55 protein-coding genes (2 of these 55 cut by a window edge) are annotated in these 57,671 nt (G+C 47.3%); 28 read left to right on the top strand and 27 right to left on the bottom strand.

Annotation, left to right across the window (positions count from 1 at the left end):
• A protein-coding gene (locus MKZ12_RS01940) for an Ig-like domain-containing protein (protein WP_339258449.1) crosses the window boundary here: on the top strand, window positions 1-727 show its final stretch. It extends 1,649 nt beyond the left edge of the window; the window shows 727 of its 2,376 coding nt (coding positions 1,650-2,376); the start codon falls outside the window, past its left edge; its stop codon occupies window positions 725-727.
• A gap of 562 nt (window positions 728-1,289) precedes the next feature.
• Here the strand turns inward: MKZ12_RS01940 and MKZ12_RS01945 are convergent.
• The 6 genes from MKZ12_RS01945 to MKZ12_RS01970 all read right to left on the bottom strand — a co-directional run bounded on the left by MKZ12_RS01945 (window position 1,290) and on the right by MKZ12_RS01970 (window position 5,498).
• Window positions 1,290-1,835 (bottom strand): chromate transporter, encoded by a 546-nt coding sequence (locus MKZ12_RS01945; protein WP_339239185.1) that lies wholly within the window; start codon window positions 1,833-1,835, stop codon window positions 1,290-1,292.
• A 2-nt stretch (window positions 1,836-1,837) separates the two neighbouring features.
• Window positions 1,838-2,425 (bottom strand): chromate transporter, encoded by a 588-nt coding sequence (locus MKZ12_RS01950; protein WP_339258451.1) that lies wholly within the window; start codon window positions 2,423-2,425, stop codon window positions 1,838-1,840.
• Window positions 2,426-2,437: 12 nt separating this feature from the next.
• The gene (locus MKZ12_RS01955) at window positions 2,438-2,932 is read right to left on the bottom strand and encodes an Lrp/AsnC family transcriptional regulator (RefSeq protein ID WP_062837151.1); all 495 of its coding nucleotides are present in this window, start codon (window positions 2,930-2,932) and stop codon (window positions 2,438-2,440) included.
• A 269-nt stretch (window positions 2,933-3,201) separates the two neighbouring features.
• On the bottom strand, window positions 3,202-4,317 hold the full coding sequence (locus MKZ12_RS01960) for a PAS domain-containing protein (RefSeq protein ID WP_339258452.1): 1,116 nt from the start codon (window positions 4,315-4,317) through the stop codon (window positions 3,202-3,204).
• Complete coding sequence (locus tag MKZ12_RS01965) at window positions 4,310-4,960, bottom strand: response regulator transcription factor (RefSeq protein WP_017691068.1); 651 nt, start codon at window positions 4,958-4,960, stop codon at window positions 4,310-4,312. Before MKZ12_RS01965 ends, MKZ12_RS01960 begins: the two co-directional genes overlap by 8 nt.
• A 106-nt stretch (window positions 4,961-5,066) precedes the next feature.
• Window positions 5,067-5,498, bottom strand: coding sequence for a GAF domain-containing protein (locus MKZ12_RS01970; RefSeq protein WP_339258454.1), 432 nt, complete (start codon window positions 5,496-5,498; stop codon window positions 5,067-5,069).
• A gap of 379 nt (window positions 5,499-5,877) precedes the next feature.
• On the opposite strand from MKZ12_RS01970, the gene MKZ12_RS01975 reads away from it, so the two are divergent.
• Complete coding sequence (locus MKZ12_RS01975; protein ID WP_339258456.1) at window positions 5,878-6,654, top strand: Crp/Fnr family transcriptional regulator; 777 nt, start codon at window positions 5,878-5,880, stop codon at window positions 6,652-6,654.
• Between the two features lie 184 nt (window positions 6,655-6,838).
• On the opposite strand, the gene MKZ12_RS01980 is transcribed toward MKZ12_RS01975, so the two are convergent.
• The 3 genes from MKZ12_RS01980 to MKZ12_RS01990 form a co-directional block, all read right to left on the bottom strand.
• Window positions 6,839-7,369, bottom strand: a complete 531-nt coding sequence (locus tag MKZ12_RS01980) for a GNAT family protein (RefSeq protein WP_339258458.1) — start codon at window positions 7,367-7,369, stop codon at window positions 6,839-6,841.
• A 123-nt stretch (window positions 7,370-7,492) separates the two neighbouring features.
• Window positions 7,493-7,648 (bottom strand): hypothetical protein, encoded by a 156-nt coding sequence (locus tag MKZ12_RS01985; RefSeq protein WP_017691064.1) that lies wholly within the window; start codon window positions 7,646-7,648, stop codon window positions 7,493-7,495.
• Between the two features lie 153 nt (window positions 7,649-7,801).
• Window positions 7,802-8,095 (bottom strand): hypothetical protein, encoded by a 294-nt coding sequence (locus tag MKZ12_RS01990; protein ID WP_339239191.1) that lies wholly within the window; start codon window positions 8,093-8,095, stop codon window positions 7,802-7,804.
• Between the two features lie 224 nt (window positions 8,096-8,319).
• On the opposite strand from MKZ12_RS01990, the gene MKZ12_RS01995 reads away from it, so the two are divergent.
• The 4 genes from MKZ12_RS01995 (at window position 8,320) to MKZ12_RS02010 (ending at window position 14,371) form a co-directional block, all read left to right on the top strand.
• A complete protein-coding gene (locus MKZ12_RS01995; RefSeq protein ID WP_339261281.1) occupies window positions 8,320-9,834 on the top strand; it encodes a DUF6359 domain-containing protein in 1,515 nt (504 codons plus the stop codon).
• A 213-nt stretch (window positions 9,835-10,047) separates the two neighbouring features.
• Window positions 10,048-10,677 (top strand): sporulation-specific diadenylate cyclase CdaS, encoded by a 630-nt coding sequence (gene cdaS, locus MKZ12_RS02000; RefSeq protein WP_339258459.1) that lies wholly within the window; start codon window positions 10,048-10,050, stop codon window positions 10,675-10,677.
• A gap of 287 nt (window positions 10,678-10,964) precedes the next feature.
• The gene (locus tag MKZ12_RS02005) at window positions 10,965-12,071 is read left to right on the top strand and encodes a Glu/Leu/Phe/Val dehydrogenase (protein ID WP_339258462.1); all 1,107 of its coding nucleotides are present in this window, start codon (window positions 10,965-10,967) and stop codon (window positions 12,069-12,071) included.
• Between the two features lie 233 nt (window positions 12,072-12,304).
• Window positions 12,305-14,371, top strand: coding sequence for a methyl-accepting chemotaxis protein (locus MKZ12_RS02010; protein WP_339258464.1), 2,067 nt, complete (start codon window positions 12,305-12,307; stop codon window positions 14,369-14,371).
• A 427-nt stretch (window positions 14,372-14,798) separates the two neighbouring features.
• On the opposite strand, the gene MKZ12_RS02015 is transcribed toward MKZ12_RS02010, so the two are convergent.
• Window positions 14,799-15,662 carry a LysR family transcriptional regulator gene (locus MKZ12_RS02015; protein WP_339258465.1) on the bottom strand — a complete coding sequence of 288 codons (864 nt, stop codon included), beginning with the start codon at window positions 15,660-15,662 and terminating at the stop codon, window positions 14,799-14,801.
• A gap of 154 nt (window positions 15,663-15,816) precedes the next feature.
• On the opposite strand from MKZ12_RS02015, the gene MKZ12_RS02020 reads away from it, so the two are divergent.
• Window positions 15,817-16,878, top strand: a complete 1,062-nt coding sequence (locus MKZ12_RS02020) for an alkene reductase (protein WP_339258467.1) — start codon at window positions 15,817-15,819, stop codon at window positions 16,876-16,878.
• 121 nt (window positions 16,879-16,999) lie between these two features.
• Window positions 17,000-17,368, top strand: coding sequence for a VOC family protein (locus MKZ12_RS02025; protein ID WP_339239197.1), 369 nt, complete (start codon window positions 17,000-17,002; stop codon window positions 17,366-17,368).
• Between the two features lie 144 nt (window positions 17,369-17,512).
• Here the strand turns inward: MKZ12_RS02025 and MKZ12_RS02030 are convergent, their stop codons facing one another.
• Window positions 17,513-18,721, bottom strand: coding sequence for an MFS transporter (locus tag MKZ12_RS02030; protein WP_339239198.1), 1,209 nt, complete (start codon window positions 18,719-18,721; stop codon window positions 17,513-17,515).
• Window positions 18,722-19,021: 300 nt separating this feature from the next.
• Between MKZ12_RS02030 and MKZ12_RS02035 the strand changes: the two genes are divergently transcribed.
• Complete coding sequence (locus MKZ12_RS02035; RefSeq protein ID WP_339258468.1) at window positions 19,022-19,603, top strand: TetR/AcrR family transcriptional regulator; 582 nt, start codon at window positions 19,022-19,024, stop codon at window positions 19,601-19,603.
• A gap of 101 nt (window positions 19,604-19,704) precedes the next feature.
• On the opposite strand, the gene MKZ12_RS02040 is transcribed toward MKZ12_RS02035, so the two are convergent.
• Window positions 19,705-20,829 (bottom strand): LLM class flavin-dependent oxidoreductase, encoded by a 1,125-nt coding sequence (locus tag MKZ12_RS02040; RefSeq protein ID WP_339258470.1) that lies wholly within the window; start codon window positions 20,827-20,829, stop codon window positions 19,705-19,707.
• A 267-nt stretch (window positions 20,830-21,096) separates the two neighbouring features.
• On the opposite strand from MKZ12_RS02040, the gene MKZ12_RS02045 reads away from it, so the two are divergent.
• The 10 genes from MKZ12_RS02045 (at window position 21,097) to MKZ12_RS02090 (ending at window position 32,174) form a co-directional block, all read left to right on the top strand.
• On the top strand, window positions 21,097-22,491 hold the full coding sequence (locus MKZ12_RS02045) for a transcriptional regulator (RefSeq protein WP_339239203.1): 1,395 nt from the start codon (window positions 21,097-21,099) through the stop codon (window positions 22,489-22,491).
• A gap of 199 nt (window positions 22,492-22,690) precedes the next feature.
• Entirely contained in the window at window positions 22,691-23,215 is a 525-nt protein-coding gene (locus MKZ12_RS02050) for a pyruvate kinase (RefSeq protein ID WP_339258471.1), read from the top strand.
• A gap of 311 nt (window positions 23,216-23,526) precedes the next feature.
• Window positions 23,527-23,715 (top strand): aspartyl-phosphate phosphatase Spo0E family protein, encoded by a 189-nt coding sequence (locus MKZ12_RS02055; RefSeq protein WP_339239207.1) that lies wholly within the window; start codon window positions 23,527-23,529, stop codon window positions 23,713-23,715.
• A gap of 276 nt (window positions 23,716-23,991) precedes the next feature.
• Window positions 23,992-25,815 (top strand): sensor histidine kinase, encoded by a 1,824-nt coding sequence (locus tag MKZ12_RS02060; RefSeq protein ID WP_339258473.1) that lies wholly within the window; start codon window positions 23,992-23,994, stop codon window positions 25,813-25,815.
• A gap of 5 nt (window positions 25,816-25,820) precedes the next feature.
• Window positions 25,821-26,588 carry a response regulator gene (locus MKZ12_RS02065; protein WP_339258474.1) on the top strand — a complete coding sequence of 256 codons (768 nt, stop codon included), beginning with the start codon at window positions 25,821-25,823 and terminating at the stop codon, window positions 26,586-26,588.
• Window positions 26,589-26,691: 103 nt separating this feature from the next.
• Window positions 26,692-27,987, top strand: a complete 1,296-nt coding sequence (locus MKZ12_RS02070; protein ID WP_339258475.1) for a sugar ABC transporter substrate-binding protein — start codon at window positions 26,692-26,694, stop codon at window positions 27,985-27,987.
• A gap of 30 nt (window positions 27,988-28,017) precedes the next feature.
• The gene (locus tag MKZ12_RS02075; RefSeq protein ID WP_339258477.1) at window positions 28,018-28,728 is read left to right on the top strand and encodes a hypothetical protein; all 711 of its coding nucleotides are present in this window, start codon (window positions 28,018-28,020) and stop codon (window positions 28,726-28,728) included.
• Between the two features lie 277 nt (window positions 28,729-29,005).
• Window positions 29,006-29,920 (top strand): sugar ABC transporter permease, encoded by a 915-nt coding sequence (locus MKZ12_RS02080; RefSeq protein WP_253429358.1) that lies wholly within the window; start codon window positions 29,006-29,008, stop codon window positions 29,918-29,920.
• Complete coding sequence (locus MKZ12_RS02085; protein ID WP_339258479.1) at window positions 29,904-30,758, top strand: carbohydrate ABC transporter permease; 855 nt, start codon at window positions 29,904-29,906, stop codon at window positions 30,756-30,758. Before MKZ12_RS02080 ends, MKZ12_RS02085 begins: the two co-directional genes overlap by 17 nt.
• Window positions 30,759-30,836: 78 nt before the next feature.
• The gene (locus tag MKZ12_RS02090; RefSeq protein ID WP_339261282.1) at window positions 30,837-32,174 is read left to right on the top strand and encodes an FAD-dependent oxidoreductase; all 1,338 of its coding nucleotides are present in this window, start codon (window positions 30,837-30,839) and stop codon (window positions 32,172-32,174) included.
• A gap of 347 nt (window positions 32,175-32,521) precedes the next feature.
• Here MKZ12_RS02090 and MKZ12_RS02095 read toward each other — a convergent pair whose 3' ends face one another.
• The 4 genes from MKZ12_RS02095 to MKZ12_RS02110 form a co-directional block, all read right to left on the bottom strand.
• On the bottom strand, window positions 32,522-33,172 hold the full coding sequence (locus MKZ12_RS02095; RefSeq protein ID WP_339258481.1) for an amino acid ABC transporter permease: 651 nt from the start codon (window positions 33,170-33,172) through the stop codon (window positions 32,522-32,524).
• A 151-nt stretch (window positions 33,173-33,323) separates the two neighbouring features.
• The gene (locus MKZ12_RS02100; protein ID WP_339239217.1) at window positions 33,324-34,046 is read right to left on the bottom strand and encodes an amino acid ABC transporter permease; all 723 of its coding nucleotides are present in this window, start codon (window positions 34,044-34,046) and stop codon (window positions 33,324-33,326) included.
• 102 nt (window positions 34,047-34,148) lie between these two features.
• Window positions 34,149-34,991, bottom strand: coding sequence for a transporter substrate-binding domain-containing protein (locus tag MKZ12_RS02105; protein ID WP_339258483.1), 843 nt, complete (start codon window positions 34,989-34,991; stop codon window positions 34,149-34,151).
• 38 nt (window positions 34,992-35,029) lie between these two features.
• Window positions 35,030-35,782, bottom strand: coding sequence for an amino acid ABC transporter ATP-binding protein (locus tag MKZ12_RS02110; protein ID WP_301289677.1), 753 nt, complete (start codon window positions 35,780-35,782; stop codon window positions 35,030-35,032).
• 463 nt (window positions 35,783-36,245) lie between these two features.
• Here MKZ12_RS02110 and MKZ12_RS02115 point away from each other — a divergent pair, with 463 nt between their 5' ends.
• Entirely contained in the window at window positions 36,246-37,859 is a 1,614-nt protein-coding gene (locus MKZ12_RS02115; RefSeq protein ID WP_339258485.1) for a glycoside hydrolase family 28 protein, read from the top strand.
• Between the two features lie 154 nt (window positions 37,860-38,013).
• On the opposite strand, the gene MKZ12_RS02120 is transcribed toward MKZ12_RS02115, so the two are convergent.
• Window positions 38,014-38,865, bottom strand: a complete 852-nt coding sequence (locus MKZ12_RS02120; RefSeq protein WP_105601564.1) for an AraC family transcriptional regulator — start codon at window positions 38,863-38,865, stop codon at window positions 38,014-38,016.
• A 256-nt stretch (window positions 38,866-39,121) separates the two neighbouring features.
• On the opposite strand from MKZ12_RS02120, the gene MKZ12_RS02125 reads away from it, so the two are divergent.
• On the top strand, window positions 39,122-39,583 hold the full coding sequence (locus MKZ12_RS02125; protein ID WP_017691032.1) for a cupin domain-containing protein: 462 nt from the start codon (window positions 39,122-39,124) through the stop codon (window positions 39,581-39,583).
• A gap of 72 nt (window positions 39,584-39,655) precedes the next feature.
• Here the strand turns inward: MKZ12_RS02125 and MKZ12_RS02130 are convergent, their stop codons facing one another.
• The 3 genes from MKZ12_RS02130 to MKZ12_RS02140 form a co-directional block, all read right to left on the bottom strand.
• Window positions 39,656-40,510, bottom strand: a complete 855-nt coding sequence (locus MKZ12_RS02130; protein ID WP_339258487.1) for a hypothetical protein — start codon at window positions 40,508-40,510, stop codon at window positions 39,656-39,658.
• On the bottom strand, window positions 40,507-41,025 hold the full coding sequence (locus tag MKZ12_RS02135; protein ID WP_339239221.1) for a sigma-70 family RNA polymerase sigma factor: 519 nt from the start codon (window positions 41,023-41,025) through the stop codon (window positions 40,507-40,509). The genes MKZ12_RS02130 and MKZ12_RS02135 overlap by 4 nt, the downstream gene beginning before the upstream one ends.
• A 283-nt stretch (window positions 41,026-41,308) precedes the next feature.
• Entirely contained in the window at window positions 41,309-42,136 is an 828-nt protein-coding gene (locus MKZ12_RS02140) for an aldo/keto reductase (protein WP_339258489.1), read from the bottom strand.
• 336 nt (window positions 42,137-42,472) lie between these two features.
• Between MKZ12_RS02140 and MKZ12_RS02145 the strand changes: the two genes are divergently transcribed.
• The 4 genes from MKZ12_RS02145 (at window position 42,473) to MKZ12_RS02160 (ending at window position 46,043) form a co-directional block, all read left to right on the top strand.
• On the top strand, window positions 42,473-43,729 hold the full coding sequence (locus MKZ12_RS02145; protein WP_339258491.1) for a DUF445 domain-containing protein: 1,257 nt from the start codon (window positions 42,473-42,475) through the stop codon (window positions 43,727-43,729).
• 358 nt (window positions 43,730-44,087) lie between these two features.
• On the top strand, window positions 44,088-44,369 hold the full coding sequence (locus MKZ12_RS02150; protein ID WP_143786547.1) for a hypothetical protein: 282 nt from the start codon (window positions 44,088-44,090) through the stop codon (window positions 44,367-44,369).
• A gap of 15 nt (window positions 44,370-44,384) precedes the next feature.
• On the top strand, window positions 44,385-45,719 hold the full coding sequence (locus tag MKZ12_RS02155; RefSeq protein ID WP_339258493.1) for a hypothetical protein: 1,335 nt from the start codon (window positions 44,385-44,387) through the stop codon (window positions 45,717-45,719).
• Window positions 45,720-45,770: 51 nt separating this feature from the next.
• Complete coding sequence (locus tag MKZ12_RS02160; protein WP_091018402.1) at window positions 45,771-46,043, top strand: hypothetical protein; 273 nt, start codon at window positions 45,771-45,773, stop codon at window positions 46,041-46,043.
• Window positions 46,044-46,181: 138 nt separating this feature from the next.
• On the opposite strand, the gene MKZ12_RS02165 is transcribed toward MKZ12_RS02160, so the two are convergent.
• From MKZ12_RS02165 to MKZ12_RS02180, 4 genes are all read right to left on the bottom strand, one after another.
• Complete coding sequence (locus MKZ12_RS02165; RefSeq protein WP_339258494.1) at window positions 46,182-46,958, bottom strand: YcnI family protein; 777 nt, start codon at window positions 46,956-46,958, stop codon at window positions 46,182-46,184.
• Window positions 46,959-47,422: 464 nt separating this feature from the next.
• Window positions 47,423-49,138, bottom strand: a complete 1,716-nt coding sequence (locus MKZ12_RS02170; protein ID WP_339258495.1) for a copper resistance protein CopC — start codon at window positions 49,136-49,138, stop codon at window positions 47,423-47,425.
• Between the two features lie 250 nt (window positions 49,139-49,388).
• Window positions 49,389-50,045 carry a response regulator transcription factor gene (locus MKZ12_RS02175; protein ID WP_150365287.1) on the bottom strand — a complete coding sequence of 219 codons (657 nt, stop codon included), beginning with the start codon at window positions 50,043-50,045 and terminating at the stop codon, window positions 49,389-49,391.
• 1 nt (window position 50,046) lies between these two features.
• Window positions 50,047-50,877 carry a histidine kinase gene (locus MKZ12_RS02180; protein ID WP_339239228.1) on the bottom strand — a complete coding sequence of 277 codons (831 nt, stop codon included), beginning with the start codon at window positions 50,875-50,877 and terminating at the stop codon, window positions 50,047-50,049.
• 304 nt (window positions 50,878-51,181) lie between these two features.
• Here MKZ12_RS02180 and MKZ12_RS02185 point away from each other — a divergent pair, with 304 nt between their 5' ends.
• Window positions 51,182-51,349 (top strand): hypothetical protein, encoded by a 168-nt coding sequence (locus MKZ12_RS02185; RefSeq protein WP_017691019.1) that lies wholly within the window; start codon window positions 51,182-51,184, stop codon window positions 51,347-51,349.
• A 136-nt stretch (window positions 51,350-51,485) separates the two neighbouring features.
• On the opposite strand, the gene MKZ12_RS02190 is transcribed toward MKZ12_RS02185, so the two are convergent.
• The 3 genes from MKZ12_RS02190 to MKZ12_RS02200 form a co-directional block, all read right to left on the bottom strand.
• Window positions 51,486-53,318 carry a diguanylate cyclase gene (locus MKZ12_RS02190; RefSeq protein ID WP_339258497.1) on the bottom strand — a complete coding sequence of 611 codons (1,833 nt, stop codon included), beginning with the start codon at window positions 53,316-53,318 and terminating at the stop codon, window positions 51,486-51,488.
• A gap of 311 nt (window positions 53,319-53,629) precedes the next feature.
• Window positions 53,630-54,220, bottom strand: a complete 591-nt coding sequence (locus MKZ12_RS02195) for a DUF5317 domain-containing protein (RefSeq protein WP_339261285.1) — start codon at window positions 54,218-54,220, stop codon at window positions 53,630-53,632.
• A gap of 241 nt (window positions 54,221-54,461) precedes the next feature.
• On the bottom strand, window positions 54,462-55,883 hold the full coding sequence (locus MKZ12_RS02200) for a hypothetical protein (protein ID WP_339258499.1): 1,422 nt from the start codon (window positions 55,881-55,883) through the stop codon (window positions 54,462-54,464).
• 277 nt (window positions 55,884-56,160) lie between these two features.
• Between MKZ12_RS02200 and MKZ12_RS02205 the strand changes: the two genes are divergently transcribed.
• Both MKZ12_RS02205 and MKZ12_RS02210 read left to right on the top strand, forming a co-directional pair.
• The gene (locus MKZ12_RS02205) at window positions 56,161-57,192 is read left to right on the top strand and encodes a BMP family protein (RefSeq protein WP_017691014.1); all 1,032 of its coding nucleotides are present in this window, start codon (window positions 56,161-56,163) and stop codon (window positions 57,190-57,192) included.
• 334 nt (window positions 57,193-57,526) lie between these two features.
• Window positions 57,527-57,671 carry the start of an ABC transporter ATP-binding protein gene (locus tag MKZ12_RS02210; RefSeq protein ID WP_339258501.1) on the top strand. Its footprint extends 1,355 nt past the window's final position, so the window shows 145 of its 1,500 coding nt (coding positions 1-145); it begins with the start codon at window positions 57,527-57,529; its stop codon lies off the right edge, out of view.

Consider the following 57,671-nt stretch of genomic DNA (forward strand, 5'->3'; position numbering starts at 1 on the left):
CTTCGTCGTATTGTCTGCCAAAGAAACACAGAACATCCTTCTGACAGGAACGGATGAGGACGGCAACACGCAGGATGTTACATCCGAAGCAACCTGGAAATCCAGTAACGCACGTGTAGCGGATGTGAAAAAAGGCGTGATCACAGGTAACAGCAGTGGTAAAGCCAACATCACAGCAGAATACGGCTCCAAAAAAGTAACGATCCAGGTTGAAGTGGATGTCATCTCACGTATTGAAGCTTCCGAGCCGGCTCTGTCCCTGAAATCAGGCGATACAGCTGATCTGACAGTAACTGCTTTCTTGAGTGACGGTAGCGAGCGCGATGTTACGGACAAAGCGGAGTGGAAAACGAATAAGTACACTGTTGCTCAGGTGACTAAAGGTAAAGTCAAAGCTGCAGGTTCAGGTAAAGCTAAAATCACAGCCAAATACGGCAGTAAGTCTGTCACAATTGCCGTAGATGTGGATACACTGAAATATTTGCAGACGGATAAAGTAACGTTGACCATGAAACCTGGTGAAAAGGTAACTGTGGCGGCAACTGCAACGTATGCCGATGGCAGTGAAGCTAATGTATCCAAACCGGCTCTCTGGAAATCTTCCCGTATTGCAACAGCATCGGTGAAAGATGGTGTCATTCAGGCGAACGGTAAAGGTAAAGCAACGATTACGGTGACATTTGCAGGTGTGAAAACGAAAGTAACCGTAGTGGTTGAAGCGAAGTAATTGTTTTTCCTAATGGGAGTATGAAACGCGCAATATAAAAAACGGTGACCCCGGCTTGATCGCTGGGGTCACCGTTTTTTGTCTATAAACTAGAACATGTCTAACCTGGCTTAAAACCGAAGCTGCCCTGAATGTATCCTGTGCGGGCATATGCGGTGTTTCCCGAATATGCGAGCAAGCGATGGAGATGCCGCAAAAGATGGACATGCCAGAACAGAGTTTTTTCCCGTTTCACTAGGATTTTATCGATTCCAACATGATCCAGTGTATCGTCATGTCGCGTACGATTGAAACAGGGGATGTCTGCGTTAACGAATCTGAGACATCTTATTCAAGGAGTTGGAGCATTTGCAGAAATCTAAGGAATCTGAGACACGCTATATCGGAAAATGCAGTCTTGTATAGCCCTTTTCTCAAGTGATTTTGGTATATAACGTGTCTGATGTTCCTTACAATTTAAAAAGAGGATTATAAGAGTAAATAAGATGTCCTCGGTTCCTAAGAAAATGAAAATGAAAATAGTCTCGCCATTAGGCAAAGTTACCCACTATGTTTTCTATAACTACATCGTATGGGACAGCACCAGTGCACCATAGGCAAAAGCGATCACGATTAGAATGGCTGGATGCAGCTTGGTCTTGGTCATGACCCAGAGCGAGATGCCGGCAATGATTAATGTCTGCCAGATGCCGATGGAGTCGGTGGATAGCTGCCCGAATTCCCATGTGAGCAGAATCATGAGTACAGCGATAACAGGCTGCACGAGTAAAGTCATACCTTTGACTTTCGGTGACGTGCGGTGTTTGTTCAATAGACGAAGTAATAAAATCAATGCGGTTGCGGAAGGCACGATTGTGGCAAAAGTTGCGATAAACGCCCCAAACCAGCCCGCCACGTGATACCCGACGAATGCAGCAATTTTGGTTGCAATCGGGCCGGGAAGGGCGTTACCAATCGCCAACACATCCCCGAATTGCTCTGTGGTCATCCAATGGTAATGGTTCACAATCTCTTCCTGCATTAGCGGAATGGACGCCGGGCCGCCCCCATATCCCAATATGTTTGCTACGAAAAATCCCCAAAATAATTCCCACCATGTCTGGAGCATCCTTAGGACACCCCCTTATCGGAATTGCCTTTGGATTTGAAGCGTTGGACCAGATCCAGATGGAAGACACCATATCCAAGGAAAACCGCGATCACAATCCCTGGATGGATGTTCAGCAGCTGTAACGATACAAAGGCAATCACCCCGAATAGGGTGGCAAAAACTTTGCCGAGCCCCTTCCAGGCTTTCATGGCAAATTCATAAGCCATCATGCCCAGCATGACAAAAATAACCGGTCGAACAGCGGCTACCATGCCTGCAACCACTTTTGACTCGCGCAGCGCGTACATGGAACCGAGCAGAGCAATAATGGCAATGCTTGTCGGCAAAATATGAGCGAGTACGGACACAATCGCGCCCAGTACACCTTTGGTTTTATAGCCGAGATATGCGGCCATCTTGGTCGCGATGGGACCCGGCAGGGCGTTGGCGATAGCCAAAATCTCGCCGAACTCCTCATCACTGACCCATTTGTAACGTGTAACGGCTTCGTAACGGATCAACGGAATAACCGAAGGACCGCCGCCGTATCCGAGAATTCCGGTTCGTACCATTCCGATGACGAGACCGTTGTAATCTTTCCAACCCATGCTGATTTCCTCCTAGAGTCTCATGCCCATCCGGCTTTTATAGCGTTTCAACAATAACTGTGATTCCACTTTGACGATACCTGGCATCTTATAGAGCTTCTCCAGCAAGAACTGCTCCATCTCTTCCATATCTGCAAAAATACCATGCATATGTAGGGTGCTAGGCCCTGTCATATGATAAAGGCTGGTAACGGCAGGCTCTTCGTCCAGTTTCTCCGCAACTTCATCCAGGAAGGGCGGTTCCACATCGACATTGAAAAAGGCGGAGACCTGGAGCCCAACCTTGCCAGGGTTGATCACCACGGTGAAGCGTTCGATGATTCCTTTTTCGGATAACGCATTAATGCGTGCCTGAACAGCTACACGCGACAACCCGATCTGTGTACCCAAGTCCGTATAGGATATCCGGCTATTCTTGTGAAGTGCGGCAATAATTTTGCGATCCATCTCGTCCAGATTGTACATTTGCGGAATTTCTCCCCCTTTGGAGGAGCGTTTCTCTGACATGTTGACCATCCTTTTCTTTCGCTATATGAAATGAACAATGAAATTTTACTGAACATACAATGTGTATGTGGCATTCATAGTTTAATGACGAATCGTAACTGGAGTCAATCTATTTATCATGATTATTGAATTTAACCGATTTTAAGCCTTCATTTTGTCATTTTGACCAATCGGAAAGAAAAAGGCCACTCGCATAATCTAAGGGCGAGCAGCCGGTTAAATAGATAGAGTTGGAATGTAGCGCCAGGCACGATACGAATCAGGTCCGGTTATCGCTGAGCTGTCTTGGGCAGGAAAAGGGTAACAGTTGTGCCCTCACCAGGCTCGGAAGAAACTCTCAACGTTCCACCTGCACCACGGGCACGCTCTTCCATGCTGAACAACCCAACACCATTGCCAGCGGTTGATTCGCTGAATCCGGCACCCTGGTCCTCAATAATAACCATCGTCATGTCCTCGGCGTCTTCTACAGTAACACGTGCCTCGGCAACATCGGCATACTTCGCGACATTGGTTAAGGCTTCCTGAATAATCCGGTATATGGCGATCTCCCGGTTCATCTCCAGCCGTTTGCGCAGATTACATTCCAGATCAACTTCAATTCCGTAGTGACGGGTGTAATTCTCAATATACGTACGAATTGCCGGAACAACACCCAGGTCATCCAAAACGGATGGTCTCAGTTCCCATGCCATCCCGCGTACATCTTCCATAATACCCGTGACCTGCTTACGCAGTGCTTCAACTCCGGCGTGAGGCTGGTCTGCCAGCAATCGGTCCATCTGAATCACCAGAGAGAAGAGACTCTGTCCAATCCCGTCATGCAGTTCACGCGAGATCCGGCGTCTTTCCTCTTCCTGAATGTTCATGACCTGGGACATCATCTTCTGCAATTCACCTTCGACGGATTTCAGCTTGGTGACCTCGCTACGTACAGCCAGGTATTGATACGGCTCGCCGTCATTATCGAGGAAAGGCACGATGGTGGTGTTGACCCAATAGTAACTGCCATCTCTGGCACGGTTGCGAATCTCCCCGTTCCATACCTTGCCTGAGGATATCGTGTCCCACAGGTTTTTCATAAAGGCTTTGCCATGGTATCCGGAATTAATGATTCGATGATCCTTACCGATGAGTTCTTCGCGCTCATACTGCGAGATCTCACAGAATTTATCATTCACATACTGGATCTTCCCCTTGCGGTCTGTTAAGGCCACAATGGAGGACTCATCCAGAGCAAACTTCAGATCACTCAGTTGATGCAGGGAGCCCTTCAACCTGCTGCGAAATTCATTATCGGTAATGTGATTATCGATTTCGTTCAGCAGAAGGCGTACGGGCTGGTCTGCGAGTCCACTTAGTCTGTTCTTGCGTGCACTACTCAAAGTTCAGCAACCCCTTTTTCATGGCGAACTTCACCAGTTCCGGTCGTGTACGCAGGCCAAGTTTCTCCATCAGATTGCTTTTGTGGGATTCGACCGTTTTGACACTGATGATCAGATGTTCGGCGATCTCCTTGTTGGCATAACCTTTGGCAATCCAGGACAAAATCTCTTTCTCCCGCTCGGATAACGTGTCATATGGGCCGGCGTTTTCCTGTTTGGCTTTGTCCAGGTATTCACTCATCAGCCGTTTGGTCGCACTTGGGTACAGATAGGCGCTACCCTCTGCTACGGAACGAATCGCGGCAAGCAATTCTTCATGCGGCGCACTTTTGAGTATATATCCCGATGCTCCCGCATGGATGGCTCGGAATAGATATTCTTCATCGTCATGCATGGTCAGTATTAGAATGGAGACATCCGGCATCAATTTCTTCAATTCAGCCGTAGCGGTCAGACCGTCTTTGCCTGGCGGCATGCTAAAATCCATCAAGACCACATCCGGTTTTAACTCTTGAGCTTTGGCAATGGCTTCATCACCATCTGCGGCATCCCCAACGATATGTATATCATTCTTTCCTTCAAGTAAAGCAATCAGCCCGGATCGCACGACAACATGGTCGTCTACAACTAATAGTTGAATCACATGATTTCCCCCTGTCCGCTTCCTCAGTTCTATCTATATCATAACAAAAAAAGAAGCGGCTCAGAGGTTAATTCTCTGAATCGCTTCTCGCACTACTTCAAACGTTCTATCCAAACACCTTCGGCTGAAGACGCAGAGCGACCTGCTCAGTCTGCAGGACCATGTTCGGTGAAAAGGTGCAAGGCAGTCTGCTGCCAACGAGCAGCACGGCACCAGGCACGCTTCCTTCCTGGAACACGGGGACTGCTATGGCACTTACCAGTCGCTCAGCAAGCATTAACGGGCAACGACCGGGTGTATGCTCCCCGGGGGACTGTGCATCAGATCGGGCTGTGCGTCCAGTTCGCAGGGCTGTGCCTACCAGATCTTGTCCGGGGCGCATCTCCATGCGTTTCACCCGTTCATTACTGGACCCAGATGTAACCTTCCAGCGTAGCATCGTCCCGTTCAGACAGGCAAGTCCACAGAAGTCACTGGATGTGCTCAGGCGCAGGCCATCGATCATCTCCTGAATACCAGATGGCAGTTCATCATGCATGAGGGGACACTTCCTTTTTTTTCGGAATATAACGTACATAACGGTGTAATTATTATCATTAACCTTCGAACAGGATCATCTTAAAGTAAGGGTATTACGATGGTAGTTCTATTGTAGACCCATTCTCGGTCATTGTAATTCAGGGAAAACCCCTATTTCCGTTCCGTAATCTACTGAACTTGGGCAGTGGAGGGCTCCTGAAGCAGGTACATCAAGGGATTGGAAGAATGCGAAGGATGAGGCATATCGGTGAAATGTGACTTTTCTCACAGCAAATTCAGGGAGTTTCTTGTCAATGATCAGGTAATCCCCCGATAACCCTGAGGCTACTTTCGCGATATGATGTATACATAAGGAATCACCGAGGGGGACGAAGGTTATGGGTACAGTATTTGTAGAAAGAACAACCCAGAGAACAGCGCAGAAACAAACGGAGGCGGGCAAAATGACACGAGAAACAGGCGGAATCCTTTCGTTCGTTACATCTGAGCAATGGGACCTGATTGAAGCAAAAATGCAACCCAAACGGGTGAAGTCGGGGTATAGTCTCTTTCTCGAAGGCGATGAAGCCGGATATCTGTACTACATTCGTTCGGGACGAGTAAAAATGACCAAGTCGACGGAGGATGGCAAGGAAATTATTTTATCCATTCAGCAAAGCGGCGATCTCATCGGTGAATTCGGCGGTATCGGTGGATTGAATCATAGCTATAGTGCAGAGATGGCGGAAAAAGGGGAACTGGCCATTATCTCGCTTAGCGATCTGGAAAGTATACTCAGCAAACATGGCGACCTTGCCTTGAAATTCTTGCAATGGATGGCATTGTCGCAGCGGATCACCCAGTCGAGATTCCGTGATCTGCTGCTCTACGGCAAGGCGGGGGCGCTCGCTTCGACACTGATCCGTGCCAGCAATTCGTATGGCCGGATTACACCGGATGGTATAGTGCTCGACATGAAGCTGAACCATACCGATCTTGCCGAGATGATTGGAGCAACCCGGGAGAGCGTTACGCGGATGCTTGGGGCATGGAAGGAACAAGGTACGCTGGATATGATGGTCGGCAAACTGATGATTCGGGATCTGGCAGCCCTGCGCTGCATGTGCGGATGTCCCACATTTCCAAGCTGCCCGGTAGAGCTGTGCCGATTGTAAGGTAGATCGTTCCGGGGGAATCCGAGGTAAGGAAAGATCATCGGTTGCATCCTAGAGGAACAATTGTGATTTGGTTCCAAATGAAGCTTCACCTCCACTGGCGATTGGGGTCGTTACGGAGAAAAAAAAGAAAAGCTGGCGTCCCATATATGGGAGTCAGCTTTTTGTGTTTCCGTGAAATTGTTCATGTGCCATATTCACTGGAGAGTATTGAATAGATCACCGAGTCATGAAAGCAACCTTTGTAGAACCAGTGCTCCCGTAATAGCCCCTCACGCTGCATACCGATTTTCTTCATAACATTCTCCGAAGCCGTGTTGTGTGGGCGACACTTGGCGTAAATCCGGTGGATGCCGAGTTCGTTGAAACCGAAGCCTAGTATAGCGCTGGCTGCTTCGGTCGCATAACCTTTCCCTTGGTAAGTGGGATTAAGGACGTAACCAATCTCTGCATTGGTTTTCTCCATCACATGAATACCTACTCCGCCAAGAAGAGTCCCGTCACTTTTCAAACATATCGCCAGCTCATAACCTTCTCGTGGTTGTGTCTGCTGCATGTCCAACACAAATTGCACGTACTCTCGCGTATCTTCTTCTGTATTCGGTCCCCACGCCGTATGCTGAGTGACTTCTGTCATGGATGTGTAGCTATGTATACTTTCCCAGTCTGTCTCCAGAATATCCCTGATGATGAGTCGTTCGGTCTCCAATTGCATCGTTGTCCACTTCCTTCATATTTGAATAACTTACTGTACATTGTACAACAAAAAATAGCCCATAACAGATTCAACGAATGAATCGGTCATGAGCCATAATGTAGATCTATGATATATGGAATGCTATTGTGGTTGTTTACATTGAACTGCGGGATAAGTATAAGCCAGCTTGCGGATAATTTCCTTTTGCCATCTCGTATCACCCAGATTGGTTGCCAGGTTCAGAAGATCCAAATAATCGTCAAGCTGCAGATCAGCCTTTTGCAGAGTTGTATTCATTCGATGTTCGTTCCCCTTTATCTATAAAATCGTAAAATCATATGCAGTAGAAAGTTACATGGAGACAAGTTCAATAATGATAATCATTATCACGTTTATATACTCATTATGCAATGAACGCTGGCAAAATGCAATATCAAGTCAGCAACGAAGTTAACTTTTTTCTGAAAATAGGCTCCTCCACATCACATAGGGAATGTACACACCGAGATATGCAGACGGATACAGGAACCAGCCATTCATCAGGAATTGATGAATTTCGGTGGTGAACGTGGTCATATGAGCATTCGTTGCATACACATCACCAGCGATGACAGTTGCGGCACTGTAGAAGCATAGCAGCGCGAGGATATGAAATAGCCTCGTAACCATTCGGGAACGAAGAGCAACATAAGCCATAATTAGCGGGATAACTAACAAGAGCACCAAAAATATCAACTTCATCATTGTTTTACTCCTTTGGAAAGTGGAATTCTAATGCTAATCAGTATGGGCAAATGGATGCCATCTCAAAACTTTTTCAATAATTTTACAAAAAGATAGAGGAATTCAGCATATGAACAATTAAATTAAAGGAGGATAACCCATTATCAGGTAATTTGGAGGAGGAGAAAGGGAATATGAAGAAGGCGTTATGGCAGCATTGGATCGGGGCATTCCTGGTCTTTATCATGATGGCAACCGCACTGCTGGGGCCGGGTTCGCAAAGTCCGGTACAAGCTGCAGCACCCCTTACGGTATCTCAGGCCATCGCTGCCCAGAGCGGTGGAGGAACAGCGACGGTTGAAGGAATCATTGTTGGACATGCTACCGGGTCACTTACCGCAAAGTTTACATCTCCGTATGCCAATGATTTTAATGTTCTGATTGCCGATTCAGCGTCAGAGCGAACCAACGCCAGATTATTGGATGTGCAGATTCCCGCTTCTTTCCGTTCGCAATATGGACTGGCTACCAATCCTAATCTTGTAGGCAAAAAGATCATTGTCACCGGAACCCTCGGAGCCTACAACAGCTATGCAGGAGTCAAAAACCCAACGTCCATTGCATTTTCCTCCGGAACAACGAACCCTGATCCAGAACCGAACCCAGGCACAACATTACCGGATGGTACCGGCAAAAAAGTATTGTTCGATAATACCCATGCCCAGACAGCAGGTGCTGCCGACTGGATTATTGACGGGGCATTTTCGGATTTTGCCAATGGTTTGCGGAACGCAGGCTTTGTCGTGAATCAGCTGGAACGCAGCATTCCGTATACATTCGGTGAGCAAGCCATCACCTATAATAAATTGAAAGATTACGACGTCTTTGTCATTGGCGAAGCCAACGTGCCGTTCAAAGCGACAGAGCAGGCTGCGCTGGTGCAGTATGTGCAGAACGGAGGAAGTGTTTTCTTCATCTCCGACCACTATAATGCAGACCGTAACAAAAACCGCTGGGATTCTTCCGAAGTATTCAACGGCTATCGCCGCGGTGCCTTCCTGAATCCGGCCAAAGGCATGTCTTCGGCTGAAGCAGAATCACCAGCGATGCAGAGTGTGACGAGTTCAGATTGGCTGGCGACGAATTTTGGTGTACGTTTCCGCTACAATGCCCTTGGAGATGTAAATGCATCGGATATCGTTGCACCTGCTCAATCCTTCGGTATTACGGCTGGTGTTAATGCTGTAGCCATGCATGCGGGATCCACCGTTGCAATTATCGACCCTAACAAGGCCAAAGGTTTGGTGTATGTACCAAGTGGTGTGTCCAAGTGGGGCAATGCTGTCGATCAGGGCGTATATAACGGGGGTGGACGAGCTGAAGGGGCCTATGCCGCCATTGCCAAGGTTGGTGCGGGCAAAGCTGCATTTATTGGCGACTCATCACCTGTGGAAGACGCTACTCCGAAATATTTGCGTGAAGAGACCGGTGCGACCAAGAAGACCTATGATGGATTCAAAGAAGTGGACGATGCAACGTTCCTTGTGAATACCGTAAAATGGCTGGCGGTCAAAGAGAGTTATACCAGTCTGGCACAAGTGCCAGGTCTGACATTGGATACGGCAACAAGCCTGCTCTCCATGGAAGCTCCGGCTGCATCAACCGAGCCACAACTTGAGCCATGGGCTGCACCTGCGGCGGGATACAAATGGTATGATCCGACTACATTTAAGGCAGGTTCATACGGAAAAGCACAATAAGTGATATAGACATCAAATCATCATGCCGAATAGGGCCTGACCGTGAAAGTTTGTTCGCGGACAGGCTCTTTTTTGCTTGTTATGCCAGATGCATTCACGACCATGATCAGCTCTTACCGCCTTGTCATTGTATATATACTTGCTCCTGGGGGGAAGGTATGGGTATTCAGGATGTGTGCGAGGCATTAATCGAATTAAAGGAGGAGGCGACGTATGATGAAACGGCAAGCAGACTGTGACAGTTCCTCGATGAGACAGAAGCTCAAAGCGGATCTCCATCGTGTAGCAGAACGGATGAATCTGACGTTATCCCGGTTTGACAATGACAGTGCCTGTCTGCTGGGGCAATTTGCAGAGATTCGAGCGGAAATCAAGCAGATTGAGGTGCTCGCCTCTTCGTTTTATCTGGATTGTTATCTGTCGCCCTTTACCGAGAAGTTTGCCGAATTAACTTCGAGCGTACAACATCTATCTGATCGGAGATATGGGGCGTTGATTGTGATCGAACGTGAGATTCCGTTGGAGTCGATCATTCATTCAGGCGTGGCCGTGGATGCCAGAGTGACACATGCGCTGTTGGAATCCTTGTTCATTCCCGGTGCACCATTGCATGACGGGGCCGTATTGATTCGTGGCAATCAGATTGTATCCGCTGGTAATGTGCTGCCGTTGTCGCAAGCGGAAGTGCATGAACGAAAAATAGGCACTCGACATCGGGCTGCACTGGGACTCAGTGAATTGACGGATGCGGTTGTACTGGTTGTCTCTGAGGAGACGGGACAGGCTTCATTCGCGGTGGATGGAGATCTGCATCCGATAAATGTGGTTGAGACGTTATCCTAAATTTGAACGATCAAGTGGCCTACTTGGGGCGATTAAGATGATGCTGTTGAGGGAAGTGTGCCTTTCTCCTGTAAGAGAGAGAGGTTTTTCTATTGATAGATGATAAAATTATAATCTGAAATTCGACAGCTTTGCTCTCGCCATATGAGAAACATCGATCGATGCTTCTCTAACATTGCGATGTGATTTTGCACAAACTGGGTATTCATGGGTACAATAGAGGATGGTCGATGAATAGAGAACAATGCGATTGAATCGCAAAAATGGTTGGAGGAGACGGTTAGCACATGAGTTGGTTTGAAGCAATGGAGCATCACGATTATGAGGAACTGGTTCTATGCCAGGATCGAAATTCAGGGTTAAAAGCAATTATCGCCATACACGACACAACACTCGGCCCTGCGTTGGGAGGCACACGGATGTGGACTTACGCTTCGGAAGAAGCAGCCATTGAAGATGCGCTGCGCCTTGCCCGTGGTATGACATACAAGAATGCAGTATCCGGCCTGAATCTGGGCGGCGGCAAAACCGTTATTATCGGAGATCCAAGGCGTGACAAAAACGAAGCGATGTTTCGTGCGTTTGGACGATATATTCAAGGGTTGAACGGACGTTATATCACGGCCGAAGATGTGGGAACAACGGAAGAGGACATGAACCTGATCTATCAGGAAACCGATTATGTGACAGGCATCTCGGCAAGTTATGGTTCATCCGGTAACCCATCACCTGCAACGGCTTGGGGTGTATATCGAGGGATCAAGGCAGCAGCCAAAGAAGCATTTGGCACCGATCTGCTGGAGGGTAAGACGATAGCGGTTCAAGGTGTCGGCAATGTGGCGATGCATCTGTGCAAATATCTGTATGAGGAAGGTGCACATCTGATCGTTACGGATATCCATAAAGACGCGGTGAAACAGGCTGTGGATCGCTTCGGCGCAACAGCTGTTGATCCCGCGGATATCACGAGTGTGGATTGCGATATCTATGCACCATGTGCACTGGGCGGCACGATTAATGACGATACGCTTAAGACGCTCAAGGCGAAGGTTGTAGCGGGATGCGCCAACAATCAGCTTCTGGAGACCCGTCATGGGGATCAGTTGTATGACATGGGCATCGTATACGCGCCTGACTATGTTATCAATGCAGGTGGCGTAATTAACATTGCAGATGAGCTGAATGGTTATAATGCGGATCGGGCGTGGAGCAAGATCGGAGAGATCTATGCCACTCTGGAGAAAATATTCGAAAGCTCACGTACCGAGGGCATCGCTACCTATGTTGCTGCAGATCGTCTGGCTGAGCGACGGATCGAACAGATGAAGAATACACGCAGTACATTTTTGCAGAATGGCCACCACGCGCTGAGTTCCCGGAGATTGCGCAAGTAAACGGTATTGAATCTTTATTAAATCTGTAAACGGTCTGTTAGATAACGGCAACGTCCATTTCTAAGATGGATCGTGTCGTTCTAACAGGCCATTTTTTATGTTGTTATCAGATATAAAAAAATGAAAAACAGTGGCAATATCTCCCTAATAGATCAATTCCACTATGCATTTTTCCGATAATGTATATACATCGTTTAGATGCAGATGGTTCAGGGAAGTGGGGAGAAGTGAAAATGGGGAAAAGACAAGGGGTAGCGCACAGGCTTAGAAATGTGTCGCTTAAAATCAAGCTGCCGATCATGATCAGTGTATTGGTCGTTTTGGTACTGCTCGGTGCAACGACCACAAGTTATATGATTTCATCTGATGTTGTGGTCAGGAAGAGCAAGGATGAGATTAATGTAATGGCTGACCGCCTTGGGGAAGGGCTTTGGACAGCGATGCAGCTTCAGCAACAGATGAGTCATGCGATGTCCGTACATAGTACGTTTAAAGAACTCTTGAAGTTGCGTGATACAAACGAAATGACAGATGAGACTTTTTTCACAGATGAGAATCCATATTTCAACAGAGCGAATACAATTCTCACCGAGAGTATATCTGACACAATAGGCACCAAGCCGGATCTGTTCGTGTTTGACAAGGAAGGAACCATTGTGGCAGGAACCATGCCGGATGTCATTGGACAGCCACGAGGAGACCGTGAATATTTCAAGGAGTCCATACAGGGGAAATCCTTCATCAGTGATGCCATCGTGTCGAAGAATAGCAAGAAGCTGATAATTGCATTCTCGGAGCCTGTCATGGATGAAGAGGGTAATATTCTGGGTGTGTTCGCCATGTCGGTGGACAGCAACTTTTTCCTGGGGCAACTGGGGGACATCCAGATCAATGGTCAAGGCAGAGTTGAAGTATTGAGCCGAAGCGGCATCATTATATATGATTCACTGGACCCTTCCATTGTGGGACAAACGTTGGAAGGGGACAAGGAAGCCACTGAACTTATGGAAGACAGAGCCACCGACAAAGTGAAAATCACTTCAATGGATCGAGATAATATCTATTATCGTATCAATCAGATCCCTGGTGCAGATCTCTCCGTAGTCATTATTGATGATTATGATGATATCAAACGCCCATTAGAGGATATGCAGCGCCAGATGATTATCGTGACATTGATCGGAGTTGCTCTGGCGATTGGCGTGGGATTGCTAATTTCTCGTAGTATTACGAGACCTATCATTCGTCTGATCGGGCTGTTCAAACAGCTTGCTCAAGGGAATCTCACCGTTAAGGCCAATGGCAGATATAACAGTGAATTCAAGGATCTGGCGGAGAGCTTTAATGGCATGGTCGAGCAGAACAGGAACCTGATTACCGATATGAATAATTCGATTCATGTGCTCCAGGCCAGCACTCAGGAATTGGAGGAGACATCCAAACAGACGGCAAGATCCATTGATGAGACATCGGCAACGTCCATGGGCATTGCCAAGGCGATGGAGGCCCAATCGGAAGATACCGAGCAGATTGCAGGCAAGTTCAACAGCTTTGGCGATAAAGTGGCTGCCATGAACAGCAGTGCGCAGGATGTGAAGGCAAGAGCGGATGAGATCGAATCGGTTTTCCACAACGGGAATGAAGTCGTCAATGAATTGATGCGTATTAATGAGGTCAACGAGCGGGAAGTGGAGAAAATCTCGGAGATTACGGTCAAACTTCAAACGAGTTCGGGCAGTATTAGTCAGATCACGGAAGCGATCAGCCAGATCGCGAAGCAGACCAATCTGCTTGCATTGAATGCTTCAATTGAAGCATCACGGGCTGGGGAGCATGGCAGAGGATTTGCGGTTGTGGCCGAGGAGATCCGCAATCTGGCAGAGCAGAGTTCCCGCCAGTCCAAGGAAATCTCCAGCATTATCGAGCAGAATCTGGCCGATGTCGCCGAGAACAACCAAAGTGTTGCCGAAATTCATACCATCTCGTCCAGGCAGGATGAGCTTGTTTTGCAGACTCGTCAGGCGTTTGATGTGATTTTGGAGAAAGTAATGGTCATTAATCAACAGATCACCATGATGGCAGGACAGATGCAGGAGATGTTGCAGAACAAGGATGACGTACTGGAATCAGCCCATAGCTTGTCGGCTTCAGGGGAGCAGGTATCTGCTTCGGTTGAAGAGGTAACAGCAACCATGATGGAGCAGTCTTCCACGGTGCAGCAGTTGGCGAACATGGTCGATACAATCGATCAATTGACGCAAAAACTGGCCGAATCGGCTGCAAGATTCAAGGTGGAGTAAGCGTTAATTGAGAATGGTTTAGAGAGAAAAAAGTAACGACGAGGATGTCCCATAAGTCATGAATATGACGAGGGACATCCTCATTTAGTTTGATTTTGTTTTAATGAACCTGACACACGCTATTCGCTCCCATTTGCCCAGATCTGAGAACTAACGAATCACAGAGACGCTATTTCGTCGATTCACTGTTTTTTTTAGGTTTGGAAGCCCTGTTATGACGAAATAGCGTTAGTGAGGTTCGTTAAATCTTGCAACCGTTGGTGATGCGCCTTTTAAGGTGTGGTAGGTTCGTTAGCACTTGGAGCGAGACGGTATTCCTTCTGGGACAGCCCCTTTTGCAACCAGTCCCCTGTCTCCTGTCCCCAGCTAAGTTATGCATGATAAGGGCATTTTTCCGTGTGAGGTGTTGGGGTATAGTCTGCATCTATCAAAACGTAATGCACTTCTGATTGAGCAGCTTCATGAATTGATCCAGCGCACTGCTGACATAACGATCCTCACCGCGGACAAAGGTTGTTGTGGTATGAGTATAACGATCTGCGAGATCAAATACGGAAAAATCATCCGGTTTCTTGTGAATAACGCTGCACGGCATAATGGTAAAAGCAATGCCAGATTCCACACAGCTGAGCAGGTTTTCCATCGTACTTACTTCAATGATATTACGTGCGGACAACCCTTCTTCCTGCAGGAATTCTTCGGTCATTTCACGATACGGACAGCCTTCGGGGAAAACGACCCAGGATACTTGGCACAGGCTTGCGGGTGGTGCGTCTGTCTTTTTGGAGATGATATGAACCGTGTCCTGCATCTCGTATTCCACTTTCAGACCTTCCTTCACACAAGCCCCGCTGATAAAAGCACCATCAATCTCATAGTCCTGTATTTTCTTGCGCAGTACTTTGGGTGAAGTGGCGTTAACGAGTGAGATGGATACCTCCGGGTAGGTTATCTGATATTCATTCAGAATCTCCATAAAGCGGCTGGATGCCGCAGTTTCCACAATGCCGATTTTTAGCGTGCCAGAAGGTTCTCCGGGATCGGTCATATCCTGCTTCAGATCGTGCAAAAGGTTATGAATGCGAGAGGCGTACTGGACGAACTGTTCTCCTTTGGAGGTCAGTACAACACCTTTGGGAAATCGGTTGAACAACTGGATTTGATATTCCTGCTCCAGTTTTTTGATGCGTGTCGTGACATTGGATTGCGCGTAATTCAGTTCTTTGGCGGCCTGTGAGATTTTGCCTGAACGTGCCACCGCGAGAACAATATCGATATCGGATAGTTCCATACTGTATCCTCCTGAACGTGATTAACTTACATTGTTTCCGCAGATGTTCATGTAGGTATCTCTCTGAGAGATGCAACTATATATTACAATCATTTTACGATATATCAGAGCAGCCGTACAATATCCTTACTGACGAAGAGAGTAGGGATATAACATGGATAACATGCATACACGTTCAACATTATTGAGCCCGGTGACGATTCATCAATGGCAATTAAGGAACCGAATTGTGATGGCTCCACTGACCCGGGGATTTGCTGATGACCATAAGGGGACCGTGACGGATGAGATGGTGGCATATTATGAGCAGCGTGCGCGAGATGGCGTGGGCCTGATCATCACTGAGGGCATTAACCCCAACCTGGCAGGCAAAGGCACTTATGGCATTCCCGGCTTATATACAGATGAACAGACGACGTCTTGGAAAAGGGTAACGGATGCTGTTCACAGACATGGCGGCACCATTATTGCTCAGCTGTGGCATGTCGGCAGATTGTCCCATTCTGATCTGATCGGAACCGCTCCACTGGCACCTTCCAGTCTTGCGGCAAGGGGAAGAGTGCATAAGCTGCATAAGCCGTATCAGATTCCCCAGGCGATGAGTACACAGGATATAGCGGATACGATTCAGCATTTTCAGACGGCAGCACGCCATGCGGTTCTTGCAGGGTTTGACGGAATCGAGCTGCATGCTGCGCATGGGTATCTGATCGACCAGTTTATCAATGAGAAGACCAACCACAGAACAGACGAATATGGAGGCGACACTGCGGGCAGATTACGGTTCCTTCGAGATATTATTGTGGCTGTAAAAAAAGAGATCAGTGTAGATCGCATATCGGTACGATTCTCCGAGAAAAAGGATGATGATGCATCCTATGCATGGGCGGACAAAGCTGGAATGATCGATGCATACCTGAAGTTGTTCCGCGAGACGGGAATTACGATCTTGCATCCCGCAACAGATCATTATGCGAAAGCGTGGGAAGGGGAGAAGTCCTTTCACGAGCGGATTCGAAGTCAGTGGGATGGAATTATTATTGGTGTGGGGAATCTGGATGTTCAGACCGCAGAGCACGCGATTGCTAAGGGAAGCGTAGATTTGGCTGCGTTCGGCAGACCATTTATCTCCAACCCTGATCTGGTGCAGAAATTGAATGCTGGTGAGCCATTGGTGGAGTATGATGCAGCTAAGCATCTGCCCATGTTGGTGTAAAAGGGAAAAACCGATTCAAAGAAAATCAAAAAAAGAATGAACGCTACTGACATACTGTTGGCAAGAGCGGGCTTGTATGATCAAGATATAAACAATCCCATATCTAAAGGAGAATAACATTATGTCAGTAATCGGACCCGATTTCATTTCACTTCAAGTGAGCAATCTTGAGAGCTCTGCCGAATTCTATCAAAACTATCTCGGACTGGTACGCTCACAGGCGGGACCACCTCATGCGGTGGTCTTTGATACCAAGCCTATTACATTTGCTCTTCGTGACCTATTGCCAGGAACCGAACTCCGTTCAGGTACTCAGCCAGGACTTGGTATCGCCCTGTGGCTTCATGCCCCGGATACGCAAGACATTCACGACAAGCTTGCTGCGGCAGGCGTTAAGATTACATCTGCACCCATAGATGGACCATTCGGGCGAACTTTTACATTTGCCGACCCAGACGGGTACCAAGTTACCCTTCACAGTAAAGCCTAATACGCAGATGTATCCATCTTAATCACAGTGATACCTTGCTCTGTCACAGAGAGCCAAGTGTTGATTACCAAATAAAGGGCAGCACTGATCCTTAGGATCAGTCTGCCCTTATTTGGTCGTTCGAATTAAACGATACATTCATTTCTATTCGTTGCTGACGACTACAGCTTTCTTTTCCGTAAAGTAATACACCAAAGCGAGCAGCGGCATGATCAGGCCAATCAGCGTTGTGAGACTCCAGCCTCCGTTAGCATAAGACCAGCTTCCAAGAGATGAACCAATCGCACCGCCAACAAAAAAGATCGACATGAATATGCCATTCACACGCCCTCTCGCTTCACTTCCTAAGGAGTAGATAATGCGTTGACCCAGCACCAGATTTCCCGAGACAGCCATATCCAATGTAATTGCCACGATCACAAGCAGGATCAATGCAAACGTGGAGTGGCTCTGGAATACATAAGCCAGACCAAACGAAGCTGCAGCGATGATCATGGCAGCCCCCGTGAGAATACGCGTTAGTCCGCGATCTGCCAATCTCCCGGCAATGGGAGCGGCAATAGCACCTCCGACACCAGCCAGGGCGAACCAGGCAATGCCTTGCTGTGACATGCCGAAATCGTTCGCGAGTCTGAGTGGAACCGTCGTCCAGAATAAGCTGAAAGCACCAAACAGACTGGCTTGATAGAACGCCCGACGGCGTAACAGAGGCATCGTTCTGAACAGTGTGCCCAACGACACGATTAATTGACCGTATTTCAAGGTGGGTTCAGGTTGGCGAGCAGGAAGAGCACGGGATAGGAGCAACATGAGAAGTGTTATGACAATGGCGGAGAATACAAAGACCGTCTGCCATCCGAAGAGGCTGGTGATAAAGCTTGCGACAGGACGGGCCAGCATGATGCCCAGCAGCAGACCGCTCATGACATTGCCGACAACCCGTCCGCGTTGTTCCTCGGAAGTAAGATATGTCGCATAGGGTACCAGAATCTGAGCGACCACAGAACCTATACCAATGAACAGAGAGGCAGTGAGAAATACAACAGCAGTGGGCGAGAAAGCCGCAGCAATCAGGGCAACAACCAGTACGATGAGGAAAAGCACGACCAGGCGTCGGTTCTCAATAATGTCACTGAGCGGCACGATGAATAACAAACCAATAACATAACCAATCTGAGTCAACGTTACGATCAATCCGGCAGCGGCAGAAGAAAGGCCCGTGGTCATGCTAATCGGTCCGATAACGGTCTGAGCATAATACAGGTTTGCCACGATCAATCCACAAGCGGATGCCAGCAAAAAAATAATCCAGGCAGGTACAGGTGCCTTCTTCACTTGTTGTCTCATATCCATCTTAATCATCCTCCACAGATTTCATATTCGTATTGAAAATTCGATATTCCAGATAGATCAACGGGTGCTGTTTAAAATGTTAATTACTAAACGTTGTGTTCACTAATTAAAACATATAATAAACTAAACGTTTAGTATTGTAAATAGACTAAACATATTTTAATGAAAATTTAAATGAGGATATAAAAATGAGCGAAGAGTGAATTGTGTGTACGCAATGCATTTTAGTATAATGAACGTATCGTATTTATGAATATTACTGATGATAAAATATATTTTTTGCATCCAGGAGGGCTCAAGATGACTGCCAAAAGAGGACGTCCACGTAATATGGAAACCCAGAATGCCATTCTTAACGCATCCTATGAGTTGTTGTTGGAGCACGGATTCGGGGCTGTTACGATTGAGAAGATTGCTGAGCGCGCACAAGTGAGCAAAGCCACGATCTACAAATGGTGGCCGAGCAAAGGCGCTGTCATCATGGACGGATATATGTCTGCCGCAACGGCAAGATTACCCGTACCGGATACAGGCTCGGTATTGGAAGATATACGCATACATGCGAGTAATCTGGTTCGTTTTTTGACCAGTCGGGAAGGAAAAGTGATTACACAGATTATCGGAGAAGGGCAATCGGATGAAGGGCTTGCCGAAGAATACCGCACAAGATACATCCAGCCACGTCGGCGTGAAGCTCGAGGAATCTTGGAGAAGGGCGTGGAGCGCGGCGAATTGAAGAGTGGGATAGACATTGGAATGTATATTGATCTGATCTATGGGCCGGTGTTCTATCGCATGTTAGTGACCGGTGAAGCGATGGATGATGCGTTTGTAGATGTACTGCTCCGTTCATTGTTTGAAGGTATTCAGTCCAATAAGTAGAAGAAGAGCGGTGATACAACTGGGAGGATGAGGGAAGAGGGTGATTCTTAGGAATCACCCTGGAAGGGATCACATGTGGGATATTGTACGTGGGAGAGTATTTAAACTTGGAATATAGGTGAGATGGCTGTGGGCCATGAGTCTGTAGCATTAGAGGATAGGAAGGATGCGTGCTGGGTTAACACCGGGGGTTCATTCCATACTGAACTAGGCAGTTCACGGCGTAATACAGGGGCCACTTCCTTGGCAAAACGCTCCACTTGCTCCAACTGCTCGCTATGCGTCAATCCATCTACGCTGATACTCAGCACCTGATGTCCGTAAGCGGCATGATAGTCCAGAATTTTCTCAATCACTTGTTCCGGACTGCCGATTAACGCAGGGCCACGTGCAATGTTATCCTCCAGATCGGTGAAGGGCGACTGGTTATGCTGTGCGGCGGCGGTGGCATGGAACGCTTCATAGTATGGCTTATAGCGACGAATGGCTTCTTCACCTGTATCGGCAAGGTAGAGACTGCCGGCACCAGAGCCAATCACTGCCTGCTGCGGATCATGACCATAATAATCGAGGCGCTCCCGATAATGATCAATTAACGCTTTGTATTTGGCCTGAGGGTGAAAAGAATTCGACGTGAAGAGCGGCTCGCCATATTTGGCAGCGAGTTCGGTTGAGACCGTGCTGGACGCGCTACCGTGCCAGATTGGGATGGACTGCTGAAGCGGCCTAGGCCACGTGGTCACGCCCTCAAGCGGAGGGCGATACGTTCCCTGCCAGGTGACATTCTCTTCAGACCACAGCCGTTTTAGCAAATGATACCGTTCATTGAGTGAGTCCCATTGTTCCTCTTCGCTTATGCCAAACAGCGGATAATGTCGAGGGTCATTGCCTTTCCCAATGATCATCTCCAGCCGTCCGCCTGATAATTGATCCAGTGTGGCATAATCCTCGGCAACCCGGACTGGATCAAGTATACTAAGAACAGTAACGGTGGTTAGTAACCGAATGCGTGTGGTTGCTGCGGCTATTGCGGTTAATACGACAGGTGGCGAGGAAGATAGAAAAGGTGCACCGTGTCGTTCACCAATTCCATAGGCATCGAATCCCAGTCGTTCAGCCAGCTTCGCTTGCTCCAATATATTATGGAATTTCTGCTGAGTCGTCAGAGCCTCCCCGGTTACGGCATTAGGCAGATTCATCATGAGACTAAACAAGGCAAATTTCATCTGACCTTCTCCTTGAACTGAATTAATCGTATCTGTGTCGTATAATCCTATTGAAATAGTAGGATATGTAAGTTGCATTAAATGTATCATGTTCTCACGGATTCTTCTAATGGATTTTTTCTATAAGCAAAAATTCAGTTCAGGCCCCCTTGCACAGATGTGAAGGAAATTGCCACGATTTTTATTGACCGCTGTAAAATTTAGGATTAAAATTGTGCTTATCATATAAATTCAAAATTATGGATTTTCATTGTGGAGGTGGGATACATGGAACCTACAACTACGATACGCTCATATATTGAGGACTACATCAGGAAACAGGGGTACACCCTGCAGTATTTTGCCGATATATCAGGAGTTAACGCCGGAACGCTTAGTGCAATTATTAAGGGGACTCGGCCCATTGCTATGGCGCAATTGGATCTGATTACCCAAGGCATGAAGCTGGAAGAGGGGTATTTCTACGAGATTTATGGGGCTGAATGTTTCGTGGAATCGGCACCCCATTGGAGAAGACTGGAACCATTCCTGCAGCGCTGTGCCGAATTGGACAAGCTGGAATGTATTCAGAGGGTTATCCAGGAAGTGACCGATGATCGCTCGTATATCTCGGAGTTGTTCGAGATGGCTGAAGGCATGCTGGAGCGTGGACAGACGAAGGCTGCGCGAATGTTGTACGAATGTGTGGCGGAGTGTGAGAAATATCAACACTCGGAACGTCTCGCTCTCTGCCAGTATCGCATCTTCACGTTATCTCTCGGTCAGGACCAACACGAGAATCTGCGTGCAGCCGTACATTTTGAACCGTATATTAATCGGTTGGATGAGGAGAGGCAGCTGGATGCGATTAGGGAGTTGGCGAATACATACAATGGGTTATGTCGGTGGGATAAAGTATTTCAATTAGCCGATGAACTGTTGCAACGGGTCAAATTTTTGGAACAATACAAAAATAAAAAAAAGGGATTGGAGTTTATTAGAGCCTCCAAACACCCGTTATTTACTTATAAATTTTATGCTTACTTATTAATAGCAACTGTATGGGGAGAGCGTAAAGAGTATGAAAAGGCGCTAGAGTATACTTCTTTCTATTCAAACATCGTTATTGAAGACCCTACTTCAGAAGATGAACTCTTTATAAAACGATTTAAAGATTGGGCTGAAGTTAATACCTATTTATATAAGTTGATGACGGGTGACTATAATGCGCTTAACTCCTATCTCGACTTTATAGAAGCAAATGAAAATGAAACTCTTCTTGGACTTGTCAAAGTTATGGAAGCGGCTAATCAATATCAGCTGAATGTTGATCACGTTCTCAAAAGATTTGAGTCGTTTATACGTTTGTTAGTTAATGACTCTAACTATGAGACTAGTTATACTACTCAGATAAAAGATGATCGATATACTAAATTCTGGGCTGAATTAGCATTCTACCAGTTGTCTAAAGCCAGGCATCAGGAAGGATTCAGGGATCTGCTTACTTGTTTGAGTTCTGCTCACAAGATCAAGGATGACTCCACCATAATTTATTGTGTGAGTTTATTTGAGGAATATAGAACACAGGCTTCTGAATTAATAGAGTCTCAATATAAAAGTATTATTAAGGAGGTTTATGGTCGGTATGAGAAAAAAGGCAAAGTTGGCATTAACGCTGTTTAGCTCTTTCTTAATATTATCTAGTATTACTGGTGGTATAAGCCATATAATAAATCTGGTTTTTAATCATGGTGCAGGAGGATATTAGGGTTATTTGATTTTAAATTCTTTCATTAACATGCGTCTTATTTCCGGGATATGGAGATGGGGCGCTTATTTGTACTGTCTATTAGATCATTCATAACGAAAAGAGGATTTATCATTGCAGATTGATATTCAGAAACTTTACGACAAATATATAACATTGAACATTCCTAATCCATTCAGTTTAGAGCAGATTCATGATCGACTAACACAGAAATTTTACGCTGAGAAGGTAGATTTAGATGCGTTTTCCGACTTGCGCAACGATCCTCATGCGGGATTTGATCAGGCGATTGCAGCTTATGTATTCAAGGATGAGAGGGGAACCAAGCAATTAATTAGCCTGAACAAGGATGAGGATATCCATGAGCCACTGGAGTTTGCATGGATCATCAATTCCACTGTAAGAGGGTTTTCTCTTCTATTAATTCTTGAAATCGAAGTATTTTATGGAATGCAAGAGAGTGAGATGACTCTTGGCAATCCACGTTTTGAGGAATATCTGATCCTACTTTATTTAACAGGTTACATTGAGTTTGAGAATGACTCTTTCATTCATCTGTTGCGTGCTCGTTATCGAGAGGGCTACAGACTTCGTTATTTTGGCATGCAGAATGGTGATGATAATTATCTATACGAATAAATTTGCTGTCGGATAAGGTTATTAACTTCTTTCTGGAGAAAGGTGCAAAAAGTACTTAGGGTAAAATGCATAATATGTCCATGAATCAGTTTAACGTTAAGGATTCGAAAATTCTCGAATACGATATGTAGATATGCTCTCCATATATTTTCGCTACATCTTGTATTGATGAGAGGGTTTCATATCTCTATGCAAAATGCTTGATGTTGAAAGTATCTCTATGGAAATAAGCATTTTACCTTGCAAAGGAATATAATGTTAATTTTTTGGCAATGTATCCTAAAATGTTTAAAAAAGAGGGGGTGCATGCTGTGAGTGAACCGAAACAGATCAGAGACCAAATCGAACAGAACAGGCATGAATTGAGTCGTTTGGCGGAGAATCATGGCATGCAAGACAACAAAGTCCTCCGACAGTCCATGGTGCTGGACGAGCTTATTAATGAATATAATCGATTCAAATATAAAAGCCATCTCGGCAACAGACAACCGATTGCATAATGCAGTCGGTTTTTTGGTCTAATTCAACCGAATTGTTTTGCTAGATTAACGCAGCGGATGTGTTCTATAGAAATAGCGTAGTCGACTGTAGCGATACAGTCGGCTTTTTTGCGTTCACCCTGAAACCAATACGCATAACTTGAAATTCCGTACCAATTCCAGGGTTGGCAGGATAGCGAATGATCATTAAAACTGGATATGATAACCCCAGTTATATCCAGATTGATCTGTGAAGGGGGCTCATACAATGATCGGGAGAGGGAGGGATGAACGGAAATGATGGACAAGGTACGCACTTTTTTCGGAAAAAGCGTAAACCTGCGCACCAAGTTGCTCCTGTTGTTCCTGGCGCTGACGTTGCTGCCGCTAGGCTTACAGGGAGTGATGAACTACAAGCATTTCTCGCAGACGATGGATCGCAAGACCGAGCAGTTCACCATTGAACTGGTTCGCCAGATTAACGCCAATCTGAATCGGCTGCTGAAGGACTTTGAGCGGTTGTCGCTCTTGCCGCTATACGATCAGATGGTGCTTGGCATTCTGGGCAAATACAACGGTTCAATGGGGTCGGGTACATGGGCGAGGTCTGAGGATTATCTGAAAATGAAGCTCTATACCTCTGGTCAAGCTTATGACCGACCCGAGATTCGGGGAATTCATCTGATCAGCAACAGCGGCATCCTGTTCTCCAATCTCGATTCACTGGCAGTCAAGCCGGTGTGGGACAGCAGACAGGATGCCTGGTTTGCAGAGCTTGAACACTCGGAAGGGACGTGGCGCCTGATTCCTCCGCATGACCCCGGCTACTACACGGGCGTTCAGCAAGAATCGTATATATCGGTGGGCAGAGTGCTTCGAGATCCGGGTTCGCTCCAGCAATTGGGGTACATTCTGATTGACATTCGTCTGGAGGCCTTCGGCCAATTGTTATCCAATCTGAATGTTGAGCAAGAGGCAAGCCTGATGATTGTCGACAGCAAGCAGCGTCTTCTGTTCGAACGGACCTCAACTGGAGGAATGTCTGCGTACGACCAGTTGTTAATGAATGGACAGCTCCAAAACTATGCAGGGAACCAAAAAGTTGTTCTGGATGGACAGTCCTATCTCTATGTACAACACCATTCCAGCTATTCCGGGCTCTCGGTGATCAGTCTTACACCTATTGCCGTGATTCAAAAGGAGTCGGGTGAGATGCTCACCTTCACAATAGGGTTCGCTGTATTGTGTATGGCGGCTATATCGATTCTGGCGGTTCTGTTATCCTATCGTATCACCCGGCCACTGATTCGACTGAAGCACCACATGATTCGGGTGGAGCAGGGAGATTTCAGCCAGCGGGTAGCACACTTCAGCAGTGATGAATTCGGACAGATGAGTCGGGGCTTTAACCGAATGATGGAAGAGATTCATCGACTGTTCAATGAGATGTTCCTGCTGGGCATTCAAGAGCGGGAGGCAGAATTGTCGGCGTTGCAGAGCCAGATGAATCCTCATTTTATATACAACACACTGGAGTCCATTAATATGATGGCCATTCGCCAGAAGCATGCTGAGGTGTCCGACATGGTGACGGCGCTTGGCAAGCTGCTGCGCTATACGATTGATAAGGTGGACCGGATGGTTCCGCTTGGGGAAGAACTGACTTTTGTACAGTCCTATGTACGCATTCAGCAGGTACGTTACAACGGTAAGCTGGAGGTTAACTATGACATCGAGGAACAGATAACGGAATGTGGGATTCCGAAGCTGATCCTGCAACCGTTGGTGGAAAATGCAGTCTACCATGGCATTGAAGGGCAGGAAAATGGAGGAGTAATCTGGATATCTGCCTTGAGGTTCGACCATGAGCTGCTGATTAGCGTACGAGACAACGGTAAGGGAATGACTCAGGCTAAGATTGACGAGTTAAACGAATCCATAACAAAACAGCCTTCCAGTCAGGCATTACGTTGCCATGCCGGGGACAGTCTGGGGCTTAACAATATCGCCCAGAGGCTTCGCCTCATCTATGGAGAAGGCGGCAGCCTAAGCATTGATGGAAGTCCCGGGCAGGGCCTGGTGGTCACCATATCCATTCAACTTCTACCGAAAGGGGATTGAAGCGCATGTATAAAGTATTGCTTGTAGAGGATGAGACGGTTATCCGTCAGGGACTGAGGGAGCTGATCGTACAAGCGTCTTCTCAGTTTCAGGTAACGGGCGAAGCATCGAGCGGCACGGAGGCGCTGGATTTTCTGAGATGTGAAGTGCCGGATGTGTTAATCACGGATATCCGCATGCGTGAAATGGATGGATTAACTTTGGCAAGCAAAGCCAGAGACATGTACCCTGAATTGCTCATGCTCATCATTAGCGGCTATGGCGAGTTTGAATATGCGCGCAGAGCGATGGAGTTCGGGGTGTTGAACTATCTGTTGAAGCCAATCGATCGCTATGAACTGGCATTATGCATACAGAAGATTCAATTGTTGCTGGACCGCAGATATGGTATTTCAACCCTTTCGATCCCGGAGCCATCTGGGAAAGCAGAACATGCTAGTGGAGATACGCGGAAGATTATCCGAGATGTGAAGGAGCACATCAAGCAACATCCCGATGGAGATTTGCGACTTCAGACGATAGCAGATCTCGTTCACTTAAACCCTACTTATTTGAGCCAGTTGTTCAAGAACGAAATAGGTATTAATTATTCGGAATACATCACGGAGGCACGTATGGAGCGGGCCAAGTGGTTGCTGATCAACACGGGTCTCAAAATCTATGATGTGGCACGGTTATCCGGGCATCAAAGTCCCAAACATTTCATGCTGGTGTTCAAGCAGCAGGTGGGATGGACTGCGGGAGAATACCGAGACCGATTCAGTATTTCTTGAAATACCATACCATTTCTGTAGTTGACGTGATTTATGAGGGAACGAAGCTTTCGTTATACTTTGGTTGCACCTGTATACCACAACGTCCATAAGGGGGATTTCCATGAAAAAAGCAGGACTGATACTGATGCTTCTACTCATGATGGTGGCTTCAATCGCGTGTACTAGCGCTGATTCCAACAGTGAACCTGGCAATGCAGGCGGGGAGAATGGAGAGGTGGAGCTGAAGTTCATGATGTGGGGCAATCAGGCACATATGGATGTATACAACAAGCTGATCGATGGCTTCACCAAGGAAAATCCAGGCATCAAAGTCACGATGGAATCCGTACCTTTCGCAGAATACCAGCAAAAAATCTCAGTGCTTGCCGCCGGAGGCTCACTTCCCGATCTCGCCTGGGTATCGGAGCGAATGGTACCACAATTCAAATCCAACCACATTCTGGCCGATGTATCGGAGTTCAAGGATGATACACAGTTTAAGCTGGATGATTACATTCCAAGTACGCTTGATCTATTCCGTGACGGCGACCAGTTGCTGGGGCTCCCTTTTTCTACACCTCCGGTGGTCATGTTTTACAATAAAACGTTGTTCGACAAGGCTGATCTGACGGATCCAAACACACTTGCCACCCAAGGACAATGGACATGGGAACAGTTCGAAAAGTCTGCCAAGGCGATTACAAGCAAGGAGGCGACCAACCGAATCTATGGCGCCAACTTTTTTCGCGACTGGAAGACCTGGGCGGTGCTCTCTTCTTACTCTTGGTCCAATGGAAGCGGTCCATTCGACGAAGGTATGACGAAGTTCACCTGGAACGATGCCTACGGTATACAGACCTTTAGATTACTGGGGCGCATGATGTTCACCGATGAATCACATCCGAAGGCGGGGGAGCAGGTCAGCTTCGATGCGGGCAATGTGGGGATGTTTTTCGATAATTACAGCTATGTTTCCAAAGCAAGGGAGATTACGGATTTTGAATGGAGCATCGCGCCTATGCCTTCCGGTTCACAAGGCAGTGTACCGATGTTGGGGCAGGCCGGATATGCCATGTTCAACGACAGCAAACATCCAGAGGAAACGAAGAAGCTGTTGAAATATTTTGCCAGTGAGCAGGGGATTCAGGCGACAGCCACTTATTTTGTGCCTCCGCGTACTTCTGTTCTGAACTCGGACGCATTCATTCTTCAGCCGAATAACCCGAGCAAAGAGCATATTGTGCAGGCCGTCATTGATGAAATGCCCAAAGCGCGCTTAATTCCCGGCCATATCCGTTGGCAGGATATCGATAATGCAGTATTGCAGGGATTCGACCGACTGTTTGCCAAGACAGCGACAGCTGAGGATAACCTGAAACAAATGCAGGAAGAGATCCAAAGCATGCTGCAACCCTAAGTAAGTCGATTGAAACCGGAGGTGAGAATAATGGGCATATTCAAAGAATTACTTGAGCGGAAACCGCTGTCCCTGGTCGTCAGTCTGCCTGAAAATGAACTTGCTTTGGCTCGGGCAGCCATGGAAGAGGGGGCTGATGCACTCAAGGTGCATTATAATGTCGGCCATCGCGCCAGCGGGAATCATTTTGGTTCATTGGACAGATATACCGAGGTGTTTCGGGCGATCCGCAGTGAATTTGGGGGTCCGCTTGGGGTCGTACCTTCCGGCAGTATAGATGGAGCACGACGGGAGGATGTGGAGCGCCTTGCTGGACTGGGTTTTGATTTCTATTCCATCTATGCACATCACTTGCCCTCCTTCATGCTGAGTGACTTGGGGCTGGACCCAACGTTTGCGATCAATGAAGAATATGATGCTTCCCTCGTAACATCCGCAGCTCACTTCGGCTTCACTGCTCTGGAGGCATCCATTGTACCTGGCAAAGAGTATGGTACACCGCTCAGCTTCGCGGATGTGCTCAAGTATCGCCGTCTGGTCTTGCAAGCCCAGGTTCCGGTATTGGTTCCTTCCCAGCGAAAGCTGGTACCGGAGGATGTTCGGGTGCTACGCGATACCGGGGTCAAAGCGATTATGCTTGGAGCGGTTGTGACAGGCAACACGGAGGAAGAGCTGCGAAGGGCTGTGAACGGGTTCCGCAATATGGTGGACAGCCTGAACCGTCCAGACTATATAAGTTGAACTAAAGGATATTTACACTTGTACTCCGATGCCAGAACAACCTTCCGATCGCTGTTATCCCCAGATTTTTTTGGAATCCCTTATATAGAGGGAGAAATCCGGGGATAAGCATATGCTTCCGATGCAGCTTTCTTCCAGAAAGCTTTTAGGCGACCACTTCGCTTCTTCAGGTTTTTTCTGTCCTCTACGTTCTTGTGTAAATATATAGTTCACCTTATATAGAATCGTCACAGAGTTCAGCTTCGGAGGAAATTTGATTAAAAGGGGGTGGCTAATTGTGACCCATCCACACAAGCGCAAAAGAAGGGGACCGCTCGCCAGAGAAGCGCAGATCGCGGGGTGGCTGTTTGTATCGCCGATGGTGCTTGGGTTTACCCTGCTGCTGTTATTTCCCATGGGTCTCGCGTTATACATGAGCCTGACCGATTGGCCGCTGCTGGGGGATCATCATTTTGTTGGACTGGAGAATTACCGGAATATTATGACAGACACCATGTTCTGGAAAGTGCTCGCCAATACGGTTTATTTCACAGTCGGACTGGTACCGCTTAATATTGTGCTCGCCCTGCTGCTCGCGTTGCTGCTATCCAGGAATCTGCGGGGGATCGGAATTTTTCGAACAGCAATCTTTGTTCCGGTCATGACTTCGCTGATCGTATGGGCCATCGTATGGAAGCTGATGTATGCAACAGAATCAGGATTGATTAATCAGCTTCTATTGATGACGGGCATCAAGGGTCCGGCGTGGCTATACAATGAAGATTTGGCAATGCCGGCAGTGATTGTGACCAGTGTGCTGAAAAATGTAGGTCTGAATATGGTGCTGTTCATTGCAGCTATTCAGCAGGTACCGCGTTCACTGTACGAAGCAGCAACATTGGACGGTGCGGGCAGAAGGGGAACTTTCTTTCACGTTACACTGCCTATGATTACACCAACGGTGTTTCTGACTGTGGTCATGACCGTGATTGGTTCACTCAAAGTATTCGGACAGATCTATGTGATGACACAGGGCGGGCCGAGTAACAGCACAAAGGTATTGGTTTATTATATCTGGGAAAAAGCATTCAAACTATTCCAGTTCGGCTATGCTTCCGCTCTCGCATATGTACTGTTCTTCATCGTACTGATCCTGACGCTGCTGCAATGGCAGCTCCGAAAGAGGTGGGTATTCAATGAAGGCGATGCCTAATTCTTCGGGGAGGAAGATAGGAAGTGCCCTTGGGACGTATTTGCTGCTGACACTGATTTCGCTAATCATGATTGTGCCATTTATCTGGATGATATCGACATCATTCAAGGAGCCTCAGAGCATATTCACCTATCCGCCACAGTGGATACCGAAATCCTTCCGATTTCAGAACTACATCGATGTGTTCCGATTGATTCCGTTTCACCGTTTCTATTGGAACAGTATCTATATTTCTGCGTTGGTTGTGCTGGGAACCGTTTTTTTTGCTTCTCTCGCCGGTTATGCATTCGCCAAAATTCCGTTTAAAGGACGTAATGTGGTATTTCTCATCCTGCTGAGTGCCATGATGATTCCTCATGAGGTGACGGCGATTCCGATGTTCCTGTTCATGCGGCAGCTGGGGTGGATTGATACCCATCTTCCGCTGATACTACTGCCAATCTTTGGCGCGGGCGGTGTGTTTGGCATCTTTGTGATGAGGCAGTTCTTCATTACGGTGCCAACGGAACTGGAGGAAGCGGCGATGATCGACGGCTGCAACCGATTCCGAATATATGCGCGAATTATGCTGCCTATTGCCAAGCCAGGTATGGCTACGCTGACGATCTTCACGTTTGTGACGATCTGGAATGAGTTCTTCGATCCGTTGATTTTCATTAACTCGCGTGATCTAATGACGCTGCCGCTTGGATTATCTTTGTTTACAGATGAGGTCGGCACAGCCTGGCAATATCTGATGAGCGCCACAGTCATGGCGACCTTGCCACTTTTAATTGTCTTTTTCCTGGCACAACGGCGCTTCATTGAGGGGGTTGCCATGACGGGACTGAAAGAGTAAGCCATGAAATACGTGCAAAGGCGAGCAATACGTGCAATAGAACGGAAGGAGGGAAAACATTTGAGTGAACGGATGAGCATGGAAAAGGAAGAAGCAGATGTCGTTATTGTGGGCGGAGGTCCAGCGGGTATAGCGGCAGCCATTGCGGCTGGAAGACAGGGTGTCCGCACAGTGCTGGTGGAGCGATATGGATTCGTTGGTGGGATGTCCACTGCCGCTATGGTCTATCCCTGGATGACTTTCCATACGGAACGTGGGGAGCAGGTCATTCAAGGTATTGCGCAGGAGATTGTGGATCGTTTGCAGGCGTGTGGCGGCTCCCCCGGGCATTTGCGCGATACGGTTGGATTTGTGCATACTGTCACGCCGTACCATCCAGCGATCTTTCAGGTGGTTGCGGCAGAGATGTTGCAGGAGGCTGGTGTCCGGCTGTTATTGCACAGCTTCGTGGATGAAGTGGTTGTTGGGGATGATCGGGTGGAAGCGGTGCGAGTGACCAACAAGTCTGGACGAAAGGAGTTCCGAGCGAACGTATTCGTGGATGCAAGCGGTGATGCGGATCTGGCTTATCTTGCAGGGGCTTCGGTGGCGAAGGGGAGAGATGGCGATAACCAGTCTCAGCCGATGACCATGAAATTCCGCATGCGTGGTGTGGATCTTGGACGCGTGAAGCAATACATTCAGGAGCACCCGGAAGATTTCTATGCCAAGACCCCCTTCTCGGAGCTGGATAGCATTCCGTTAACCGGGGTGAGCGGCTTCTATTCCCAGTGGAAAAAAGCGGGGGTACCGATTAATCGCGATCAGGTGTTGTTTTTTACCGGACCGGCTGACGATGAAGTGCTGATAAATTGTACCCGGGTGCAGGGACTCGATGCGACGGATGCCGAGGATCTGACCTCTGCTGAACAGGAAGGGCGGAAGCAGGTGCTGATGATTGCTGAGTTTTTGCAGCGTGATGTGCCTGGATTCGAACGGGCTTCCATCTCAGCGGTAGCACCTCAGATTGGTATTCGTGAATCCAGACGGATTATCGGTCATTATGCGTTGACCCAAGCGGATGTGGTCGCAGGACGGAAGTTCGAGGATGTGATTGCCAGAAGCGGTTATCCTATCGATATTCATGACCCTTCGGGTCAAGGTGTTGTAGCTGCCTTTATCAAAGGGGATGGGGCGTACGATATTCCGTATCGTTGTCTGGTCTCTCGCAATATCCGCAATCTGCTGGCGGCAGGACGCTGCATCTCCACCACACATGAGGCGCATGCGACGACAAGGTTGACGCCAAGCTGTATGGCTACCGGGGAGGCCGCCGGGACAGCAGCTGCACTAACCGTGAAGATGAAGCTTGATCCGGTGGGACTGCCAATTGAGCTGCTACAGGCGGAATTACGTCACAACGGAGCGGCGATCTAGCGGATAAGCTGATTGTGGGCGGATTGGACGCAGTATTAGTCGTGGGAGCGGCATGAATCATTAATAGTGGGCGTAACGTGGATGTTTATTTATTTAATTCACGGTGGTGTAAGTTTTAACGAACCTGAGACGTCTAATATGGGGCTATAAGCTGGGATGAAAAATGTAACGAATCTCGGTAAAGTTATTTTACTCAAAAACCTGAAATACGGCGTACAGGTGGGGTGAATCGGAAAAATAGAGCGTCTACGATTCGTTAGGTTAGAAACTGTCCCCAAAATGGCCAAATAAGCTTCCCCCGGTTCGTTAGAACATCGGTGGGAAGCTCATTTCATTTATTCAGTCATTTAATTCATGCGTGCCTCAAGTCGCCTTGCGACAATGGACAGCGTGTAGTTGATGACAAAATACAATACCGCAGCGAGCAGGAGGGCGGGGATAATATAATCGAAACTTTGGCCGCCGAGGATCTGCACGTTGTGCATCAGTTCCGGCAAAGAGATGATGATTGCCAGTGAAGTATCCTTCAGGAGTGAGATGAACTGGCTGACCATCGGCGGAGACATGCGGCGTAGCGCCTGTGGCATGATGATGCCACCGAGAGTCTGCATGTAGGTCAGGCCGGAAGAACGGGCAGCTTCCACCTGACCGCGCTCAACAGACTTCAGACCGCTACGTACGATCTCGGCGATCATCGCGCCTTCAAATAGACTCAGTCCAACGACCGTGGACCAGAAGACGGACATTTTGATCCCGAGCTGCGGAAGTACGATGTGGATGAAGAAAATGATGAGCAGTAGTGGCAGATTCCGAATCGTATCCACGATGACCGCTACGATCTGTGACAGAATGGGGATGCGAGTAAACCGGACGGTACCCAGCACGGTGCCAAGTATGAAGCTGAATACAATGGATAGCCCTGCGACCTGTAGGGTAATCAAGAATCCTTGAAGCAGAAAACGAAGGTTGGGCCACGCATAGGCCCCGCTAAAGTCCATATTTTATTAGCCTCCTTCTGTATGCAGGAATAGAATATTGAAGATCAATAGATGGGGCATGGACTAGCCAAAATAACGGACCAAAATTATCGAAAGGTCTGAAATAGCCAATATATCTCCCTAAAAATCTGCGCATGTATAGGTCAATCTGTTACATGGTAACCTGACCGGCCGGTTTGTTCTTCTTCGGTTTGCCCTTGGTGCTGCGCGCCTCTGCATCGCTCTGTCCGAACCTGCGCTCCATATAATGCACCAGAAAGCTGAGTGGTAGTGTCAGCACCAGATAGAACAGCGCAACAACGGTGTATACACTTAGCGGTTGGAACGTATCCGAGTTAACCAGGTCGGCAAAATACATGAGATCCATACCGGCGACAACGGCCAGAATGGATGAGTTCTTGACCAGATTAATAAATTGGTTGCCGATGGACGGCAAAACAATCTTGATCGCTTGAGGCAGAATGATCAGATTCATAGCCTGTACATAGGACAAGCCGGAGGATCTTGCGGCTTCCAGTTGTCCACGCGGCACCGTCTGAATGCCCGCTCGGATCGCTTCGGCAATGAAAGCGGCGGTATAGATGGTCAGACCCAGAGTACCAGAGACAAATCCGTCGAGCGAAATGCCTAGTGCCGGCAGTCCGAGATAGAAGAAGAACACAACCAACAGCAGGGGAATGTTTCGGATAAACTCCACAAAAGCCGTGCCAATCCAGTTTAGCGGTTTCACAGGGGATATCCGAAAGATCGCCAGAATCGCGCCCAGGATAAAGCTGCCAACGAGAGCTATAATACTCACTTGAATGGTATTCAGGAATCCTTCCAGAAAACGATCCGAGTGTCGCATCAGTACGCTGAAATCCAATGTGCCCATATAGGCAAAGCCTCCGTTCTCCAGATGTAGAAACGGCGATTACGTCTGCTTATGCATCGCATCCAGCAGACGAATTCGCCGCGTGCTCATCATTAATCGGGGTTACTCGGGCTTGGAGCCCAGCCATTTCTCATGTAATGTGTCATATTCCCCGCTGTCTTTCATGCTTTTGAGCAGCTTGTTGACTTCTTCCACGAAGGGGGTGTCGCCTTTGCGAATGGCCATACCATAAGGTTCACTTGTGAAATTGCCACCAACCAATTGGAAGCTGTTATCTGTCTGTTGCATGCCGATAAGGATGATATTATCTGTGGTCAGCGCTTCGCCTTTACCGGCTTTGAGAGCAGTGAATGCATCCTGATAGTTATCGAATTCGAGCACTTCAGCATCAGGGGCTTTCTCGCGAATGTTCTGAGCGGATGTGGAGCCTTTCACGGCGAGTACTTTCACCCCGCTGAGGCTTTCCAAGCCGGTAATCGGACTATCATTTTTCACCAGCAGGGATTGGCCTGCCTCGAAATACACATCACTAAAATCCACCTGTTCCTTACGCTCATCCGTAATCGTCATCGTGGCGATGATGATGTCAATGTCTCCATTCTGCAACATGGGAATACGTGTCTTGGAAGTGACTTCTTTCAGTTCGACCTTTGTCTCATCTCCAAGGATCTGTTTGGCGAGTGCCTTGGCGATATCAATATCGAATCCCTCAACGTTGCCGCTTGCGGGATCTTTCAGTCCGAATAGCTTCGTATCATATTTCACGCCGGCAATAAGTTTGCCGCGCTCTTTAATCTGCTCAATGGTTCCTTTAGCTACGGCATCTCCGCCAGAACCGCTACTACCGCCGCTACTGCTATTCTCCTCACCTGTACTACAACCGGACAATACCAGCGAGAGAATAAGGACAAGTATAAATGACGGCCACTTCAACAATTTTTTCATGAATAAGACCCCTTTCAAAATGGAATATTGGATTATTCTCAATGATGAATCAGACGGCTCAGGAATTGCTGTGCTCGTTCTTCTCTGGGGTTGTCAAAAAATTCAGCGGCGGTGGCCTCTTCTACAATTCGGCCTTCGTCCATGAAGATGACCCGGTCCGCAACTTCGCGGGCGAATCCCATCTCATGGGTAACAACGACCATGGTCATGCCATTATGGGCAAGGGAACGCATCACATCGAGGACTTCCCCAATCATTTCGGGATCGAGTGCAGAGGTCGGTTCGTCAAAAAGCATGATTTTGGGCTCCATGGCGAGTCCTCTGGCGATGGCTACCCGTTGTTGCTGTCCACCGGACAACTGGGAGGGATAACTGTCTGCTTTGTCGGCAATGCCTACCCGGGTCAGATACTTCATGGCCGTTGAGGCAGCTTGTTCTTTGGGTTGTTTGCGTACCTTCATGGGTGCAAGGGTAATGTTATCAATGACTTTTTTGTGAGGATAAAGATTGAAGTGTTGAAATACCATACCGATGTCACGGCGGAAGAGGTTAATATCCACCTTTTTCTGATGTAGAGGGACCCCACTGACAACAAGTTCGCCTTCGGTAATGGTCTCCAGGCGGTTAATACAGCGGAGTAACGTGCTTTTGCCGGAGCCGGAAGGTCCGATGATGACGACAACCTCTCCTTCTTCGATGTGAAGATGGATATCCTTGAGGACATGAAAATGACCGAAATGCTTTTGGACACCCCTAAATTCAATCAAGAGTAGACCCCATCCTTTCTGCAACGAATGTTTGTAAAAGGAATAATAAGGAATTAATTGAAACTAGTTATTTAATCATACATACTCATCCTGCTAATGGCAATTGGTTTGTGATAAAACATGACATAAGTAATAGACTTTCTAGGGCTATGGGCAGTAATTGTGTTATATACCTGTTATGTTATCAAATCTCTTGTGACGAATCCTGACAGAAAATTGAATCTATTCTCCTAGTTGTTTACCAACCATTGGAATAGATGTATAGAGTATACTAGAAATGATGTTTCATTTATGACTCTGATCATAAAAACAAATTCCATCAAGTTCTAACTGTACATGGCAAAAAAGCTCAACCTAGTGCATCAGGCCATTGATATGATGGAGCGAGAAAGTATCTGTCTGAAAGTAAACTAAAGAAAGTAGAAACGAAAAGTTGATCTCATAACGCTTAGATTTCCATTACAGGTAGAGAGGATGATTCTGCATAATGAATACATATCACTCCCCAATGTCGACGGGTACAGGTGCCCAGTCTGATGTCCAAGCTTATGAAGCCAATTTACCTGTCATTCCGGCTCAGGATTTTCGAATTACAGACTATGGAGCTGTTGGAGATGGGGTAACAGATAATACGGAGATGTTCCGCCTTGCAATCGCGTCATGCGCTGAAGCGGGAGGAGGCAGAATCGTTATCCCTGCCGGGGTATGGCTCACAGGTCCGATTGTAATGCGCAGCCGGATCGAACTACATGTGGAAGCAGGGGCGCTGGTTACGTTTAGCCGAGATTTCGATCAATATCCATTGATCGCATCAAGCTTCGAAGGCTGGCAGGTGGTACGCTGTCAATCCCCGATCGATGGTGATCAACTGGAGGATATTGCGATTACCGGTGAGGGGATATGGGATGGTGGCGGTGAAGCGTGGCGTCCGGTAAAACGCTCCAAAATGACGACTTCACAATGGAACCAATTGGTCGCTTCGGGTGGTGTTGTAGAGCAATCGGGTGGGGATGAAGAAATCTGGTGGCCTTCCGTCTCTGCACTTGAAGGTGGTATCATTGCAAATCGTTTGCATAAGGAGCAGGTACGTGATGTTGCCGCCTATGAACAAGCCAGAGACTTTTTGCGTCCTAACATGGTCAGCTTGCGCAGATGTACACGGGTGCTGCTGGACGGTCCAACGTTCCAGAACTCGCCTGCATGGAATCTGCACCCCTGGGCATCTGAGCATGTCACCATTCGTAACGTGAGTGTGCGTAATCCGTGGTTTTCTCAGAATGGAGATGGGCTGGACATTGAATCCTGCCGTCATGTGGTGGTGGAGAAGAGTGTATTCGATGTGGGTGATGATGCGATCTGTCTGAAATCAGGCAAGGATGAAGAAGGCCGTGAACTGGGTCTTGCTTCGGAGTACATTACCATTCGGGAGTGCACCGTGTATCATGGTCATGGCGGTTTCGTCATTGGTAGCGAAATGTCTGGTGGTGTGCGGCATGTGAGAGTGTCGGATTGTACGTTTATCGGCACGGATATTGGACTTCGCTTCAAAAGCGCACGGGGACGCGGCGGGGTGGTTGAGGATATTCAGATCGAGCGTATATATATGAAAGATATCATTATGGAAGCCATCTCGTTTTCCTTTTTCTATGCGAATCAGGAAGGGTCTGCCCGGGGCAGTGACTTGTCTCAGGAGATTAGCGAGGAGACGCCGGTGTTCCGGGATATTCGAATATCGGATGTGGTCTGTGCCGGTGCGGACACTGCGTTGCTCATAAGTGGGTTGCCGGAATTGCCTTTGGATGGCGTAGTCATTGAACGATACCATGTAGAAGCCCGCACAGGTATTCAATGTGCCCAAGCGAAGCATCTGCGGATTACAGAACTGAACGCCCGGATTACCGAAGGTCCGTTAATTCATTTGCACCAGTGCAAAGGGGCGGAGTTGGAGCGCATTCAGGGCAAGGGGGCGGATGGTCGACTTCTGATGGTGACAGGACACGAATCCGCAGGCATTGTGTGCCGAGAAAGTGATGCCGACACAGACGGTCGCCAGATCTCTGTGGGTCCTGAAGTACGAAGTGGTGTGATCATCCGCAGGTAAAAAGTGTATGTAAAAGGGGCTATACAAGTGGCTCCAATTCAGCCGCAGTGGCGTAGCCATGGGTCCAATGATCGTGATGCCTTTCGGGTATAAGTAATACGTGATCTCTGGAGCAAGGCTACCCACTCGGTTTTATATGATGTGATCTGAAGATCTACCGGTGTTCCTTGCGATAGCGTAGCGGTGTTGTACCGGTGACTTGTTTGAATGTTTTGTTAAAATGAGCCGTATGCTCAAACCCTACCTTCTCTGCAATCATCTGGACACGCTCTTGTGTCGACAGCAATCTTCGTTGTGCCTCTCGGACACGAACAACACGCAGATATTCGCTAAACCGAAACCCGGTAAACCGGCTGAACATTCGGCTCAGATAGGATGGACTGATATAAAAACGATTGGCTGCACCCTCCAGCGTAAGTGGTTGGGTGTAGTTGCTGTTCACATATGTAACGATTTCACTGATTTTGTCCTGCATCGGATGCAAAGGACCGGGGCATGACTGCCGAATATCCTCCTCCACCCGATGAATACGGATCAAAAGTTGGGCAAGCAGACTTCTGACCGCAATCTCATAGTGAGGGCGTCGCTCTTTGCATTCTTGCAGCATCTGCCACAATATACGCTCCATCTCGGGCTGTTCCGCTTCAGGCAGGCGAAGAAGTCTTGAACAATTAAAAGGCAGCAGACCACATATGCCAAGCTCCATCCCCGTTGCAAAAGCAGGCGAAAAACCGATTAAAATCCGTTCGAAGCCAGGAATACTTCCTTTGGAGGTGCTATGTACATCGTTTGGGTTAATCAGAATAAAATCACCCTTGCGGGCAGACAGAATCTGACCATTCATGGAATAAACGCGTTCACCTTCAAGCAGGTAATACAGTTCGTAGAATGGATGAGCGTGAGGCTGAGGCATACCGTTCCCATCATGTCTGCGCATATGTTCAATGGTAAATGAATGTTCACCGATTCGATATTTGGGTCCAATCCGATCTTCTATGAGACTCATGGTACAGCTCCCCTCTGCTTCACGGATTAACAACGATATCCATATCATAACGGAAAATCCATCTTTTTGTAAACGCTATCATTGGAAATGAAATATTTCTTTAATCATATGTAAAATACCGTGAGAACGAATCTGGCATGGACCATGGGAGCTGTCAAGGTGACAAAACTTGAATGATGTTTTAGAGTAGGGGGAGAGAGGCGAAACTCTGGTTAAGGAGTGTCTCCAATATGATGTAGAAGGAAGGAAACAGGTTATGACGACACATGAATTATCGCCATTGGTTGCTGCGCTCAATATGCAGCCTCACGTTGAAGGCGGTTGGTATAAGGAAGAATGGAAGGCTTCTTATCAGATTCCACAGTCGGTTCTGCCGGATACTTATTCCGGCCCAAGATTCTCGGCAAGTTCCACGTATTTCCTGCTGCACGCACATGAAATCTCCGAGTGGCATACCGTTCTGTCCGATGAACTTTGGCTGTGGCATAGTGGCAGTCCGGTTGAATTGAAGCTGGGCGGCAACGGAGAGAACCCGGAGAACGAGGAAGTTCTTGTTCTGGGTATGGATATTGCTGCAGGTCAATCACCACAGGTGCTTGTTCCAGCGGGCGTATGGCAGACAGCACGCCCGTTGGGTGATGAGCCTGTACTGGTCACTTGTGTAGTCGCGCCAGGTTTCCACTTTGATGATTTCAAGCTGGTATCCAAAAGCGAATAGGGTTGCCTATGACCGATAAAATCCCGATTCGAGATGCTCAGCGCATCCGAATCGGGATTTTTTGGGGAATGACTAATCCATTGGATTTTCGTTACTCATCCAGCTGTCCACATAAAACTCCTCATGATAATCTGGTTGTCCGGCGAGTTCTTTGAGCTTCTGTTCAGCTTCTTCAGCGGTAGAATATTCTCCAATAACTGCTGTAAACTGCCCAGTGGACGTTTTGAGGAAAGAGATGTCCTCACCCGGATAGGATTCTTTAATTATTCCCATCGATTCTCCAAAAGGCATTGATTCTGTGCGAAGCGAGTATACTTTCCGAGGGGTGACCGGTTTGCCGTCGGAAGTCAATTTCACTTCCAAGTAGCCGGGATTTTTGAATTCCGTGACGGCGTACTGTACCCCTTCTTTTAAAACAACGACGAATCCGACGGAGGAGTCGTCTAAAATCATGGAGCCATATACATCTTTCACCAAAGGTTGGGTCATAAAGTCGGCTTTGACTTTCTCTACATCCATGTAACGTGCACCGCTAAACGTGAAGAGGACACGATTCGGTGCTTCTTTGTGTTCGACATTATAAGAAGGCGCATCATTGGCCTGATCCTGTTCGTCGGTGCTGAAATTAATTTTAAGGGTATTTTCAGTTGCTTCTGAACCCACGGTTATCCCATCCGTAATCTTGCCGCCATCGCCGAATTGAAGCACCTGAACAATCGTTCCGACCACAGGTATTTTGACCATGGCGTTGGCGACAGTAGGAATGTTGATAATGAGCAGTAAAGCGGCACATGCTGCTAGACTTGAAGCGTAGCGAATGATACGGGATGAGCTTTTGCGAGCGGCGGCCTTTTGCTGGGCACGACGAATAACATCTGGAAGTTGAGCTGGAATTTCAATGTTTTCATAACGTTCTTTGCTAGTCATAGATCTCCAACCTCTCCTTCGATTAAATCCATTTTTAATTTGTTGATAATCCGATAGAATTTTGACTTCACGGTATTCTCCGACAGGGAGAGCACTTCTGCGATTTCTCGAAAACGCATATTACCGAAAAATTTTAATATAATATAGGCCCTATCTTCAGGCACGAGTCGATCCAATGCATCGTACAGATCCATTTTCTCTTCCACGGATGCCCCTCGTTCTGGAGCCACAAATTCCTGTACATGATCCTCCATATAGGTCACTCGTTGATTCCGTCGAATATGATCTATCGCTGTGTTAATCACGATTCGTGACATCCAGGAATCGAAATAAGTCATGGATTCCATTTTTCCATAAGCGATGAACCCTTTATAGACCGCTTCGGATACGATATCCAGCGCTTCTTGTTCATTTTTAACATAGCAGTACGCCAATCGATATAATTTATTCTGAATTGCTGTTATTTTTTCGCTGAACTGTTCTTCCTTTGTCTTTCTATGGTTCAGTCTAATCACTCCTGATCCCCCCATGATAAACCTAAATATTCAAGTCACTGCTCGTTCCAGGCCTGGATTCCATATAAGTGCTTGAGTTCGCTTGACACTCGTTAGACTGATGAGGAGATCAAATAGTTTTAAATGGTCAAAAAACTTTTTTTGGGGCACAAAAACGGCACTGAGTAGGATAGCGGGCCTCGCCTCCATTCTTAACTACGAATAGATTGTCTATAACATCACATGACAAAACACCCGCTCCTCTAAGGTGGAGGGCGGGTGTTATCGAATTAAGATGTTTATATTAAAAATTAAAGTTGTCGGGATCAGAACCAAAGCGTTTGTTCTCGTTCAGTCCGTTAATCTGCTCTACTTCTTCTGAAGTTAACTCAAAATCGTAGAGATCGGCGTTCGCGCGAATACGCTCAGGCGTGACGGATTTGGGTATGGTCACGATGCCGTTCTGCAGATCCCAGCGCAGAATGACTTGGGCAGGGGATTTGCTGTATTTGGCGGCGATGTCCTGAAGCAACGGATGATCCATCAGATGACCTTGTCCGAGCGGAGACCAGGCTTCGATCTGAATCTGATGTTTGTTGCAATATTCACGAAGCTCCGATTGAATCAGTAGTGGATGAAGCTCGACCTGATTAACCGCTGGTTTGACCGTGGCATCAATCATGAGGTCTTCCAGATGATGAATCTGGAAATTGCTCACACCGATTGCGCGGACGCGTCCTTCCTTGTGGAGTTTCTCCAGCGCTCGCCATGTATCTTTGTACTTGCCTTTGACCGGCCAGTGGATGAGATAGAGATCCAGGTACTCCAGTTCGAGTCGTTCCATACTTGCTTCGAAGGCGGCCAGTGTGGATTCATATCCCTGATCGCTATTCCACACTTTCGTAGTAATGAACAGATCTTCACGGGCTACTCCAGATTCACGAATACCCTGAGCGACACCTGTTTCGTTGTTATACGCTTTGGCTGTATCGATGCTGCGATACCCGGCTTGAATGGCCGTTTTGACAGCATGAACGACTTCGTCCCCGTCTTTAACTTTGAATACTCCAAAACCCAGCCATGGCATTTTGACTCCGTTATAGAGCGTGGTTGTGTCCTGCACGTGTTTCATGGTCCGAAATTCCTCCTCTGATTGATTCATTGTTCCACTATGTAATTACCCTGCTGTTCAGCAGCCAATCCATATAGGAGGGCCGTTATGATGAATTATACTAAAATAATCCTGGTATTGGAAAAGGGAGCGAACCGTTTTACGAGGTAAACACCATAAATGTCCTTTTTTGGCCAAGCACAGGTTTGGTTTTGACGCTCGTGGGTGATAAGATGAAGTATACGATATATGGAAGTCAAGACTTTTGCTATTGGAGAGTTTACATAAGAACAGACGAAGTGCGGAATCGGGTACAGGCCGGGCCGTGCGATTTAATGATAAAGGAGCAAGAATACAATGGCTAAACCTAAACAAACCAAAAAAGCAGCAGCCTGGTCTCTCGTGGTGATGGGAGCGGGATTTGCAGCATCCTTGCCGTTCCAGGGCGTTCCCGTGGGCAAGTTGCTGGTAGGATCATTTGAAGCAGGACTTGTAGGGGGACTTGCGGACTGGTTCGCAGTGACCGCCCTATTCCGTCACCCGCTCGGCATTCCCATTCCGCATACGGCTTTGCTGCCGAAAAATCGGGATAAAATGACCGAAGGTCTGGTCTCCGCAGTAGAGAATAACTTACTTAACAAAGACAGCATTACCGAGAAAATTGCAGATTTCAAAGCAGCAGAGACGGTGCTCGATACGTTGACACGTGAGCTTCACAATGACGGGATCAAGACCATGATCGATACGCTCTGCAAACGAATTCTGGCGGGTCTGCCGTTGGAGCAGATTGCTCCACTCGTAGCGTCTGAGATCAAGTCACAGGCGGGCGCTTTTGATCTGGGTCCGATTCTGGAACGGGCTGCTCATCAGATGACAGAGCGGGGTTACGATGCTAAAGCACTGGACTATGGACTGAAGCAAGCCGAAGAGTGGCTGGTTAAACCCGAGAATGTGATGTTTTTGGGTGAAAGCGGAATGAAAGCGATCAGCGGCATTCAAATGAACGGATTGATGCAGTTTGCGATGAATGCGTTCCTTGGTTATATGAACGAGGAGCGTTTGGGTGGCATTTTGCAAGGATATCTCTTCGATCGGGTAGAGGATATGAAACGTGAAGGCAGCGCTCTAAGGTACAAAGTGCTTGATATGGTACGTACCCAGGCGGTGCGATTGGCCATGAGCGAGGCTATGCAAGATGGAATCAACGGCTGGAAGAACAATATGCTTGAGGGCTGGAACGCAGAGGAAACGGTGCTGAACAAACTCATTGAATTGAGAGACAAGGCACTCGCCGCGATGGAAGATGGACAGTATGTAGATACATATGCTCTGCCTGCCATTGAACGGGTATTGGTTGATCTGCGGTCAGATCACGAGTTGATGACAAGCATGAATGCCAAGATCGTAGATGGCGTCACAACACTGCTGGAGAAAAATCATTCCAAAATCGGTAACCTCGTGCGTGAAAATGTAGACAAAATGGATAACGCCTCCTTGATCTCAATGATTGAGGATAAGGTGGGGCAGGATCTGCAGTGGATTCGGATCAACGGAGCCGTTACCGGATTTATTATCGGGATTGCGCTGACCGCTCTGCGGATGGTGCTTGAGTAGGAACGTTAAGTACGGCAAAAAGGAGGGCCGCTCTTACAAAGAGCAGGCTCTTTTTGTCGTGCGTGGGAAAAATCTCATGTATCTGTTGCAAGAATTAGGAAACGGGGTAATGTACACCAAAGTACCCTGAATGAATCATATAGGAAGAAAGTTACATGAAAACGATTCTGTTAGCCGATATGGCTCATGTTGATTTTGTACTATGATGCAGGTAACAGATGAATAGGGTGTGCTTCACATATGGTGGAACACCCTGATTCTATCCAGAGGAGGAATCCGTATTAAACGTGCAGGATGGTTGAAGGGTTTATTCACACTAATGATGGTGTTGACTATATTTCTGGGAGGTTGTCAGAACATGAATGCAAGTGAGAAGGAAGCGTTATACAAGGAAGCTGAAGCAACCGTAATTCAGCACTTCAAGCAGAAGTTCGAGCTGGATGTTGTGATTACAAGCAAAGAGTTGTTGCCGGAGATGGCAGTGTCCCAGATAGGGCTTAAAGGCCATGTGAAAGATCACGAAGATCAGAGTTTTGGCATTTCGTATGACTACAAAAAGAAGGTAACCAAGAACCTGGTCATTAGCCCTGAGATTGAAGAAGTGATGATGGCCAAGGGACATGATCCATACGCTAAATAAAGGGAGGTGTAGTTATTGAGTAACGGGTCCAACATTGATGATGAAACGTATAAAACGATGTCTGATCTGGCCTATCAGGATCAAAAGGCTGGAGACAAATTAACGGAACTTCCCGGATGGGAGGTCCTTGAAGGGACGGAAAGTAACAAACTTTCCGGTTTTGATGCCGTAACATTTTATAATCCCGAGACCAAGGAAGCCGTCATTGCTTATCGTGGTACAGAAGGAAGTGCGTCTCTGGATCGTTCGGTACCAGACTTTGTCATGGATGGTCGTATTGGGGGCGGAGAGTTGATTCGCAAGGGTCAGCAGGAGGCCGGGAATTTTGTTGATAATCTTACACCGGATTGGCTCGACAAAGGGGTGCAAGGCGTCAAGGATTTTACGGGCATATCCAAAGTGGAGAATTGGGCTGGTGACAGGGTAAGAGACGTGGAGAACTGGACCGGTGATCGCGTAAAAGATATTGAAAAAACCGTTTCCCCGACAGGCTGGGCCAATCAGATGTATCAATCAGAAGACTACGCAAGTCACATGCAGAACAAGCATAAGGATCTGAATTTCTCGATGACCGGACATTCCTTGGGTGGGGGAAATGCACAATATGCTTCTGCTTATACCGGAATTCCAGCCGTGACGTTCAGTGCACCATCAGTAATGGGCAATTTGACGCCAGAGATGCGTCGCCGGGCTGAAGCGGGTGAGTTCGACGGGCAGGTTGTGAACTATGCCAATCCCAGTGATCTGGTAGCCAGCGGAACGTTGGGCGGATATGACCGACACGTGGGATCGACGTACTACATTAATTCCAATTATGAGGATGCAAACGATGGAGTGGGCATTATTGATAAAGCCAAGAACTCATTTGGCGGAGAGAACTATCACAGTCTGGATCAATATAATTTCAAAAATGGATACATATCCAATGATCTGTATGATCCGATTACTGGAGAGAGAGTCCGCTATTCACCACGCCTTATGGATCACATGGGGCCGTTCAGCAAGAACCTCGGTCCGTTAGGTTTCAGGTCTGGCGGCGGTATGGCTCTTGGGGCAGGTGCATCCGGCTTGATTCAGGTAACGCCAGAAGAACTGAAAAGTGTCGCCTCCCGGTGGAAGCAAAATGCACAGCAATGCAATGCTGAGCTGAATCAGGTACGAAGCCGCATGGCTCAATACCTGCATACAAGCCGTAGTCGCAGGCTGGAGCCCATTGTTACCCAACTGGACGCGTCGATTCAAGAACTTAGCACATGGCATATGAAACATACCAGCCAGTTCCTGAACTTTATTGATGAGAAAGCAGATGCCTTCCGGCAGGCGGACGAGAGTCCGGTTCATTTTAATTAGGAATCAGGTTGGTTAGTGTCGCTATCACGTACATGGGGGAGGGGAACGCAAGTGGGTGGACAATTGCTGGTGGAATTGAATGATCTTCGAATTGCGGAAAAAGAACTGACACAGCTGCTTGCCCGTCTGCAAGCCGATGAACAGGAAGCGAGGGCGCTATACAGTCGCCTGAACGATTGGAAAGGGCAGTCTGCTGATTATACAAGGCAGCAGATTGAAGAGTTTTTTGCGGGCCTGTCCAAACGTATTCAATCCATCGAAATGCAGAAGAAAAGCTTGCTGCAATATATTGAAATTATGATCCAGACGGATCAGGAACGCTAAAAGAGTGGTTGGCTGATGCCATATTGCGGATGGCACTCAGCATGGATAGACAAAAAGAAGCCTATGGTACATCGGGGTTGATCCCGTATGCCATAGGCTTCTTAGTTATCTCAAGTTATCGCGTGCTGCATATCGTTCTTAACGTTTTTTGCGACGTGTCGCCAATGCAATTCCCAGGAAGGAGAGGATCAGGGCCAGAATGGATACAATCAATGTGGCCTGTTGAAGCTTCAATGTACCCGGGTCTGTATCCGTGTTATTCGGCTCACCTGTAACGGTGTCGTTAAGTGCATCGCCCAGCGTAGTGTCATCGTTTGCTTTGCTATCATCGGTAGCTGTATTATCACCAGTGCCTGTTTCTGTACCTGCACTATCATGTCCATCGTTGGCATGACCTCCACCTGCCGCAGCATTACCAACAGCAGCCGGATCTTCACTAATCGTTGTAATACTGTGTGGGTTGGCATCACTTGGCTGGCCTGTCCATTCTACAATACTGCCATCGCTGTAGTATTGGAAGGCATCCCAAGCGACTTCAGCTTCCGCCTTAGGGTTCTGTGCAACAAAGTTGAACTGTTGGAATTGTCCTGCGATGATACCCTCGTTATCGCCTTCAATTTCCCATGTGATCGATGTGACTTCATTGGAATCGTTCTTCTCTGTGGTGATTTTCCAGCCTGCCAGTGGTTGATATTGCTTGAATGCCACACCTTCGGGTACTTTCATGGTGATTTTGGTTGTAGGCAGATCTTTCTCGGATGGAATCTTAATCGTGTATGTCTGCCATGCGCTTGTCTGTGCAACGGATGGGCTAACAGTAACGTGAGCGCTAGCGAATCCGGCGAATAGCATGAATGCCGCGGTACCTGTTGCGATAGTGGATGTTAGTTTGGAAATCCATGATGTTTTCTTCAAAATAAATAACCCCTCTCAGTTCTTATCATATATGATGCGGCCCATTTTCTTAAATGAGTGTCCACGTTCTGCAAAGGTACCCTTTCGGTTACGAATTGTTCTATGGAACACCGTTATTCCCGGATTTTCTTATGCAACTATATCAATTAAACTAAATGAGGTTTACACATACACTCCGATGACAGAATAACCCTCCAATCGCTGTTATCCCCAGATTTTTTTGATTCCCTTTTCTCAAAGGGAAAATCCGGTGATAAAGGCGAACGCTTCGCTTTTTCAGGTTTTTTCTGTCCTCTCCGTTTCAGTGTAAACATTAGTTAAATTTATATTAAGTCAGTTCAAATCCGGGAATAAAGCAGAGTGCTTCGCCTCTCCAGAATCAATTTCGTTCCCTTCACTACATTTGCAGTTCGTAGAAACACTAATTTTAGATTGGGTCACTTTTCAAAATCAACGTTGTGAAACTATGGTTTGGCAGTGTCGATCTCAAATTCGGCATCAAGTGCATCCAGCGTTTTGGTCAAGAGGTGTACCTTGATATTCCAACGTCCAGGCATGGAGATGTAATCTTCAGCCTTGTACACACCGGTGTCGTTTTTCGGAATGGTAATCTCATAGATCCCCATATCCATATCCAGATGTGTGAGTGACAGCGTGATCTGTTCCAGATCATTAACGATACTGCCATCTGCACGTTTCACATCAACTTCAAATTGGTTCTCTCCCGTCACATTGGGACTCACCTGAAGTGTGATCGCCGAGCCATCATCTGTAGTCTTTGTCTCCTGATACGGTCCAACTGCTGCTGGTTGCCCCGGTGACAGATGTGTCAATACGGCGGCCAGAGCGAGAATTACAGCACCAGTAACAAGCTCGGCTTTCAGGCTGCCGGATAATCTGCTCCCCGTTGCTGCTCTAGCGAGTCGCGCATGACGCCATGCCAAGATAACCATCACAATCAACAGGACGATCTTGCCGATCAGCACAAGACCATAGGCTGTAGTGAACAAGGAGGTCAGTACCGGCGCGGGTAGAATAATCAGACTGCTGTATATTCCTGTAGCCACCAGAGCGGCTACGGCGCCGATCCCCCAAGCGGTGAATCTACGTATGGCAGTCCAGTAGACTTCTCCTCGCACCTTCGAAGGCAGCTTGTCGGCGAGTGGAGGCAGACATATCGCCATGGCAGTCAATGCACCAATCCAGAAAGCGGCACCGATCAGGTGCACGAAGTTCATGGCAATGGCGAGAGCGCGTTGATCCGCCGCAGCCGGATGTCCCGTCATGGCATGAGTGAACAGCCATCCAAGCACGAGCACGAGTGAGCCGTAAGAAGACCAGATGCGAGCACGGATGGATCGATCGCGGTCATATCCGGAGAGAATCGTGACGGCCAATAGCATGACAATGAGCATCTGTAACATCCAGATCTGACCAAAAGATGTCAGTTTGAGCGCACTCCCGATCAGTGCCCAGCTTAGTTCGCTCAGCGCCACACCAGATTCATATAACGTATTCAGTGGCAAGCTGACCAGAGCGGCAAAGGAAGCGGCAGCATAGCTGATCCATAACAATCTGTAGCTACGCGGAACGTCCATAGGTTCTCTTGTCATGGATGTTGGTGCGATTCGCAGCAGCAAGAATGCAAGTGTCCCCAGGATGACAGACAATCCGAGATACTGAATCCAGTCTGTCAGGGATACGATCCATTTCAGCGGTCCACCTGTTGAACCAGAACCAGATGTAAGATCACTGAGTCCAGCAGGAGAACCAGAAGGTTCTCCGATATGGAAAACATAGGCGCCTTGAATCGGGTGCCCATCGGCAGATACCGCTTTCCAGTTGACGGCATAAGTCCCGTTCCCGAGTCCGGCCTGCAGGCCAGTCTCAAGAATATGAGGGCGGTCCGCATCGATCTGAACATTTCCATCGCCTGCCTGAGTACCGTCAGGCCCGGTAATTTTGATATCATAAAAAGCCGTCTGCAAGGATTCGTTGAACTCCAGCGTCAGCCGCTCCGGAGCCGTTACGAGTATCTCGTTCTCTCCTGGCGAAGCCTTAACAATATAAGCATGGGCAGATGCCCACTGTGGCATAACAAGGCAGCACACAAGCAACAGGCTGGTGATCAATGCCCAGTGCCGTTTGCCCCATTTCAGGGTAAAGCTTGTCAAAATCAAAAAATCATCACCCTCAGGTTATAGATTTGTAGTCATTCCTGGCCCTTTATACACAATCTATCCCATTATAACTTTGTCCAAAATGACTGCGTATGACTACATTGGGCTATAAAAAAACGATTTGGTCTTCATAATTGTGACAAAAGCATGAATGTGTATGGTGTAGAGCAGCATCTCGTCTCATGTTACAAATCTCATATGGGTATGCGATACGTACGTGCTACCATTCACATATCACCACGAAGCTGCGCTATTTGCGAAGCTTACGTCCCGCAAGCCCACTCTCTAGCGCATAGCGGGTGAGTTGTACCCGGTTTTCCAGCTGGAGCTTCTGCAAAATGTTTTTTAGATGATTCTTCACCGTCTGGTCTGAAATACCGAGCTGATCAGCGATCTCCCGATTGGTATATCCCGCGGATACCCATTGCAGAATCTCAAGCTCCCGCGCCGTAAGTGGATTATCTTGTACATCTTCACTGCGTGGTGCGGGAAACTCCTGCAAAATCCGGTAGGCCAGTTCCTTGCTGAGCGGTGCATCGTCGCTGACGATGGCGCGCAGGTATTCAAGCCAGGTAGAAGGCGTCAGATTTTTGAGCAAATAGCCTTGAGCACCTTGCTTCAGTGCTTCGAACAGGAAAGTCACATCATCCGATACCGTGACCATAACAACAATAACATAAGGGAATCGCAGCTTGATCTGACGGGTGGCTTCCAGCCCATCCATCTCCGGCATCTGAACGTCCATCAGGATCAGGTCAGGCATCCATTGTCCGGTAAGCTCCAACGCTTCCTGTCCATTCGAAGCTGTACCAATCACTTCAAACAGGCTGTCCTCGGATAAAATGCTACAGATCGCTTCACGCGCATGCGCATGATCGTCAACAACCAATACACGTACATGTTCCATACTAAGCATGCTCCTTTCCTATCGTCATTCGTGTATGCCCCGGTCTTGAATCGAGGGTAAAAGACCAACCCATCTCGGCAGCACGTTCCTTCGTAATTCGCAGTCCGTACCGATCCTTCAGATGAAGAGGATCTCCGCTTAGTCCATTCCCATTATCCTGAATATAAATGAACCAGGCAATTGGGTTACCCTCCGCATGAACCTGAACGCGGGTAGCCTGTGCATGTTTGCGTACATTCAGTAAACCCTCCCGGATACAGGCTAGCAGTTCCACTTGTTCCTTGGCAGAGAAGGTTATACCGTTCAGATCCCAGTGAATCTGTGCGCCGGGTACGGTTTCCATCACGAGCACTTCGACCTGTGCATGCAGTGAAATAATCTCGGGTGCCGCGGTAGAGGAGGGAACATAGCGCAACTGGGCAATCGCTTGCCTTACATATGTATTGACTTCATGCACGGTTTTTTGAATCTCCTGGATCTCATGCTCATGTCCGCTCCCTGCCAGACTACGGCCCGCTTTATCGGTCTTCACGGACAGCAGGAAAAGAGACTGAGATATGCCATCATGAAGTTCTCGGGCCAATTGGTCACGAGCTTCCAGAGCTGCTTTGGCTGCGCGTTCCTGCTCCAGAGCAGCCCTGGCGCCTTCGAGCATGTGGAACAATCGGCTGAGCAGTGTCACACTGACGAGATAAACAATGACGGGTGTTAACCAGTTCCCGGCGTCCATCGAAAGGTACGGCATCAGAAACTGATGGCGAATATATTCCCAGATGCCAACCGTAAATGTGGGGATCAGCAGAATCATCCATTTGATTTGTTTATAGGACATGAATGCAGAACTCCTTTGACCTAGGATTAGCTTAATAAGGTAATTTATTTATACAGGGATGGGATCATTATAACGCAAGCTTGTCCAAGACCCTAGTCTGTGTCTTTGGAGAAAGCTGGGGAGGATCAGGGAGTATTTAGAAGGATATCTAAGAATGACAAGGGGTGAAATGTTGTCACGCTAGGTGAGGGTTGGTGTGAACAGCTGAGGAAGGCTGAGTCCGTTTTCCCTATCGGAGAAGGTCCTCTATACTTATATAGAACGTGAATTCATTACAAAACATGTTAAGGAGTGAAGCAACAACATGAGTCAAGAAGTATTGGAACGTCGCAGTGAATTGCTCAAAAAGAACATTCACCAGATGCTTGTTCAAGACAATCAGCACGGTATCAGTCGTCAAGACAACATGTTTTTGCAGCAGATGATCAAAGAGCTGCATCAGACCTCACATGAACTGAATACCAAATCTTAATGTAGAATCTGCACGAGAATGAAGCTGTCTGGTGTACGATTCATTCCATGATGAAAATGAAAATGGCGCTATCTCCGAATCAGACCGGGGATAGCGCTTTTGATTTTCATCTGAGATAGAAGAAGCTTCATTTATCTTACAGCAACTGTTGTTGAGCGGTTCTTTTCTCAATATATCGAATGAATAACTCGGCAAGCTCCGGATCAAACTGCGAACCCGAACATGCGCGCAGCTCCCGAATGGCTTCCTCCACGTTCTTGGTCTCCTGATACGGTCGCTCTGTCGTCATGGCATCAAAGGAGTCAATGACGGTCAACATCCGGCACAGCCGGGGAATCTCGTTACCCTTCAGGCCGTAAGGATAGCCCTTGCCATCATAGCGCTCGTGGTGAAGTTCAATATACGGAATCAGATCGGCGAAGCGATCGTTCGTGATCACCATTTTTTTACCCCAGGTGACATGTCCCTTGATCGTTTCCCATTCTTCTGCGGTGAGCTTGTCTTTCTTGTTCAGAATAGACCAGGGAATCTCCAGTTTGCCGATGTCATGAATCAGTGCTCCCAGCACGAAACGGCGTTTCTCCGCATTGTCCAGTGCAAGCAGTTCACTGATATCCAGTGCATATTTGTAGACCCGTTTGGAATGTTTAAACGTATCCATGTCCTTGTATCTGAACAGATTGAGCTGTTGCTCGATGTCACGAACGTCCTGTACCAGATCAATCTCGTGTTCCATGCCATCATTGCTTCCGTGGCGGTGCACGTTGTTTTTGCCCTGTTTCTTCGCGTAATACAGTGCTTTATCCGCCTGATCCACGAGTTGGGATTTGTTATACATATCCACCTGATAGGGTGCGACGCCACCCGAGAAGGAGAGACAACCGTGCGGAAACACTTCAACGCCTTCAAACGGCGTGTCATTTAGTTGTTTGCGCAGCTTATTCATAAACTTGTAGGATTCGTCCAATTCCATTCCTGGCATGAGAAGTGTGAACTCTTCCCCTCCATAACGAAAGGCGGTAACAGGTGTACCTTCGGTCTTTCGCATTAGAAAATCCCCCAGCAGGGCCAGCAGACTGTCGCCTTGGAGGTGGCCAAACCGATCGTTATACTTTTTGAAATCATCGATATCAATCAGTCCCAGACAGAGCGGTGTTCCCTGCATACGAGCGGTCGTCAGTTCATTTTCCAACATACTTTCAAAATAACTATGGTTGAAAAGACCTGTGCGTTGATCCGTGTTAGCTTTCTCCTCAATGGTCTGATACATGACAAACAATTGCTTGAATGCATGGGAGAGCAGAATACTGAGACTTAAGTACAACAACAGACCGAGCACGCCATTGTGTACAACCAGAATCGTCAGGACAAGCGCCAGAATCAGCGTACATAAATAAACCAGCAAGGATTCGGTAACAAATGCCCGCTTCATCTGCTGTAATGCATCTTTCGTTGAGAAATGAAAGAATAAGCCAAGTGTAATCGTGTTGATGATGAAGTAGGCCGCAAGCGCTGCAAAATAAGGAAGCAGATTATAGCCGTCCAGCGTTCCCGATTGCCCGCCAGCCCACTCAAACACCGCAGCTGCTCCCGTAATCATAAGACTGTAGATGCTGAAATTGACAATGTGTTTCCACCAGGTGAGCTTGCGCTCTTTGATTAACAGAATGATGGAGACAGGAAGCAGTACAGATAAACTGAAGGCTCCGCCAAACATGAATATACAGGCAAGGTATACCGATGAATCCATGGATTGCTGATTGCCTTTGGGTGGAATCTGAAACGTGAAATAATCGAGAATTAACGCCGCGCCCAGCATGGTATAGACCATGACCCAATCCGCCGTGGTTAGATGAAGATAAGACCACTTGTTCATGTACAGAAAAACACCGATCCCGGTACAACTAAGCAAAATTACATACAGACTGCTTCGATCTGCCTTATGGATAAGGTTACGAATAAAGTTCATAAAAAATCTCCTGCTTGGGTTTAGTCTACTCTTGATGTGTATATAATGGGTGTTCTTGTATAGGGATATACTATATAGACGTATAACATACCAATTTGCCTAGCAAAAATCCAGAAAGAAAAAACAGGCCGCTGGCAGCCTGTTTGTCTTGTTTGGCGGTATGGATACTAGCCGCCCAGCTTGTATCCCGAAGTTAGTGCTACAACGACAGAAGCCACGATGATTGCGTTGATGACAATGCGGGAATATTTCACACCTTCAAATTTTTTCATGGAGAAGACCTCCCTTCCTTGGAGTCTACCTGGTTCTCGTCAAGCCTGATGAGTTTTAGCAGGTTGCACAGCCTTTTTGTCCCGATTCACCATCATGTACTGGATAAACAGGAATATGCCAACGTTCATGACTACATCACCGATGCTGATAACTTGAGTTCGTGGATAAGGGCTGGAGAGTGGGATGATATCACCGAGAAAAGGCAAACGTGTAGACGCATCCATCATAAAATGCTTCGATACGGCTCCGCCTTCCCGGAGCATGTCTACATAGTAGGGTCCCAATACAGCGGAGGCTTCCACAGAAACCGGCATACGTCCACCGTTGACAGCCATCACGGCAAAATTGAGAAACACACCAATCCAGATGAGCATAAAACCGGTATGGTGCCTATTGAGCCACAAAAATGCGAGCCCTGTAATGTAGACGGCAGCAAAGAGATAACCATTAATAGATGCCACCCATTCGAATCGTTCCTGCAGATAGAAAATAAAGAACTGGATTAGAAGCAATACAGGGAAAATCCAGCCACTTCGCAACTTGAGTGATGCAAACTGATGGAGCCCATGCCGCAGCCCGCCTCGAAAAAATCCAACGATCAAGCCGAGTAAAATACCGTCATATACCATAAGTAACTCCTGTTCATGCGGAGATGTGCAATAGGATTGCGTGTTTGTGTACATAAAGGATTCGACCTGATATTGGTAATTCCTGCATGAGAAAAATGATTTTTTAGAAGAAATTTGCAAAATGCTGAACAAAAAACCGTCTTTACGAACCAAAGGGTCGAAAACCCTGATGAATTCAGTAAAGACGGTTACTTATAATGGCAAAATACGAGCTTTAATTCGGTTGGAAATGGAATTTATTTTATTCGGAACCACCGTTCAGATAGTTGAAGAAAGGCTGATCCACCCAGAAGTCATATGTTGTAATGTCTGCATCAGGAGCGAGTTTCAGGAAACCTTCCCGAATGGATTTGGCATTTTCCTTCAGAGAGAAGGACTGAGCATAGTAATTGCCAAGCGCGATCTTATTATTGGAAATGACCGGATAGTTGGCCAATGCCGTTGGTGAGTAATACAGTGGTTGCCACCAGGAACTGAGAATCAATGGTGATGTAGTGTCACTGTTCTTCTTGGCATATTTCAGAACAATATCATTGAAGCGGACTTTGTCTGCCACATTGTTGAACTCGAACTGAATATCATACTCCTTCGCAGAGGCAATATAGTTACCGTTCTCGATCTGTGTCACTTTATAGTCTGGTGTTTCCTTCGGCTCGCCCCATTCCTTCAAATAAATGAAGGCAGATGTCTTCGGCTGGAATTGTACATCGGCGTCAATGCCTTCGCTACGTAGCAAACCAACCAACTGTACAGCATGTTGAATGTTATCGTGGCCGTAGGTAAGTGTCAGTTCATCGATAAAGTTGGAATCAAAACGGCTATCCTTCAGATTATAACCTGTGACGAGATCGTCTCGCAGGGCCTGATCCACAATCTTTCTCAGCTCAGGTGATTCGATCAGATCCGCTGTGCGATATGCAGCATACAGTTTGGAATAGATGTCCGCATCGCCGGAACGTCCAATCTCATGTTTGTATTTCCCTTGACTGACCAGAACACGTCCAAGCAAAGTATTAGCGAAATCTTTACTTGCTACGCCACCTTTTAGGAGAGCGGGGTACAGATTTTCGGGAATCAGGCCTGTATCGATCGCTGCAGCCAGTTCCTGTGCGGCTTGTCCCTGAACACGGTTCGGGCTAATTCCAACTTTGGCAAGTGCTTTGGCCGTTTTCTCGGCAGGATATGTATAAGCGAGTTCCTTGAATCCGGCTGCTTTCACCGCGATGAAGACGGCAGCATAAGTGCTCAGTTGATCCTTGGCACGTACTTCTGTACCAGTAATAACCCCACTATTGAATAAGGAAACGGCAGCATCATAAGAAGAATCACCAGAGGCCAGATCGGTAAAGACAGGAGCTTTGGCTTCACTGTCACTTGCTTGAGTGGCTTCCGTAACGGCTGCAATGGCTTGAATGAAATCACCTTTGGTTATCTGTTGCGGCAATTGAATATTGTATTTTGCTTGCAAGAATTGAGCAAAATCCGCTGCGCTTTCCGTATAAGCGACTGAAGCCTGAGCTAACGGTCCTTTGACACTTTGTGAAGTGGTTGGTTTAGCCGGAGTTGCAGATGCTGCAGAAGCAGAAGCGGGCAAGCTTAGACTGCCGAGTGTTACCGGAGCGGCGAGCAGGGCCGCCAACGTGATCTGGGTGATTTTTTTCAAATGAATAGCCTCCTTAAAATGGGTTGGAAAATGAGTAGCTTTCGGTTATAATTCTGACAAATCCTATCAGAATAGAATAATTGGATTGACTTTAGCACGGAGACGCGCTGGATGTCAACGTAAAAAAAGCTTGTTATAAAGCGGTTTCCAAAGCTTGGTAGAAAGCAAATCATCAAATATATTCTAATTGAGTGTATACGCTCAAAGATTTATTGACAAGGATCGACAGTATCCGCTAGGATAAGAAAAAAGAATATTGAAAAGGGGTATTTTCAAAATGAAAAGAGGTTTATCGTTCGTCTTATCGATCATCATGTTGGCTATTTTGTTGGCAGCTTGTGGGAATTCGGCTTCCAAAGACGAACAATCCGCCCAAGGCAGTGATTCGGAGAAATCTCTTCGGATGGCCCTCGTACTTCCCGAAAAAATAGGGGTTAACCCTTTCTTTGTACAGATGGATGAAGGCTTCAAAAAAGCAGGCGAAGAATTCAAAGTAGACACCAAGACGATTGAATCGACAGACCCGGCAGCATTTGAACAAAATCTGCGTGCTGCGGTTGCCGAGAATTATGATCTGATTATTACAGCCACTTTCCAGGCAGAAGATGCATTGAAGAAAGTCGCTGCAGAAAATCCGGACAAGTCCTTTGCAATTGTAGATACAACCGTGGATCTGCCTAACGTACGTAGCGTTGGTTTCCGTGAATATGAAGGGGCGTACCTACTCGGTGCAGCCGCTGGATTGTCCACCAAAACAGACAAAGTCGGCATGATCGCAGCAATGGACGTACCATTGATTAAGAAATATACAGAAGGTTTCAAAGCGGGATTGGAATCCGTAAATCCTGATGCAGAATTCCTCGTGAACTATGTAGGTGGATTTAATGACCCGGCCAAAGCAAAAGAATTGGCACTCGTGCAATTCGGCAAAGGCGCTGATTTTATCGCTGGCGCATCCGCTGTAGGTGATCTGGGTGTGTTCGAAGCAGCGAAAGAAAAAGGCTTCTATACTTCAGGTCAGGATACGGACCGTACGGTTGAAGACCCCGAACATATCGTATTGTCTCAATTGAAATCAACCGATACCGTTGCTTATGAGACTGTGAAAGATTTTGTAGAAGGCAACTTCAAAGCAGGTGCAGTGAACTATGGCTTGAAAGAAGACGGTGTGGGCCTGACTTATGTTACACGTGATAGCGAATCCCCGCTGAATGCTTTTGTTGGACAAGAAGTAATCGACAAAGTGAAAGCAATCAAGGATGATATCGTATCCGGTAAAATCGTAGTCAAAGATCCATTGCAACAATAGTTTTGAATTGTTCTTTTCAATGAATGAGTGATGGAATGGATCAGCCGGCTGCCCGATCAGGCAGCCGGTTTTGCTGCTATTAAATGACCAGTATATGTTCAACTTATCGTTTACACGATAACGAAGAGGACAGAAATAACCTGAAGAAGCTAAGCTAAAAGCTTTCTGAAAGAAAGCTACTTCGGAAGCATACACCTCGCCTTTATCTCCGGATTTTCCCCTTTATATAAAGGGAATCGAAAAATCTGGGGATAACAGCGATCAGAAGGTTGTTCTGTCATCGTAGTGGCGAGTGTAACCTTTTAAGTTGAACTGAGAGGAGCGAACGCGAGATATGCTGTTGGAGATGGAGCACATTACGAAGAAATACGGCGGCTTCACCGCGAACCGTGACATCCGTTTTAATTTGCGTGAGGGAGAGATTCATGCCCTTGTAGGTGAGAACGGGGCCGGTAAAACAACCTTGATGCGTATGCTGT

The sequence above is a fragment of the Paenibacillus sp. FSL R5-0713 genome (genome assembly GCF_037973325.1).
In the GTDB taxonomy this organism is placed as follows: domain Bacteria; phylum Bacillota; class Bacilli; order Paenibacillales; family Paenibacillaceae; genus Paenibacillus.

Coding starts and splice junctions, on each gene's coding strand:
- MKZ12_RS01945 (WP_339239185.1), bottom strand. CDS start 1,835: ATGCTCCAGACATGGTGGGAATTATTTTGGGGATTTTTCGTAGCAAAC.
- MKZ12_RS01950 (WP_339258451.1), bottom strand. CDS start 2,425: ATGGGTTGGAAAGATTACAACGGTCTCGTCATCGGAATGGTACGAACC.
- MKZ12_RS01955 (WP_062837151.1), bottom strand. CDS start 2,932: ATGTCAGAGAAACGCTCCTCCAAAGGGGGAGAAATTCCGCAAATGTAC.
- MKZ12_RS01970 (WP_339258454.1), bottom strand. CDS start 5,498: ATGCATGATGAACTGCCATCTGGTATTCAGGAGATGATCGATGGCCTG.
- MKZ12_RS01975 (WP_339258456.1), top strand. CDS start 5,878: ATGGGTACAGTATTTGTAGAAAGAACAACCCAGAGAACAGCGCAGAAA.
- MKZ12_RS01980 (WP_339258458.1), bottom strand. CDS start 7,369: ATGCAATTGGAGACCGAACGACTCATCATCAGGGATATTCTGGAGACA.
- MKZ12_RS01985 (WP_017691064.1), bottom strand. CDS start 7,648: ATGAATACAACTCTGCAAAAGGCTGATCTGCAGCTTGACGATTATTTG.
- MKZ12_RS01990 (WP_339239191.1), bottom strand. CDS start 8,095: ATGATGAAGTTGATATTTTTGGTGCTCTTGTTAGTTATCCCGCTAATT.
- MKZ12_RS01995 (WP_339261281.1), top strand. CDS start 8,320: ATGATGGCAACCGCACTGCTGGGGCCGGGTTCGCAAAGTCCGGTACAA.
- cdaS (WP_339258459.1), top strand. CDS start 10,048: ATGATGAAACGGCAAGCAGACTGTGACAGTTCCTCGATGAGACAGAAG.
- MKZ12_RS02005 (WP_339258462.1), top strand. CDS start 10,965: ATGAGTTGGTTTGAAGCAATGGAGCATCACGATTATGAGGAACTGGTT.
- MKZ12_RS02010 (WP_339258464.1), top strand. CDS start 12,305: ATGGGGAAAAGACAAGGGGTAGCGCACAGGCTTAGAAATGTGTCGCTT.
- MKZ12_RS02015 (WP_339258465.1), bottom strand. CDS start 15,662: ATGGAACTATCCGATATCGATATTGTTCTCGCGGTGGCACGTTCAGGC.
- MKZ12_RS02020 (WP_339258467.1), top strand. CDS start 15,817: ATGGATAACATGCATACACGTTCAACATTATTGAGCCCGGTGACGATT.
- MKZ12_RS02025 (WP_339239197.1), top strand. CDS start 17,000: ATGTCAGTAATCGGACCCGATTTCATTTCACTTCAAGTGAGCAATCTT.
- MKZ12_RS02030 (WP_339239198.1), bottom strand. CDS start 18,721: ATGGATATGAGACAACAAGTGAAGAAGGCACCTGTACCTGCCTGGATT.
- MKZ12_RS02035 (WP_339258468.1), top strand. CDS start 19,022: ATGACTGCCAAAAGAGGACGTCCACGTAATATGGAAACCCAGAATGCC.
- MKZ12_RS02040 (WP_339258470.1), bottom strand. CDS start 20,829: ATGAAATTTGCCTTGTTTAGTCTCATGATGAATCTGCCTAATGCCGTA.
- MKZ12_RS02045 (WP_339239203.1), top strand. CDS start 21,097: ATGGAACCTACAACTACGATACGCTCATATATTGAGGACTACATCAGG.
- MKZ12_RS02060 (WP_339258473.1), top strand. CDS start 23,992: ATGATGGACAAGGTACGCACTTTTTTCGGAAAAAGCGTAAACCTGCGC.
- MKZ12_RS02065 (WP_339258474.1), top strand. CDS start 25,821: ATGTATAAAGTATTGCTTGTAGAGGATGAGACGGTTATCCGTCAGGGA.
- MKZ12_RS02070 (WP_339258475.1), top strand. CDS start 26,692: ATGAAAAAAGCAGGACTGATACTGATGCTTCTACTCATGATGGTGGCT.
- MKZ12_RS02075 (WP_339258477.1), top strand. CDS start 28,018: ATGGGCATATTCAAAGAATTACTTGAGCGGAAACCGCTGTCCCTGGTC.
- MKZ12_RS02085 (WP_339258479.1), top strand. CDS start 29,904: ATGAAGGCGATGCCTAATTCTTCGGGGAGGAAGATAGGAAGTGCCCTT.
- MKZ12_RS02090 (WP_339261282.1), top strand. CDS start 30,837: ATGGAAAAGGAAGAAGCAGATGTCGTTATTGTGGGCGGAGGTCCAGCG.
- MKZ12_RS02095 (WP_339258481.1), bottom strand. CDS start 33,172: ATGGACTTTAGCGGGGCCTATGCGTGGCCCAACCTTCGTTTTCTGCTT.
- MKZ12_RS02100 (WP_339239217.1), bottom strand. CDS start 34,046: ATGGGCACATTGGATTTCAGCGTACTGATGCGACACTCGGATCGTTTT.
- MKZ12_RS02105 (WP_339258483.1), bottom strand. CDS start 34,991: ATGAAAAAATTGTTGAAGTGGCCGTCATTTATACTTGTCCTTATTCTC.
- MKZ12_RS02115 (WP_339258485.1), top strand. CDS start 36,246: ATGAATACATATCACTCCCCAATGTCGACGGGTACAGGTGCCCAGTCT.
- MKZ12_RS02120 (WP_105601564.1), bottom strand. CDS start 38,865: ATGAGTCTCATAGAAGATCGGATTGGACCCAAATATCGAATCGGTGAA.
- MKZ12_RS02125 (WP_017691032.1), top strand. CDS start 39,122: ATGACGACACATGAATTATCGCCATTGGTTGCTGCGCTCAATATGCAG.
- MKZ12_RS02130 (WP_339258487.1), bottom strand. CDS start 40,510: ATGACTAGCAAAGAACGTTATGAAAACATTGAAATTCCAGCTCAACTT.
- MKZ12_RS02140 (WP_339258489.1), bottom strand. CDS start 42,136: ATGAAACACGTGCAGGACACAACCACGCTCTATAACGGAGTCAAAATG.
- MKZ12_RS02145 (WP_339258491.1), top strand. CDS start 42,473: ATGGCTAAACCTAAACAAACCAAAAAAGCAGCAGCCTGGTCTCTCGTG.
- MKZ12_RS02150 (WP_143786547.1), top strand. CDS start 44,088: ATGAATGCAAGTGAGAAGGAAGCGTTATACAAGGAAGCTGAAGCAACC.
- MKZ12_RS02175 (WP_150365287.1), bottom strand. CDS start 50,045: ATGGAACATGTACGTGTATTGGTTGTTGACGATCATGCGCATGCGCGT.
- MKZ12_RS02180 (WP_339239228.1), bottom strand. CDS start 50,877: ATGTCCTATAAACAAATCAAATGGATGATTCTGCTGATCCCCACATTT.
- MKZ12_RS02185 (WP_017691019.1), top strand. CDS start 51,182: ATGAGTCAAGAAGTATTGGAACGTCGCAGTGAATTGCTCAAAAAGAAC.
- MKZ12_RS02190 (WP_339258497.1), bottom strand. CDS start 53,318: ATGAACTTTATTCGTAACCTTATCCATAAGGCAGATCGAAGCAGTCTG.
- MKZ12_RS02195 (WP_339261285.1), bottom strand. CDS start 54,220: ATGGTATATGACGGTATTTTACTCGGCTTGATCGTTGGATTTTTTCGA.
- MKZ12_RS02205 (WP_017691014.1), top strand. CDS start 56,161: ATGAAAAGAGGTTTATCGTTCGTCTTATCGATCATCATGTTGGCTATT.